This is a genomic window from Mycolicibacterium boenickei (genome assembly GCF_010731295.1).
Taxonomy (GTDB): Bacteria; Actinomycetota; Actinomycetes; order Mycobacteriales; family Mycobacteriaceae; genus Mycobacterium; species Mycobacterium boenickei.
Genome location: NZ_AP022579.1, coordinates 4,660,298 through 4,717,968, shown reverse-complemented (window position 1 = coordinate 4,717,968; position 57,671 = coordinate 4,660,298). Strand labels below are relative to the sequence as shown.

Here is a 57,671-nt window from a genome sequence, read left to right as displayed (position 1 = left end):
CAGGGTGATGGCGATCGTGGAGCCGCGGAATCCCGGCCGGGTCGCCCACGCTGCCAGCGGGATCACCGCCCACAGCAGGTACCACGGCTGTACCACCGGGAACAACAGAATCGTGCCACCGAGCGCGACACCCAGACCACCCACGGGATGCAGGCGGCCACGCATCACGGCCAGCAGCAGCCAGCTGACCAGGATCGCGATCAGGAAGACGCCGATGGCGCGGGTCAGGGCCAGCACCGCGGTGGTGTGGTCGCCGAGCCCCAGCAGGATGCCGACCTGGCCGGTGCCAAGGGCCAGCAGGGTCGGCGGGGACATCCAGCTGCGGACCACGTTGGCGGTGCCGAGGGTGCCCAGCCACCCGAAGCCCAGGCCGCTGGCCCAGCCGATCACGGCCATCACCGCCAGTGACACCGCGCCGAGCGGGACGCCGGCTACGAAGAACGCCTTGATGGTGCCGCCGAGGCGCCAGGCCAGGGCCATCGCGACGAAACCGAGCGCGAGCAGCGACGGCAGCTTGACCTGCGAGGACAACGTGATGAGCACGGTGCCGGTGAGCAGCATCGCCGCGGGGTACCAGTGTTGCCAGTCCTCACGGGTGTGCGGCCAGGTCAGCGGCCGGGGGATGAGCGGCGCGGCGGCGTCGATGCCGCGCAGCGCGAACTCCGTGCCCGCCAGCATCAGCCCGAGCATCAGGGCTTCGTTGTGGATTCCGGCGACCAGGTGCATGAACAGCAGCGGGTTACATGCGCCCAGCCACAGTGCGCTCACCTCGGCGACGCCGCAGCGTCGGGCCAACCGCGGGGTGGCCCATACGATGAGGCCGACCCCGAGGAGCACCACGACTCGGTGACACAGCACGGCGGCGACGATGTTCTCGCCGGTCAGGGCGGAGATGCTCTCCCCGATCCACAGGAACAGCGGTCCGTACGGCGCGGGGGTCTCACGCCAGAGGCTGGGCACCGACAACGTGAACACGTGATCGAGGCCCAGGCCGGTGGCCGGGCCGACCCGGTATGGATCGAGGCCGATGTAGCCGATCTCACTCTGGGCCAGATACGAGTAGACGTCCTTGCTGTACATCGGCGGCGCCACCAGCAGGGGAATGGCCCACAGCAGCAGCGTGCGGTCGAGCTGGCTGCGCGACATCCGGCGCGGGCCGAGGGCGAAGCGCCCGAGCATCAGCCAGGCCAGCGTCATCATCACCGCGCCGGTAGTGGTCATCGTCAGTGACACGGTCTGAATGCGCGAGGGCAGGTTGAGCAGCCGCACCCCGAAGGTCGGGTCCTGCACGACGGGACGGGCGCCGGCACCGAGGGCGCCGATCGCCATCAGCACGGTTCCGGTGGCCCCGAACAGGCGGGTCCGGCGCTGCGCGACGACTTCGGCAGGGTTGAGTGGGGATCCGACGGTGCGTTCGTCGCCGTGCCACCGGGCGATCGATGAGCTGAAGGTCGACAGGCGGCTTGCCATCAGGGCAGCCTAACCGCCCGCGGAGGCGGTCCTCGCCAGGCAACGGTGGCCCACGTCACGTAAGGGTGCCCTTGCTAGAACCCCGCGAGGAATTCCGTCACAATGGTGTTGTGAAAATGCGTCGGACGGCTGCGGGCTCGGCTTCGAGCCCAGCTTCGGCCAGTGTGCCGAAGCCGGTCAACGACGTGGTGCCGGCCTCTGACGGGCACACTCGGCGCGCGATCATCCACCTCTTACTGGAGGGTCCCATCACTGCGGGGCAGATCGGCGAGCGGCTCGGCATCTCGGCCGCAGGCGTGCGTCGTCACCTCGATGCCCTGATCGAAGCCGGCGATGCACAGGCCAGTGCTGCCGCGGCATGGCAGCACAACGGCCGGGGCCGCCCGGCCAAGCGGTACCGCCTGACGGCAGCGGGTCGGGCCAAGCTCGGTCACACCTACGACGACCTCGCGGTGGCTGCCATTCGGCAGTTGCGCGAGATCGGCGGCAAGGACGCCGTGCGGACGTTCGCCCGGCGCCGGATGGACACCATCCTGGCCGGCGTTACCGACGGGTCGGGCGGGGTGCCCGAAACTGCCGAGCGGGTCGCCGATGCGTTGAGCAGGGCCGGGTATGCCACCACCACGACTCCGGTGGACGGCCCGATCCACGGGGTGCAGATCTGCCAGCATCACTGCCCGGTATCGCATGTCGCCGAAGAGTTTCCGGAGTTCTGCGAGACGGAGAACGAGGCGTTCGCCGAGATCCTGGGCACTCACGTACAACGGCTGGCCACCATCGTCAATGGTGACTGCGCCTGCACCACTCACGTCCCACTCGATGCGGACGGCATCGAGCACAAAGTGAACACAGACAGCACAGAGAAGGTTCGGAGCACAGCCCGCGCCCGGACGACCGCAACGATCAAACAAGGAGCGGCGACATGACCATCACGCCCGAAACGCCATTGACCCAGGAAGAGACCATCGCGTCGCTGGGCAACTACGGCTACGGCTGGTCGGACTCGGACGTCGCAGGCGCAAGTGCGCAGCGCGGCCTGTCCGAAGCCGTCGTGCGTGACATCTCGGCCAAGAAGAACGAGCCGGAATGGATGCTGGAGACCCGGCTGCGGGCGCTTCGCACCTTCGACAAGAAGCCCATGCCGCATTGGGGTTCCAACCTCGAGGGCATCGACTTCGACAACATCAAGTACTTCGTGCGCTCCACCGAGAAGCAGGCGGCCTCCTGGGAGGAACTGCCCGAGGACATTCGCAATACCTATGACCGCCTTGGCATTCCGGAAGCCGAGAAGCAGCGTCTGGTGGCGGGTGTGGCCGCGCAGTACGAGTCCGAGGTGGTGTACCACCAGATTCGCGAGGACCTCGAGGCGCTCGGCGTCATCTTCCTCGACACCGACTCGGGCCTGCGTGAGCACCCGGAGATCTTCCAGAAGTACTTCGGCACGGTGATCCCGGCCGGCGACAACAAGTTCTCCGCGCTGAACACCGCGGTGTGGTCGGGCGGTTCGTTCATCTATGTGCCCCCGGGCGTGCACGTCGACATCCCGCTGCAGGCGTACTTCCGGATCAACACCGAGAACATGGGCCAGTTCGAGCGGACGCTGATCATCGCCGACGAGGGCTCCTACGTGCACTACGTCGAGGGTTGTACCGCGCCGATCTACAAGTCCGATTCGCTGCACTCCGCGGTGGTCGAGATCGTCGTCAAGCCCGGTGCGCGGGTGCGCTACACCACGATCCAGAACTGGTCGAACAACGTCTACAACCTGGTCACCAAGCGGGCCCGGGCCGAGGCGGGCGCCACCATGGAGTGGATCGACGGCAACATCGGTTCCAAGGTCACCATGAAGTACCCCGCGGTCTGGATGACCGGTGAGCACGCCAAGGGCGAGGTGCTCTCGGTGGCGTTCGCCGGTGAGGGCCAGCACCAGGACACGGGCGCCAAGATGCTGCACCTGGCGCCGCACACGTCGTCCAACATCGTGTCCAAGTCGGTGGCCCGCGGCGGTGGCCGCGCGTCCTACCGCGGCCTGGTCCAGGTCAACAAGGGTGCGCACGGCAGCAAGTCGAGCGTGAAATGCGATGCGCTGCTGGTCGATACGATCAGCCGCTCGGACACCTACCCGTACGTGGACATCCGCGAGGATGACGTCACGATGGGACACGAGGCCACGGTGTCCAAGGTCAGCGAAGATCAGCTCTTCTACCTGATGAGCCGTGGTCTGACCGAGGACGAGGCGATGGCGATGGTGGTGCGCGGCTTCGTCGAGCCCATCGCCAAGGAACTGCCCATGGAATACGCGCTCGAGCTCAACCGGCTGATCGAGCTGCAGATGGAAGGCGCGGTCGGTTAAGTGAGTTCCAATCTGACTGAGGCGGCCGAGAGCGTGGCCGTCAACAAGGGCGAGCTGTTCGCATCGTTCGACGTCAACGCCTTCGAGGTGCCCGGCGGTCGCGACGAGCTGTGGCGGTTCACCCCGCTCAAGCGGCTGCGCGGGCTGCACGACGGCTCGGCCGTCGCGAACGGCAGCGCCGGCATCACCGTCACCGAGCGGCCCGGCGTGACCGTGGAGACCGTCGGCCGCGACGACAAGCGGCTCGGCGAGGGCGGGACGCCCACCGATCGTGTTGCTGCCCAGGCCTACTCGTCGTTCGAGACGGCCACCGTGGTGACGGTCGAGCGTGACACCGAGGTGGCCGAGCCCATCGAGATCGTGATCGACGGTCCCGGTGTGGACACCGTGGGCTACGGGCACCTGCAGATCCGGGTCGAGGAACTGTCCCGGGCCATCGTGGTGGTCGACCTGCGCGGCAGCGGAACCTACGCGGACAACGTCGAGATCATCGTCGGTGATTCGGCCGGCCTCGGATTGATCTGGATCGCCGACTGGGCCGACGACATGGTCCACGTCAGTTCGCACCACGCCAAGCTCGGCAAGGACGCGGTGCTCGGACACGTCAATGTCACCCTCGGCGGCGACGTGGTGCGCACCTCGGCCACCGTGCGGTTCACCGGACCCGGCGGTGACGCCAAGATGCTCGGCACCTACTTCGCCGATGACGGTCAGTTCTTCGAGTCGCGGTTGCTGGTCGACCACGCGCAGCCGCACTGTAAGTCCGACGTCCTCTACAAGGGTGCGCTGCAAGGGGATCCGGATTCCAAGAAGCCCGACGCGCACACGGTGTGGATCGGCGACGTGTTGATCCGGGCCGAGGCCACCGGTACCGACACCTTCGAGGTGAACCGGAACCTGGTGCTCACCGACGGTGCCCGCGCCGACTCGGTGCCCAACCTCGAAATCGAGACCGGCGAGATCGTCGGTGCCGGGCACGCCAGTGCGACTGGGCGTTTCGACGACGAGCAGTTGTTCTACCTGCGCGCCCGCGGTATCCCCGAGGATCAGGCCCGGCGCCTGGTCGTGCGCGGATTCTTCAACGAGATCATCGCCAAGATCGCTGTGCCCGAGGTGCGTGAGCGCCTGACCGCAGCCATCGAAAAAGAACTTGCCATCACCGAATCGAAAGCATCGCACTAATGACCACTCTGGAAATCAAGGACCTGCACGTCTCGGTCAACGCCGCCGAAGGCGCTGAGAACACCGAGATCCCGATTTTGAAGGGTGTCGACCTCACCGTGAAGTCGGGGGAGACCCACGCGGTGATGGGCCCCAACGGCTCGGGCAAGTCGACGCTGTCCTACGCCATCGCCGGTCACCCGAAGTACACCGTGACCTCCGGGTCGATCACGCTCGACGGGCAGGACGTCCTCGAGATGAGCATCGACGAGCGGGCGCGTGCGGGCCTCTTCCTGGCCATGCAGTACCCCGTCGAGGTGCCCGGGGTGTCGATGTCGAACTTCCTGCGCACGGCGGCCACCGCGGTCCGTGGCGAGGCACCGAAGCTGCGCCACTGGGTCAAGGAAGTCAAGTCCGCGATGGACGAGCTGGACATCGACCCGGCGTTCGGTGAGCGCAGCGTCAACGAGGGCTTCTCCGGTGGTGAGAAGAAGCGCCACGAGATCCTGCAGCTGGGTCTGCTCAAGCCGAAGATCGCCATCCTCGACGAGACCGATTCGGGTCTGGACGTCGACGCGCTGCGCATCGTGAGCGAGGGAGTCAACCGCTACGCCGAGGCCGAGCACGGCGGCATCCTGCTGATCACCCACTACACCCGCATCCTGCGCTACATCCGCCCGCAGTTCGTGCACGTGTTCGTCGGCGGGCGCATCGTGGAATCGGGCGGGCCCGAACTCGCCGACGAGCTCGAAGAGAACGGATACGTGCGCTTCACGCAGGCGGTCGGAGCCTGACATGACAGCAGCACGGACTTTCGACCCCACCGTGCTGGCTGAGGTCAGGGCGGACTTCCCGATTCTGAGCCGGGTCATGCGCGGCGGAAAGCAGTTGGCGTACCTGGACTCCGGGGCGACATCGCAGAAGCCGCTCCAGGTGCTCGACGCCGAACGGCGCTTTCTGACCACCTCCAACGGCGCTGTGCATCGTGGTGCGCACCAGCTGATGGAAGAGGCCACCGACGCCTACGAGCAGGGCCGCGCCGACATCGCGGCGTTCGTCGGTGCCGAGCCGGACGAGTTGGTGTTCACGAAGAACGCCACCGAGTCGATCAACCTCGTCGCATACGTGCTGGGGGACAAGCGGTTCGAGCATGCCGTCGGTCCCGGTGATGTCATCGTCACCACGGAGCTGGAGCACCACGCGAACCTGATTCCGTGGCAGGAGCTGGCCCAGCGGACCGGCGCCACGCTGAAGTGGTACGGCGTCACGGATGACGGTCGCATCGACCTCGATTCGCTGCAACTCGACGAGCGCGTGAAAGTCGTCGCGTTCAGCCACCATTCGAACGTCACTGGTGCCATCGCCCCGGTGAACGAAATCGTCAGGCGGGCTCGGTCTGTTGGCGCCTTGACGGTCTTGGACGCCTGCCAGTCGGTGCCGCACCAGCCGGTCGACTTCCACGCCCTTGATGTCGATTTCGCGGCATTCTCGGGTCACAAGATGCTGGGCCCCACGGGTATCGGTGTGCTCTACGGTCGGCTGGAGCTGCTGAACTCGATGCCGCCGTTCATCACCGGCGGTTCCATGATCGAGACCGTGACGATGGAACAGACCACCTACGCGCCGGCCCCGCAGCGCTTCGAGGCGGGCACACCCATGACCTCGCAGGTGGTCGGGTTGGCTGCAGCCGCACGGTATTTGAGCGACATCCGGATGGACGCCGTCGAGGCGCATGAAGCCGAGTTGGTCGCCGCCGCGCTGGAAGGGCTGACAGGGCTGCCGCAGCTCCGCGTCATCGGTCCGACGACGATGGAACATCGGGGCTCTCCGGTGAGTTTCGTCGTCGACGGGATTCACGCGCACGACGTCGGGCAGGTGCTCGACGACGAGGGTGTGGCGGTGCGCGTCGGCCACCATTGCGCGTGGCCGCTGCACCGTCGCTTCGGGATCGCCGCCACTGCCCGCGCGTCGTTCGCGGTGTACAACACGCTCGACGAGGTCGACCGCCTGGTGGCCGGCATCAAACGTGCTGTGGAGTTCTTCGCGTGAAAATGGAACAGATGTACCAGGAAGTGATCCTGGATCACTACAAGCATCCGCACAACCGCGGACTGCGGGAGCCCTTCGCCGCCGAGGTACATCACGTCAACCCGACCTGTGGTGACGAGGTGACGCTGCGGGTCACGCTCTCCGACGACGCCGAAACGGTGGCGGACATCTCGTATGACGGGCAGGGCTGTTCGATCAGCCAGGCCTCCACCTCGGTGCTCACCGATCAGGTCATCGGGCAGAGCGTCGGCGACGCACTCAAGACGGTCGAGGCGTTCACCGAGATGATTTCCTCACGCGGGAACGTTGAGGGGGACGAAGATGTACTCGGTGACGGCATCGCGTTTGCCGGTGTCGCCAAGTACCCGGCCCGGGTGAAGTGCGCGTTGCTGGGTTGGTTAGCTTTCAAGGCCGCGCTGGCGGAGGCCAGGCCAGAAAATGGAGCGCTGGTGCAGGCCAGCGATGACGTGGAGGACAAGCGATGAGTGACACCGCCTCAGACGAACTGCTGGCCGACGTCGAGGAAGCCATGCGCGACGTGGTGGATCCCGAGCTGGGCATCAACGTCGTCGACCTCGGTCTGGTTTACGGCCTCAACGTCGAGCAGGGCGATGACGGCGCGGTCGCGCTGATCGACATGACGCTCACCTCGGCGGCCTGTCCGCTGACCGACGTGATCGAGGATCAGTCGCGTACCGCGTTGGTGGGCGCCGGCCTGGTCAACGAGATCAAGATCAACTGGGTCTGGAATCCGCCGTGGGGCCCGGACAAGATCACCGACGACGGCCGCGAGCAGCTGCGCGCCCTCGGATTCACCGTCTGACGGACTCTGTCGGGTGATGTTGTCACCGACGGAGATTGGTGGGCGAACACCGAATCGCTGAGCAATTCCGCCGCTGGTGGATACCGTATGTGCTCATGGTGACGGTTCCGGCGTTCGTCTGGCGGAGCGGCCCCGCAGGCCGGGCACTGGTCATCGGTGCCGCGGTGGGCGTGGTGCTGGGAGTGCTCGCCTGGCTGGATTCCGGGTTCTGGGTGTCAGGCGTGATCGTCCTGGTCGTCGTGGGCACGTGCTACGGAATCTGGATGGCGCGGCGGATGGCGCGGTACTGGCCGATGTCGAGGCAGTTGTCCGGTGCCGACCGGGTGGCGGTGGTGCGCGCCGCCCGTGCCGGTGAACGGATCGACGACCCGCGACTGGTCGGGGCCGCCCGCGAGTACCGACGGGGTGTGCACGAAGCTGCCGAGTCGGCCCGCCCGTTTCGATGGTTGCTGCCGTTGGTCCTCGTGGTGGCTGCGGCAAGTGCGTTGTGGGACGCCGTATTCGGGTCGGTCGGCAACGTCGTGGTGTCGGTCGTCTACCTGGCGGCACTGGTCGTGGAATTGTTCTGGTGGCCGCAGCGGCAGGCTCAATTGCTCGCCCGCGTCGACCACGCCTGTGGATAACTCTCGATTCTGGGGTGATTTCTGTCGGGGTTTGTCGGGCGTCCTCGTTAGCTTCCGGGCAATGGGACCAAAGGGGTCTCGCTGAACCGGAAGGCACCGTCATGAACACCGAAATCGAGCGACTGCGCGCGGCCTGTGAGCGCGACCTGGGGGACCCGGCAGGTTGGCCGGAACCGGTCGGGTATCCGAAGTCGTTGGCGCTGTGCATCATTGATGCGATCTATGCGACCGGAGCCCGGCACCTGACCGTGGAGAAGGTGATCGAGCGTTACCGCGGGCACCGGTCAGGCCAAGGGGGTGACCCCGATACCGACGGTGCCGTCGAACTCCTGGCAAGCGTCCATGAGTTCGGCGGCGCCCAGAGGTGGGCATCGGAGATCGGCAACCGTCGTCCTACGTCGACGGTCAAGAACGCGCCGCTGCGGGCGGCCGCGCTCGTGCAGGCCACCCAGGCCCTCGTCGAGTTGGGCATCGAGACCACCGCGGACCTGCGGGCGGTCGCCCGGGACCGCGAGCGTTGCGGCCCGGCCCGAGCGGCCTGGTGTGGGGTGCCCGGCCAACGGTCCGGCTTCACCTGGGCATATCTCGTACTCCTTGCGCAGCTGCCGGAGGTCACTGTCGATGCGGCGGTGGCCGGCTATGTGGCGCGAGAGGGAGGTGCCACAGATCCTGCCGCGGCGCTGCGGGCCGTATCGGACTCCACAGGCTGGGATCCCGCCGCGCTCCACACCGCACTCTGGCGGTTCGAGTCGGGACGGCGCCGCGACCTGCCTTCGTCAGCCTGACCCGGCATAAGATTCGCACTGATCAAATCGGAATCCGGGCGCCGCAGAGGGTGTTGCTCCTGCACATGAGCCAACCTCTCCGCGACTTGTTCAGTCCACTCACCATCGGGTCGGTGACGATCCCGAACCGTTTCGCGATGGCGCCGATGACCAGGCGCGCGTCTCCCGACGGTATCCCCGGGGCTGATGTCGCGGCGTATTACGCGCGGCGGGCAGCGGGCGGTGTCGGACTGATCATCACCGAGGGGGTCCGGCTGGCCGATCCGGTGGCCGGCTGGCCGTTCAGCATTCCCACCCTGTCCGGTGAGCAGGTGCTCGACGGATGGCGTGCGGTGACCGCCGCAGTGCATGAGCACGGCGCGGTGATCGCCGCGCAGCTGTGGCACCAGGGTGCCGAACGCGACGACTCCGACGGGCTGGTTCCGGTCAGCCCGTCGGGGATCGACAGTGCGGGCAAGGCAAGAGGCCGAGCGCTGCAGACCGAGGAACTCGCCGGAGTGGCTTCGGGTTTCGCCGAAGCCGCGCGCAATGCCAAGTCCGCCGGCTTCGACGCCGTCGAGTTGCACGGCGCGCACGGTTACCTGCTGGACGAATTCCTTTGGGAAAAAACAAATCAACGCACGGACGGCTACGGTGGCTCCGTCGCCGCCCGGACCCGCTTTCCCGCCGAGGTGGTCGCGGCGGTGCGTGCTGCCGTCGGCTCCGATTTCCCGATCATCTTCCGGTTCTCGCAATGGAAAGCGAAAGCCTATGACGCGCAATTGGCAACGTCCCCGGCTGAGCTTGCGGCGCTGCTGGGACCACTGGTCGACGCGGGCGTCGACGTGCTGCACCCCTCGACGCGGCGGCACTATGTCCCTGCGTTCGACGGATCGCCGCTGAGCCTGGCCGGCTGGACAAAGAAGCTCAGCGGGCTGCCCGTGATCAGCGTCGGTTCGGTGGGCCTGGCCACGGAGTTCAGACCGGGACGGATCGACGGGGACCTCATCACGCCCGCACCGGTGGACCGGCTGCTTGAGCAGTATCGGACCGGTGAATTCGACATCGTGGCGGTTGGTCGTGCGCTGTTGGCCGATCCGGGCTGGGTGAATCGGCTGCGGGACGATTCGCTGAGCGGGTTCGCCGGATACCACGCCGAAACCGCGTTGGCGGCTCTGCACTGAAATATGGTGGGAACAGGCCGTCAAGCCCCGACGTTAGGAAAAGTGTGAGTACGCAAGACATCACCGCAGATCAGTTCAATGACATCGTCAACGGCAACGAGATCGTGCTGGTGGATTTCTGGGCGTCATGGTGTGGGCCGTGCCGCGCATTTGCGCCGACGTTCAAGGCCGCCTCCGAGCAGCATCCCGACGTGGTCTTCGGCAAGGTGGACACCGAGGCCGAGCAGGGGCTCGCCGCGGCAGCCGACATCCGGTCGATCCCCACCCTGATGGCGTTCAAGAAGGGCAAATTGGTCTTCAACCAGGCCGGAGCGCTGCCGCCGGCGGCACTGGAGGACCTGGTGCAGAAGATCAAGGAATTCGACATCGACGCGGCCATGAAAGAGCAGGCCGCTGCGGGCGACGCCGAACAGGTCTGACGCCCGGCACGCGATAGCGTGCTGTCCGTGACTGCGCAGAACGAATTCGTCCTGGTCGATCGTCCACGACCGGACGTCGCCCTGGTGACCCTGAACCGCCCCGAGCGGATGAACTCGATGGCGTTCGACGTCATGGTCCCGCTGAAAGCCGTACTGGAGGAGTTGCGCTACGACAACAGCGTGCGCGTCGTGGTGCTGACCGGGGCAGGCCGAGGCTTCTCGTCCGGGGCCGACCACAAGTCGGCCGGGTCGGTGCCGCACGTCGCCGGGCTGACCAGGCCGACGTACGCGCTGCGGTCGATGGAGATCCTCGACGATGTGATTCTCGCCCTACGGCGGCTGCATCAGCCCGTGATCGCCGCGGTGAACGGCGCAGCCATCGGAGGCGGCCTGTGCCTGGCCCTGGCCTGTGACGTCCGGGTCGCCGCCGAGGGAGCGTATTTCCGCGCCGCGGGGATCAACAACGGCCTTACCGCCAGTGAGCTGGGGCTGTCCTACCTGCTGCCGCGGGCGATCGGGTCGTCACGGGCGTTCGAGATCATGTTGACCGGCCGCGATATCGACGCACAGGAGGCCGAACGCATCGGTCTGGTGTCCAGCGTGGTGGCGGCCGAGGCGCTCCTGGACACCTGCTATTCGATGGCGGACCGGATGGCGGCGTTCTCCCGGCCCGGTATCGAGTTGACCAAGCGCACACTTTGGAGTGGACTGGACGCCGCTAGCCTGGAGGGGCACATGCAGGCCGAGGGCCTGGGACAACTCTTCGTGCGCCTGCTCACCGCAAACTTCGAGGAAGCGGTTGCCGCGCGCGCGGAGAAGCGCCCCCCGGTGTTTACCGACGAGAAGTAACGACCAGAAACTAGGAGGACCGCAGCGTGATCACCGCAACGGACCTGGAGGTCCGCGCCGGCGCGCGCACGCTGCTGTCCATCGATGGCTCTGCGCTGCGGGTGCAGCCGGGCGACCGGATCGGTCTCGTCGGACGCAACGGCGCAGGCAAGACCACCACCATGCGCATCCTGGCGGGCGAAGGCGAGCCCTACGCGGGAACCATCACGCGGACGGGTGAGATCGGCTACCTTCCCCAGGATCCTCGGGAAGGCAATCTCGATGTGCTGGCCCGTGACCGGGTGCTGTCGGCACGTGGCCTGGACACGCTGCTCGCCGACCTGGAGAAGCAGCAGGCCCTGATGGCAGAGGTGGCCGATGATGCCGCCCGCGACAAGGCCGTGCGCCGCTACGGACAGCTGGAGGAGCGGTTCTCGGCTCTCGGCGGATATGCCGCCGAGAGCGAGGCCGGACGCATCTGTGCGAGCCTCGGGCTGCCCGACCGCGTGTTGACCCAGCCGCTGCGCACCCTGTCGGGTGGTCAGCGTCGCCGGGTGGAGCTGGCTCGTATCCTGTTCGCGGCGTCCGAGACGGGATCCGGTTCGGACACCACGCTGCTGCTCGACGAGCCGACCAACCACCTCGACGCGGACTCGATCGGCTGGCTCCGGGACTTCCTGCACAACCACACCGGCGGCCTCGTCGTCATCAGTCACGACGTCGATCTGCTCGACGAGGTCGTGAACCGCGTGTGGTTCCTCGACGCGGTCCGCGGTGAGGCCGATGTCTACAACATGGGGTGGAAGAAGTACCTCGACGCGCGCGCCACGGACGAACAGCGGCGCCGCCGCGAACGCGCCAATGCCGAGAAGAAGGCAGGTGCCCTGCGCGCCCAGGCCGCCAAGATGGGCGCCAAGGCCACCAAAGCCGTTGCCGCCCAGAATATGTTGCGCCGTGCCGAGCGGATGATCGCCGAGCTCGATGCCGAGCGGGTCGCCGACAAGGTGGCGCGGATCAAGTTCCCCACGCCGGCGCCGTGCGGCAAGACGCCGTTGGTGGCCAAAGGGCTCACCAAGACCTATGGGTCACTGGAGATCTTCACGGGCGTCGACCTCGCCATCGACCGCGGTTCGCGGGTGGTGGTACTCGGACTCAACGGCGCGGGCAAGACCACCCTGCTGCGACTGCTCGCCGGAGTGGAGACCGCCGACGCCGGCGTCCTCGAACCCGGACATGGCTGCAAGATCGGGTATTTCGCCCAGGAGCACGACACCCTCGACAACGATGCGACGGTCTGGGAGAACATCCGCCACGCCGCACCCGACACCGGGGAGCAGGATCTTCGAGGATTGTTGGGCGCCTTCATGTTCACCGGGCCGCAGTTGGAGCAGCCCGCGGGCACGCTGTCCGGCGGTGAGAAGACGCGCCTGGCGTTGGCCGGTCTGGTCGCGTCGACGGCCAACGTGTTGTTGCTCGACGAGCCGACCAACAACCTCGATCCGGCGTCGCGAGAGCAGGTGCTCGACGCGCTGCGCAGCTACCAGGGCGCTGTGGTGTTGGTGACTCACGATCCGGGCGCGGCCGAGGCCCTCGATCCGCAGCGGGTCGTGCTGCTGCCGGACGGCACGGAGGACTTCTGGTCGACCGAGTACCGGGACCTCATCGAGCTCGCCTGACAGCGAATTCTCAAGAACCGTAGCATCTTCGACAACGTCAATTTAAGACGTTGGACAAATCGACCCCTCGGTGTGTGGGTCGTTTCTACTGTGGGTATCCGTCGGGACATCACAAGCGGGGAGATGTCGATGAGGGATATGAACAAGAACCGTGGCGAACTGCTGGACGAACTACGCAAGGAGTACGAGGGGGGTGCCAGTATCCGATCGCTTGTGGCCAAGACCGGCCGTTCGTACGGCTCGATCCACAGTCTGTTGCGGGAGTCGGGCACGACTATGCGCAGCCGCGGCGGCCCCAATCACCGCACCCGGTCGCGGGCGTGACGAGCACAACCGCTGTGCGGTAGCCGGATTCAGCCGTCTGCCGACGCCTGCTGACGCACGCTGTCCTCGACCAGGTCCAGCACCGCGGTGAGGTTTTTCGGGTCCTCGCCGGAGGCGATGCGGGCCACCAGACCGTCGAGGACGAGATCCAGATAGATGTGCAGGACCGCGCTCGGCACATCGTCGCGTAGCCGGCCCGCCTGCTTCTGGCGGCGTAGACGTTCGGTGATCGCGGCGTCCAGTTCGGCCGATCGTTCGGCCCAGCCTCGGTGAAAGGCCGGGTCGTTGCGCAATTTTCGGGCGATTTCGAGCCGGGTCGCCAGCCAGTCGAACTGTTCGGGTGCTGCCAACATGTTTCGCATCACCTGGATGAGACCTTCGCGGGCGGCCACTTCGGCCATCCGCTCGGCGTCCTCGCGGGCCAGCTCGAAGAACAAGGTGTCCTTGTCCTTGAAGTGGTGAAAGATTGCGCCGCGCGACAGCCCGATGGTTTCTTCGAGCCGTCGCACGGTCGCGCTTTCATACCCGTACTGACCGAAGCAGCGCCGGGCGCCGTCGAGAATCTGACGGCGCCGGGCCGCGAGGTGGTCGTCCGTCACCCGGGGCATTCAGACCACTCCTCGCGCACGCGCCGGTTGGCGCTGTCCCTTAACTGCTTCGGTCAGTCCGGACAGGATTACTTCGACTTCAGCATGTTGCGCAGCACGTACTGCAGGATGCCGCCGTTGCGGTAGTAGTCGGCCTCGCCGGGGGTGTCGATGCGCACGACCGCGTCGAACTCCACCTTGCTGCCATCTTCCTTCGTGGCCGTCACGTGAACGGTCTTCGGCGTCTTGCCCTCGTTGAGCGCTTCGATACCGGTGATGTCGTAGGTCTCGGTGCCGTCGAGCTTGAGGCTCGCGGCCGACTCACCTGCCGGGAACTGCAGCGGGATGACGCCCATGCCGATCAGGTTCGACCGGTGGATGCGCTCGAAGGACTCGGTGATGACGGCCTTCACGCCCAGCAGCACCGTGCCCTTGGCGGCCCAGTCACGCGAGCTGCCGGAGCCATATTCCTTGCCGCCCAGGACGACCAGCGGGATGCCGGCTTCCTTGTAGTTGACCGACGCGTCGTAGATGAAGGCCTGCGGGCCGCCCGGCTGGGTGAAGTCACGCGTGTAGCCGCCGGAGACGTCGTCGAGCAGCTGGTTGCGCAGCCGGATGTTGGCGAAGGTGCCGCGGATCATCACCTCGTGGTTGCCACGTCGCGACCCCAGCGAGTTGTAGTCCTTGCGCTCAACGCCGTTGGCGTCGAGGTACTGCGCGGCAGGCGTGCCCGGCTTGATCGAGCCGGCGGGGCTGATGTGGTCGGTGGTCACCGAATCACCCAGCAGGGCAAGCACTCTGGCACCCGTGATGTCGGAGACCGGCTCCGGCTCGGCGGGCATGCCGTCGAAGTAGGGGGCCTTGCGGACATAGGTGGAGGCTTCGTCCCACTCGAAGGTGTTGCCCTCCGGCGTGGACAGCGAACGCCAGCGGTCGTCGCCCTTGAACACGTCGGCGTACGAGTCGGTGAACATGTCGCGGTTGATCGAGGATGCGATGGTCTCCTCGATCTCGGCGGCCGAGGGCCAGATGTCCTTCAGGAAGACATCGTTGCCCTCGCCGTCCTGGCCGAGCGGGTCGGTCTCGAAGTCGAAGTCCATGGTGCCCGCGATGCCGTAGGCGATGACCAACGGCGGGGAGGCCAGGTAGTTCATCTTGACGTCGGGGGAGATCCGGCCCTCGAAGTTGCGGTTACCCGAGAGCACCGCGGTGACCGAGAGGTCGTTGTCGTTGATGGCCTTGGAGATCTCGTCGGGCAGCGGACCGGTGTTGCCGATGCACGTGGTGCAGCCGTAGCCGCCCAGGTAGTACCCGAGCTTCTCCAGGTAGGGCCACAGGCCGGCCTTGTTGTAGTAGTCGGTGACGACCTGCGAGCCCGGCGCCATGTTGGTCTTGACCCACGGCTTGGTGGTCAGGCCCTTCTCCACGGCCTTCTTGGCCAGCAGGGCGGCACCCAGCATGACCGAGGGGTTCGACGTGTTGGTGCACGAGGTGATGCCTGCGACGACGACCGCGCCGTGATCGAGCACGAATTCACCGCGCTCCTCGGACGTCACGGTGATGGGCTTCGATGGCCGGCCCTCGGCACCGTTGGCGGCCGACGGACGCACGTCGACGGCACCGTCGTCGGCGAACGACAGCTTCGCGGGGTCGGAAGCCGGGAACGACTCCTCGACCGCCTCGTCGAGCTGGGTGTGCGGCGTCGGGAGGTTCTCCTCGACGTAGTTGTGGATGTCCTTGCGGAACGCGTTCTTGGCGTCCGACAGCTCGATGCGGTCCTGCGGGCGCTTGGGGCCCGAGATCGAGGGCACCACGGTGGACAGGTCGAGCTCGAGGTACTCGGAGAAGGCCGGCTCGTGGTCGGCGTTGTGCCACATGCCCTGGGTCTTGGCGTAGGCCTCGACGAGCGCCAGCTGCTGCTCGCTGCGCCCGGTCAGCCGCAGGTAGTTGATGGTCTCTTCGTCGATCGGGAAGATCGCTGCGGTGGAACCGAATTCGGGGCTCATGTTGCCCAGGGTGGCGCGGTTGGCCAGCGGCACCTCGGCCACGCCCTTGCCGTAGAACTCGACGAACTTGCCGACCACGCCGTGCTTGCGCAGCATGTCGGTGACCGTGAGCACGACGTCGGTGGCGGTGACACCGGGCTTGATCTCACCGGTCAGCTTGAAGCCGACGACGCGGGGGATGAGCATCGAGACGGGCTGGCCCAGCATGGCGGCCTCGGCCTCGATACCGCCGACGCCCCAGCCCAGCACGCCGAGGCCGTTCTCCATGGTGGTGTGGCTGTCGGTGCCCACACAGGTGTCCGGGTAAGCCTTGCCGTCGCGGACCATGACGACGCGGGCCAGGTACTCGATGTTGACCTGGTGCACGATGCCGGTGCCCGGGGGGACGACCTTGAAGTCGTCGAACGCACCCTGGCCCCAGCGCAGGAACTGGTAGCGCTCGGAGTTGCGCTCGTATTCGAGTTCGACGTTGCGCTCGAAGGCGCCGGCGTTGCCGAATACGTCGAGGATGACGGAGTGGTCGATGACCATCTCGGCGGGGGAGAGCGGGTTGACCTTGTTCGGGTCGCCGCCGAGGGCGGCCACGGCCTCGCGCATGGTGGCCAGGTCGACGATGCACGGCACACCGGTGAAGTCCTGCATCAGCACGCGGGCCGGGGTGAACTGGATCTCGATGCTCGGCTCGGCCGAGGGATCCCAGTTGGCGATGGCCTGGATGTGGTCCTTGGTGATGTTCGCGCCGTCCTCGGTGCGCAGGAGGTTCTCCGCGAGAACCTTGAGGCTGTACGGCAGCTTCTCGGTGCCGGGCACCGCGTCGAGGCGGTAGATCTCGTAGCTCTGGTCCCCGACAGTCAGTGTGTCGCGGGCACCAAATGAGTTAAGGGACGAATTTTCCGTATTCTCGCTGCTCACATCAACTCCCGGCTAGATCTCACCGCGACGGGCTGTGTCGGCGGCGCTGCTGATCCTAACAGTACGCTTGTCCTGCAATGCCCTGCGGGGCGGGGTCCAGTCTTCCCTTGTCGCGTGCGCGTTGCTACCCCGATGGGCTGATCCGTCTCTCCGGCGTGACGATCGGTCCTCGATGCGGTGACGATTCCCGTGTCGCTTGGCAACCGCGGACAGCGTCGGCGTACCGTGCCTGACGTGACCGGACCCCATGTCATCCCGTTCCTGCCGGCCTATATCCCGGTCGAGGTGTGCGAGACCGTCGGAATGGATCCGGCGCAACCCGAGGGAGTGGCCAAGTGCATGGCGGCCGTGCAGGCCGACGTCCGCGATGACGGGGTCAGTGCCCCCGCCGCCGATGTCGATGCCCTGCGTCAGGTCGTCAGTGATGCCCGCCAGGGCGGGGTCGACCTCAAGATCGTGGTCCTGCCGAATAATCCGGGTATCGACACACCGCTGCGTGACATCGCCAGTGAGGTCGGGGCTGCCAATCCCGGCGCGACGGTGCTCGCGCTGAGCCCGTCGTTTGCCGGCACGTACAGCCCGACAATCGACCGGGTGACTTTGGAAGCCGGACAGGACGTGGCCAAGACCGGGAATGCGGCGTTGTCGGCGAAGAATTTCGTGGGCGAGATTTCGACCCCGGACTTTCCCTGGACTGCGCTCACTATCGTGCTGACGCTCGGCGTCGCCGCGGCGGCTGCGTTGACCCGCGTTCTGCAGGTGCGCAGCAAACGATTTGCCGGGTCAGGGGCCTCGAGCGCCCCCTCGGCAGAGGGCTGAAAATCCCGTCGAACATTCGTTCGGAATAACGCCCAATATCACTAATAGGTCACACTATTCGCAATTACAATCCTGTAATTCGTGACTAAAGTTTCTTTGGCTTCAGATGTGACGTACGGTGCAATCGGTACCCATTGTTGCAGTTGTGCTTGATGTGACTTCTGCGCAAAGGCCCCGAGCAAACGCCGGCACGCCGACGTTGAGCCATAGGAGACTTGAGTCGAATGAGACGCACCGTTGGCGTCCCGCGCATGCGAGGAGCAGATCGGGTTACGGCGTCGCGTCTGCCCGGCCGGTTCTGGGCGGTGCCGCTGATCGCGGCGATGCTGGCGGGTACGGCATTGTCAGGCGGTGCTCCGGCCGCGGCGGATCCCGGTGCGCCGGATCAGGTCGCCTCTCTCGTCGCCGCGGTCGCCAACGCCGACCAGAAGCTGCAGGAGCTGGGTGCTGCCATCCAGACCCAACAAGAGGCCGTCAACAAGGCGATCGTCGACGTGCAGGACGCCCGTGATTCGGCCGCTGCTGCGCAGCAGGAGCTCGATGCCAGCCAGCTTGGTATCGCGGATTCCAATCGCGCCATAGCCGAAGCGCAGAAACGGTTCGACACCTTCGCGGCCGCCACCTATGTCAACGGGCCGTCGAGCTCGTATCTGACCGCGTCCGACCCCGCCGACATCGTCAGCACCGCGGCGACCGGCCAGACCCTGGTCGCGAGCACCGACAAGGTGATCGCCGACTTGCAGCGCGCCCGCACCGAACAGGTCAACCGGGAATCGGCGGCCCGGCTGGCCAAGCAGAAGGCCGACCAGGCCGCGGCCAATGCCCAGACCAGTCAGGACAGCGCGGTCGCGGCGCTGCAACAGGCGCAGCAGACATTCAGCGCACAGCAGGGTGAGCTGAACCGGTTGACCGCCGAACGCGCAACGGCCGCATCGCAGCTCGCTCAGGTCAACAAGGCCTCGGCGACGAGCGCCCCGGCCGCCCCGGCACAGGGGGCCGCGCCGCAGGTCGCGGCCGGAGACTGGGACCGGGCGCCGGGCGCACCGGCTCAGGCGGGACAGAAGTGGGACGGCGAGTGGGACCCGACCCTGCCGGCGATTCCCAGTGCGTTCGTCAGCGGTGACCCGATCGCGATCATCAACACCGTGCTGGGGATCTCGTCGACCTCGGCCCAGGTCACCCAGAACATGGGCAGGCAATTCCTGCAGAAGATGGGGATCCTGCCCACTCCGACCGGCTACACCAACGGGGCCATCCCGCGGGTGTACGGGCGGCAGGCGTCTGAGTACGTCATTCAGCGAGCCGGCTCCCAGATGGGCGTTCCCTACTCCTGGGGCGGAGGCAACGCCGCCGGTCCCAGCCGCGGTATCGACTCGGGGGCCAACACGGTCGGCTTCGACTGTTCGGGCCTGATTCTCTACGCCTTCGCCGGGGTCGGCATCAAGCTGCCGCACTACTCGGGTTCCCAGTACAACGCCGGTCGCAAGATTCCGTCCTCGCAGATGCGGCGCGGCGACGTGATCTTCTACGGGCCCGGCGGCAGCCAGCACGTGACGCTCTACCTCGGCAATGGCCAGATGCTCGAAGCGCCCTACACGGGGTCGCAGGTCAAGATCTCGCCGGTCCGGACCAGCGGCATGACCCCGTACGTCGTCCGCTACATCGAATACTGATGGGAAAACATTGCGCTCCTTCGTCTTACGGTCTCTGATCCTGATCGCCGCAACTGCGTTCGCGGCGATCGGACTGGTGGCGCCGGCCAGTGCCGCACCTGACGACGGGCAGTGGGATCCCACTCTCCCGAAGATCGTCAGCTCCGGAGCTCCCGGCGACCCGGTGGCCATCGCCAACGCCTCGTTCCAGGTCAGCCAGATCGCGCTGCAGACCACACAGAATCTCGGCCAGCAGTTCCTGCAGACCATCGGGCTCGCACCGAAACAGGCGGCCTCGTCATTCCCCGGCGGTCGGGTCCGCGGCCCGCAGGCCATCGAATACGTGATCCGGCGCGGCGGCACTCAGATGGGGGTGCCCTACTCGTGGGGCGGCGGCACGCTCACCGGCCCCGGCCCCGGTGTGGACTACGACGCAGGCAAGGTCGGCTACGACTGCTCGGGCTTCACCCGGTACGCGTTCGCCGGCGTGGGGGTGCAGATCCCGAAGTACTCCGGGGACCAGTACAACACCGGCCGCAAGGTGCCGGTGGCCCAGGCAAAGCGCGGCGACCTCCTGTTCTGGGGCCCCGGCGGCAGCCAGCACGTGGCGATGTACCTCGGTGGCGGCAAGATGCTGGAAGCGTCGGGCAGTGCGGAGAAAGTGACTGTGAGCCCGGTTCGGACCGCGGGCATCCAGCCCTATGCGGCCCGCATCATCGAATCCTGAGGGGAACCTGAAGTCTTCCGGGCAGCGTCGACGGATCTCGAAGTGCCTGGAATAGTTGACGGCGGGCACCCGATTGCCCGCTAGAGCAAAAAGCAAGACCAGCGTTTGTAGTCGAATACCGTGGGAGGAAGTTGATGACGTCACCGAGTGGACCGCCGCAGGGCGCCGGAGGTTATCCCGGCTCGAGCCCGGCGCCGGGCTTCCCGCCCGGATCGACCGGCTCCCATGCCGCGCCGGCAGCGCCGCAAGCAGCGACCAACGGCAGTCTGCAGGCTGAGGTACACACCCTGGAACGCGCCATCTTCGAGGTCAAGCGGATCATCGTCGGCCAGGACCAGCTCGTCGAGCGGATGCTCGTCGGTCTTCTCGCCAAGGGCCATGTGCTGCTCGAAGGCGTCCCCGGGGTGGCCAAGACCCTGGCCGTCGAGACGTTCGCGAAGGTCGTCGGCGGCACCTTCGCCCGCATCCAGTTCACCCCTGACCTGGTGCCCACCGACATCATCGGTACCCGCATCTACCGGCAGGGCAAGGAAGACTTCGACATCGAGCTCGGTCCGGTCGTGGTCAACTTCCTGCTCGCCGACGAGATCAACCGCGCGCCGGCCAAGGTGCAGTCCGCCCTCCTCGAGGTGATGGCCGAGCGCAAGATCTCCATCGGCGGCAAGACGTTCCCGCTGCCCAGCCCGTTCCTGGTGATGGCGACCCAGAACCCGATCGAGCAGGAAGGCGTCTACGCGCTTCCCGAGGCGCAGCGCGACCGCTTCCTGTTCAAGCTCAACGTCGACTACCCGACGCCCGAGGAAGAGCGCGAGATCATCTACCGGATGGGTGTCAAGCCCCCGGAGCCCAAGCAGATCCTGAACACCGGCGACCTGCTGCGCCTGCAGGAACTCGCGGCAAACACCTTCGTCCACCACGCGCTGGTCGATTACGTGGTGCGGATCGTCACCGCGACCCGCGAGCCCGAGAAGTTCGGCATGCCCGACGCCAAGGCGTGGATCGCCTACGGCGCCTCACCGCGTGCCTCGCTCGGCATCATCTCGGCGGCCCGCGCGCTGGCCTTGGTGCGGGGCCGTGACTACGTCATCCCTCAGGACGTCGTCGAGGTGATCCCGGATGTGTTGCGGCACCGTCTGGTGCTGACCTACGACGCGCTGGCCGACGAGGTCTCCGCGGAGACGGTGGTCAACCGGATCCTGCAGACCGTCGCCCTGCCTCAGGTGAATGCGCTTCCGCAGCAAGGACATTCGGTTGCGCCCGCCGTACCTGCCGCGGCCGGCGCGGCGGGTGGTCGGTGACCACTTCCCGACGCACCGTCGACCTGCCGTCTCTGAAGCGCGGGGAGATTCGGGACCCGGCGTTGACGGCGGCGTTGCGCAAGCTTGAGCTGACGGTGCGGCGCAAGCTCGACGGAGTCCTGCACGGCGACCACCTCGGTCTGATCCCGGGTCCGGGATCAGAGCCGGGGGACTCGCGGATCTACCAACCCGGCGACGACGTGCGCCGGATGGACTGGTCGGTGACGGCGCGCACCCAGACGCCCCACGTGCGGCAGATGATCGCCGACCGCGAACTGGAGACCTGGCTGGTCGTCGACATGTCGGCCAGTCTTGACTTCGGTACCACCGGTTGTGAGAAACGTGATCTCGCTGTGGCGGCCGCCGCCGCGATCGCGTTCCTGAACAGTGGGGGCGGGAACCGGATCGGCGCGATCATCGCCAACGGTGACACCGTGCGCCGCGTTCCGGCGCTGAGCGGGCGGGTGCACGAGCAGGAGCTGCTGCGGGCGATCGCCACCACACCCAAGGCCCCGACCGGGGTGCGGGGCGACCTGGCGGCCGCCATCGATGCGCTGCGCCGTCCCGAACGCCGGCGCGGCATGGCGGTGATCATCAGTGACTTCCTCGGGCCGATCAACTGGATGCGTCCGCTGCGGGCGATCGCCGGCCGCCACGAGGTCCTCGGCATCGAAATCCTCGATCCGCGTGACGTCGAACTGCCCGCCGTCGGCGACGTGGTGCTGCAGGACACCGAGACCGGCGTCACCCGGGAGTTCACAATCGACGAGCAACTCCGCAGTGACTTCGAGCGGGCCGCCGCGGCCCACCGTGAGGAAGTGGCCCGCACCTTGCGGCGTTGCGACGCGCCGCTGCTGAGCCTGCGCACCGACCGCGACTGGATCGCCGATGTGGTGCGGTTTGTGGCGACTCGGCGGCGCGGCGCCCTGGCCGGCAGGTAGAAGAAGCTCGATCAGCAACCAAACCGAAATGACTTCTAGCACATGACATTACCGATTCTCGGTCCGATGAGCCTGACGGGCTTCGCGCACGCGTGGTGGTTCCTTTTCCTGTTCGTGGTCCTGGGCCTGATCGCGTATTACGTCTTCGTTCAGCGCGCGCGTAAGCAGCGGATCCTGCGGTTCGCCAACATGGAGCTGCTCGAAAGCGTGGCCCCCAAACAGCCCACCCGCTGGCGCCATCTGCCAGCGGCGCTGCTGGCCGTCTCGCTGGTGTTGCTGACGGTGGCGATGGCCGGCCCCACCCACGATGTGCGGATTCCGCGCAACCGCGCGGTGGTGATGCTGGTGATCGACGTGTCGCAGTCGATGCGCGCCACTGACGTGGCCCCCAGCCGGCTGGCCGCCGCGCAGGAAGCCGCCAAGCAGTTCGCCGATCAGCTCACTCCGGGGATCAACCTCGGCCTGATCGCTTACGCCGGCACCGCGACGGTGCTGGTGCAGCCGACCACCAACCGTGAGGCCACCAAGAACGGCCTGGACAAGCTGCAGTTGGCCGACCGGACCGCCACCGGCGAGGGCATCTTCACGGCGCTGCAGGCGATCGCCACCGTCGGTGCGGTGATCGGCGGCGGTGACGAGAAGCCGCCCGCGCGCATCGTGCTGATGTCCGACGGCAAGGAGACCGTGCCGTCCAACCCGGACAACCCCAAGGGGGCGTACACCGCGGCGCGTACCGCCAAGGACCAGGGAGTGCCGATCTCGACGGTGTCCTTCGGCACGCCGTACGGCTATGTCGAGATCAACGATCAGCGCCAGCCGGTGCCGGTCGACGACGAGATGCTCGGCAAGATTGCCAAGCTGTCCGGCGGCGACGCCTTCACCGCGTCCAGCCTGGAGCAGCTCAAGCAGGTGTTCACCTCGCTGCAGCAGCAGATCGGCTACGAGACCATCAAGGGCGACGCCAGCCTCGGCTGGCTGCGGCTCGGCGCGTTGGTGCTGGCCGTGGCCGGGGTGGCGGCCCTGCTGATCAACCGCAGACTGCCCGGTTAGGGGCCGATGCGATTTTCAGACCATGCTGGTGAGGAGATAAGTTGGCGGGCATGAGTGACAGTGCCGCCACTGAAACAGCCACCGGTCGTCCCGCATTCGTTCCCCGTTCCGTACTGGTCACCGGAGGTAACCGGGGCATCGGCCTGGCGATCGCGCAACGACTGGCCGCCGACGGACACAAGGTGGCCGTCACGCACCGCGGATCGGGCGCACCCGACGGCCTGTTCGGCGTCGTGTGCGACGTCACCGACAACGAGGCCGTCGACCGGGCGTTCAAAGAGGTCGAGGAGCACCAGGGTCCGGTCGAGGTGCTGGTGTCCAACGCCGGTATCTCCCAGGACGCGTTCCTGATGCGGATGACCGAGGAGCGGTTCGAGAACGTCATCAACGCGAACCTCACCGGGGCGTTCCGGGTGGCGCAGCGGGCCTCGCGCAGCATGCAGCGCAAGCGTTTCGGCCGGATCATCTTCATCGGTTCGGTCTCGGGCATGTGGGGCATCGGCAACCAGGCCAACTACGCGGCCGCCAAGGCCGGTCTGATCGGCATGGCCCGCTCGATCTCCCGGGAACTGTCCAAGGCCGGCGTCACCGCGAACGTGGTGGCACCCGGCTACATCGACACGGAGATGACCCGTGCCCTGGACGAGCGGATTCAGGCCGGTGCCCTGGACTTCATTCCGGCCAAGCGCGTCGGCACCGCGGAGGAGGTCGCCGGTGCGGTGAGCTTCCTGGCTTCCGAGGACGCCAGCTACATCGCCGGCGCGGTGATCCCGGTCGACGGCGGCATGGGCATGGGACACTGATCCAAAAGCGCTGGATCACAACAACTTTCGCATAACTCTTCACCAAAGTAGGAGTCAGGACAATGGCAGGTTTGCTCGAAGGCAAGCGCATCCTCGTCACCGGGATCATCACGGACAGCTCGATCGCGTTCCACATCGCCAAGGTGGCCCAGGAAGCCGGCGCCGAGCTGGTGCTCACCGGGTTCGACCGGATGAAGCTGATCCAGCGCATCGCCGACCGGCTGCCCAAGCCGGCTCCCTTGTTGGAGCTCGACGTGCAGAACGAGGAGCACCTGGCCGGCCTGGCCGACCGGGTCACCGAGGCCATCGGTGCGGGCAACAAGCTCGACGGCGTGGTGCACTCGATCGGCTTCATGCCGCAGAGCGGTATGGGTGTCAACCCGTTCTTCGATGCTCCCTACGAGGACGTCGCCAAGGGCATCCACATCTCGGCCTACTCGTACGCCTCGCTGGCCAAGGCCCTGCTGCCGGTGATGAACGAAGGCGGCGGGATCGTCGGCATGGACTTCGACCCGACCCGCGCGATGCCGGCCTACAACTGGATGACGGTGGCCAAGAGCGCCCTCGAATCGGTCAACCGGTTCGTCGCGCGTGAGGCAGGCAAGTTCGGTGTGCGGTCGAACCTCGTTGCGGCGGGCCCGATCCGGACCCTGGCCATGAGCGCGATCGTCGGCGGCGCCCTGGGCGACGAGGCAGGCAAGCAGATGCAGCTCCTCGAAGAGGGCTGGGATCAGCGCGCGCCGATCGGCTGGAACATGAAGGATCCGACGCCGGTCGCCAAGACCGTGTGCGCGCTGCTTTCCGACTGGCTGCCCGCCACCACCGGCACCATCATCTACGCCGACGGCGGCGCCAGCACCCAGCTGCTCTGATCTGACTTGGAGGCTCGTTGACCGACACCTTCGATTTCGACGCCGTCCTGCTGCTGTCCTTCGGAGGGCCGGAAGCTCCGGATCAGGTGATGCCGTTCCTGGAGAACGTGACCCGTGGCCGCGGCATCCCTGCCGAGCGGTTGGCCGATGTCGCCGAGCACTACCTGCATTTCGGTGGGGTGTCGCCGATCAACGGGATCAACCGGGCGCTGATCGAGCAGTTGCGGATACAGCTGCCCGATCTCCCGGTCTACTTCGGTAACCGGAACTGGGAACCGTACGTAGAGGACACCGTCGCGGCGATGCGGGACAACGGGATTCGGCGGGCGGCGGTGTTCACCACGTCGGCGTGGGGCGGGTACTCCAGCTGTACCCAGTACGTCGAGGACATCGCCAGGGCGCGGGCCGCGGCGGGCGACGACGCGCCGGAGCTGGTCAAACTGCGGCAGTACTTCGATCACCCGCTGTTGGTGGAGATGTTCGCCGACGCGATCGCGGCGGCCGCCGCGACCCTGCCTGCCGATCTGCGTGACGAGGCCCGGTTGGTGTTCACCGCACACTCGGTACCGGTTGCCGCCGACGAGCGGCACGGCCCCCGGCTCTACAGCCGTCAGGTCGGCTACGCGACGCGGCTGGTGGCCGCGGCGGCGGGCTATCGGGACTTCGACCAGGTGTGGCAGTCGCGGTCGGGCCCGCCCCAGATCCCGTGGCTGGAACCCGACGTCGCCGATCACCTGACCGCATTGGGGGAGAAGGGAACCCGGGCGGTCATCGTGTGTCCGATCGGGTTCGTCGCCGACCACATCGAGGTGGTGTGGGATCTCGATTACGAGCTGCGGTTGCAGGCCGAAGAAGCCGGCATCGCGTTCGCGCGCGCCGGCACGCCCAACGCCGACCCGCGTTTCGCCCGGCTGGCCGCAGGTCTGATCGAGGAGCTGCGCACCGGCGCGGCACCGTTGCGGGTGACCGGCCCGGACCCGGTCGCCGGCTACGGATTCAGCGTCAACGGTGAGCCGTGCTCACCGAACTGCTGCGGCACTCCGTCATAGCGCCGGTCGGGTGAAAAGCTAGTCCCGCCAAGCGGATTGCAGGATGGCCTCGAGTGCGGCCAACCGTGCCGAGCGCACCACCCGGTCCAGGGGCCGCATGGCATCGCCCGCGATCTGTACCTCAGAGGAACTCTGCAGACCGATCGGCATGAGCCCTGAGCTCACCGTGATGATCGCTTCCACATGGGCGGCGTTCTCCAGCACCCGTACCGCACGGGTGGGGGCATGATCGGGGATGGTGTGTATCCGGCCGGCTGCGAGGATGTCCTCCACCATGCCGCGTGGGTCGTCGACCTCGACCCCGACGCCGGCCCGCAACGTGACCAGCGTGTCGGCGGCCGAGCGCACCGCCGACCGCAATTCGTACTCGGCTTCACCGAGGTCGTAGTGCTGCGGCGGCGGCAACACGGGCAAGGAGTACACGGTCCACGACAGCGCCCGCGGCTCGGGTTCGAACGTGGAATCGGTTTCCACGTCGTCGAATTCGAAGTACTCGAACTCCGGCACCAGCCCGACGCCGTCCAACTCGTCGTGGGTCACCAGTACCGCTTCACCGACGGTCAGCGCATCCCGCTGGAACTGCGAGCCCGCGGGCAATCCGCGGACGTCGCCGGGAACCGGCAAGGCCACCCTGATCGAGGGCCTGGTGCCGGATCTGCCGACGGCGGTGCGCAGCGTCTGCAGCAGCGACACCGAACCGGAGTCCTCCAACTCCGGCCAGGGCAGCCCGGTACGGACCGCTGCCTGCGAGTCGTAGGCGGTCACAGAATGCATTGGTGCCCACTGGGATAACGCGTCGAGGACGTCGTCAGGCGCGGCCGCGCCGGCAAGCCAGGCGTTGGCCCACATCGAAAGCGTTGCACTCGGACACCACATGATCTTGGCAGTGTAATTGCCGGTCGCCGATCAGGCCTTATTCGATAGGGTGGGCGCATGCCGCTACCGCTGATCTGGCTCATCCTGGCGCTGGGACTCGCCGGGGCGGAGGCGCTGACCGGCGACATGTTCCTGCTGATGCTGGCCGGTGGTGCACTGGCCGCGAGCGGCTCGAGTTGGGTGTTCGACCTGCCGCTGTGGGCGGACGGTGTGGTGTTCCTCGTGGTGTCGGTACTGCTGCTGGTCTTGGTGCGGCCCGCGCTGCGCCGCCGTTTCGAGATCGGGCGAGGGCTACCCGAGCCGGTCAAGGCGCTCGAGGGCAAGTCGGCCCTGGTGCTGGACCGGGTCGCACAGCACGAGGGGCAGGTCAAGCTCGACGGCGAAGTCTGGACGGCGCGGCCCCTCAACGATCACGATGTGTACGAACCCGGTGAGCTCGTGACCGTGGTGAGGATCGACGGAGCGACCGCGGTGGTCTTCAAGACGATGTAGCGCCACTTCAAATCGACGTAGTACCAGGGAGGATTCACCATGGAAGGTGCTGTAGCCGGGCTGGTCTTACTGCTCGTGCTTGTGGTGTTCGCGATCATTGTCGTGGCCAAGTCGGTTGCGCTCATTCCCCAGGCCGAAGCCGCGGTGATCGAGCGTCTCGGCCGCTACAGTCGCACGGTCAGCGGTCAGCTGACGTTGCTGGTGCCGTTCATCGACCGGATCCGGGCACGGGTGGACCTGCGTGAGCGCGTGGTGTCCTTCCCGCCACAGCCGGTGATCACCGAGGACAACCTGACGCTCAACATCGACACCGTGGTCTATTTCCAGGTGACCAACCCGCAGGCCGCGGTCTACCAGATCAGCAACTACATCGTCGGCGTCGAACAGCTGACCACCACCACACTGCGCAACGTGGTCGGCGGCATGACGCTGGAGCAGACGCTGACCTCACGCGACTCGATCAACGCCCAGCTGCGCGGTGTGCTCGACGAGGCGACCGGCCGGTGGGGCCTGCGGGTGGCGCGCGTCGAGTTGCGCAGCATCGACCCGCCGCCGTCGATCCAGGAGTCGATGGAAAAGCAGATGAAGGCCGACCGCGACAAGCGGGCCATGATCCTGACCGCCGAGGGTGTCCGGGAATCGTCCATCAAGCAGGCCGAGGGCCAGAAGCAGTCGCAGATCCTGGCCGCCGAGGGCGCCAAGCAGGCCGCGATTCTGGCCGCCGAGGCCGACCGGCAGTCGCGGATGCTGCGGGCCCAGGGTGAGCGCGCCGCTCAATACCTGCAGGCGCAGGGGCAGGCCAAGGCCATCGAGAAGACGTTCGCTGCGATCAAGGCGGGCCGGCCGACGCCGGAGATGCTCGCGTACCAGTACCTGCAGACGCTGCCGCAGATGGCCAAGGGTGAGGCCAACAAGGTGTGGCTGGTGCCCAGCGACTTCGGTTCGGCCCTGCAGGGCTTCACCAAGCTGCTCGGTGCGCCGGGCGAGGACGGCGTGTTCCGCTACACACCGTCACCGGTCGACGAGGATCTGCCCAAGCCCGAGGACGACAGCGACGAGGTCGCCGAGTGGTTCTCCACCGAGACCGACCCCGCGATCGCTCAGGCTGTGGCGAAGGCCGAGGCCGAGGCCCGGGCCACCACTCCGCCGCTGAGCGCCAGGCCGCCGCAGACGTCGTTGGAGACGCCGCCCGGGCTGCCCAACGAGCTGGATGGCGGCGCGCACCGCGCGCAGTAGGTCTGCGGGTCAGAGATCCGGCTGCAGCCGGATCTCGACCATCGGCAGCGGGGTGTCCGTCTCGGTGATCGGTTGGCCCAGCGTCTGTTCGAGGACGAGTTTGAACTGCTCCCAGGTCGCCGGGTGGCGCTCTCGGTAGCCGGTCAGGACCTGGTCGGCGGCGCGCTGATCGAGGATGTGGGCGACGCCGGCCACCGGCCGGTGGCTGCCGAGCCATACCCGGACCTGCGGGTGGACGGCAATGTTGCGGAACCACTGGGCTTTCGCGCCGAAGCCCGATGCCACGACGACGACATCGGGACTGGGGTGGTCCACCACCTCGAGCACGACGTAGCGGCGTTCACCGGACGTGCGGCCGATGTGTTCGAGCATCATCATCCTCGCGCCGAGCAGTGCCCCGGCCCGGATCCGGAAGAGCCAGATCGGGGCACGTACCAGTCGGCGATTGCGCAGGAGCCGGGCACCGAGATCGGGCAGTGCGCTCATCCGTTGTCTCCTTCTCCCGCCGCTCGCGGCGATGCAGGCGCATCTCGTAGACCAGGCCGGCCACGCCGAGCGCCGCGGTGCCCAGCGACACCAGGACCAACGCGGGGCTGATGTTTCCGGTCAACGCGTCGCCCAGGACGACGACTGCCGCCGTGCCAGGGAACAGGCCCACCAGCGTGGCCAGCGTGTACGGCACGACCCGCACGGCCGACGCGCCGGCCGCGTAGTTCAGTACCGAGAACGGCACCGCCGGGATCAGCCGCATGGACAGCACAACCGGCCAGCCGCGCCGGCGAAGGCGGGTATCGAGTGAGTCGACCCGAGGATGGGGGACCAGCCGATTGAGCTGCCAACCCGCGGCCCGGATCAGGAACAGGGCGAGCACCGCGCTCACCGCACTGGCCGCCACCGCGATGACCACCCCCAGCACGGGACCGAACAGCAGTCCCGCGGCCAGGGTGAAGGCGGTCCGGGGGAACGGAAAGACCGTCACCACGATGTGAGCGCCGAGGAACGCCAGCGGGAACCACGGTCCCACCGAGGTGGCCCAGTCCCGCATCTGCATGGCCGTCGGCAACGGAATCAGCACCGCAACTGCGACAAGAATCACAATGCCGGCCAGCAGGCCGACGATCCGCCGGGGCGGCAGCTGGGAAGCCGTCGCGATGACCGCGGCGCGCACCACGCGCAGGGTTCTGACGACGGGTTTCACGTCATACAACAGTACGGGCCGCAGGCGGGGACCGCGGTTGTGCGCTGCCGTGAGTCCACCGACCAGCGGTCAGGGCCGTGATGGCGATCATTTAGCCTTTAGCGCGAGTGGGTATGTCACACGCTGCGATAACAGGAGATGCGGGTGTCGTTACAGGGGACTAGTGCGGTCGAGTCGGACCGTCAGCAGTGGCGGACAGCGGTCGCCGGTGTGCTGGCCAAGAGCAGTCGGCGCGACGTGGCCGATCTGCCGGCCGAGCCGGAGCGCCTGCTGGATTCGCAGACCTACGAAGGTTTCGCCATCCGGCCGCTGTACACGAGCCTGGACGCGCGTCCGGAGCCCAGCCTGCCGGGGCAGTGGCCGTTCGTCCGCGGCGGCGACGCCCTTCGCGACGTCAAATCCGGCTGGAAGGTCGTCGAGAGCTTCCCCGCTGTCGCGGGCACCGACGTCGGCACGGTCAACGGTGCGGTGCTGGTGTCGCTGACCGAGGGTGCCAGCGCGCTGGCCCTGCGGGTGGGCGGCGAGGGCGGTATCGCCCTGGGCGAGCTGGACCGACTGCTCGACGGTGTGTTCCTGGACCTGGTGCCGGTGATCTTCGAACGCACGGGAGCCGACCTCGCTGCCACCGCCGACGCGGTGCTGCCGCTGCTCGAAGACCTCGACGACGACCAGCGTTCGCGGCTGGCGATCGATCTCGGCGCCGATCCGCTGACCGCACCGCTGTCGGGGCAGGCCGCCGCTGAGGACACCGACCTGCCGGCCATCGTCGCCAAACTCACCGATTACGCCGGTGGCGTCCGGGCGGTCACCGTCGACGGCCCGGCCTTCCACAACCTCGGCGCCAGCGCCGCTTGGGAGCTCGCGGGCTCGATCGCCGCGGCGGTCGCCTACCTGCGCGTGCTCAGCGACGGCGGAGTGGCCACAGCAGATGCGTTGCGGCAGATCAGTTTCCGCTACGCCGCTGACGACGATCAGTTCATGACGATCGCCAAGCTGCGGGTCGCGCGCCAGCTGTGGGCGCGGGTCGCCGAGGTGGTCGGCGCCGACACTGCAGATGACGCCGGAGCTGCGCGCATTCATGCCGTGACCTCGCTGCCGATGATGACCCAGCGCGACCCGTGGGTGAACATGCTGCGCACCACGCTGGCCGCTTTCTCGGCGGGCGTCGGGGGAGCCGACACCGTGCAGGTGCTCCCGTTCGACGCCGCGATTCCCGAGGGCCTGGACGGGACGTCGGCCAGCTTCGCCCGTCGCATCGCCCGCAACACCCAACTGCTGCTGCTGGAGGAGTCGCACATCGGTCAGGTGCTCGATCCAGCGGGTGGTTCGTGGTTCGTCGAGGATCTGACCGCTCAACTCGCCGAGCAGGCCTGGGCGCACTTCCAGGACATCGAGGCGCGTGGCGGATTCGTGGCGGCACGGGACCACATCGCCGCCCAGATCGCGGAGGTCGCTGCCCGGCGCAGTGACGACATCGCGCACCGACGCACCGCGATCACCGGTGTCAACGAGTTCCCCAACCTCGACGAGAAGCCGCTCCCGCAGGGAGCTTCGGCATCGTCGATCGCTCGGTACGCGGCCGGGTTCGAGGCGCTGCGCGACCGCTCGGACGCCTTCCTGGCAGCCACCGGTGCCCGGCCCAAGGTGCTGCTGCTGCCGCTGGGCCCGTTGGCCGAGCACAACATCCGGACCACCTTCGCGTCGAACCTGTTGGCTTCCGGCGGGATCGAGGCAACCAACCCCGGACCCCTCGACGCGGCCGCGATCGCCGGGGCCGTCGCCGAAGCCGGTGCGCCGACGGTGGCCGTGCTGTGCGGCACTGACGCCCGCTACGGTGCAGAGGCCGCCGACGCGGTGGCGGCCGCCCGAGCCGCCGGTGTGCGTGAGGTACTCCTGGCCGGGCCGGAAAAGGCCGTGGCCGAAGCTGATTCGAAACCCGACGGGTATCTGACCGCCAAGATCGATGCGGTCGAAGCACTGTCGAACCTGCTCACCGGACTGGGGGCCTGACATGACTGCCACAACAGGAATCGGAAGCTTCGCGGACGTACCGCTGCACGGCGAAGGCACGGGTGAGCCTGCCACTCCAGAGGCGGTCGAGACGCACGTCGCCGAGGCCGCTGCCGCTCACGGATACACCCCGGATCAACTGACCTGGGCCACGCCAGAGGGCATCGACGTCAAGCCCGTCTACGTCGCTGCCGACCGTGACGAGGTGGCAGAGGCCGGCTACCCGCTCGACAGCTTCCCCGGCGCACCGCCGTTCGTGCGCGGGCCGTACCCGACCATGTACGTCAACCAGCCGTGGACCATCCGCCAGTACGCCGGATTCTCCACCGCCGCCGAGTCCAACGCGTTCTACCGGCGCAACCTGGCCGCCGGTCAGAAGGGTCTGTCGGTGGCCTTCGACCTGGCCACCCACCGCGGGTACGACTCGGATCATCCGCGCGTGCAGGGTGACGTCGGAATGGCCGGCGTGGCAATCGATTCCATCCTCGACATGCGCCAGTTGTTCGACGGTATCGACCTGTCGACGGTTTCGGTGTCGATGACCATGAACGGCGCGGTACTGCCGATCCTTGCGCTCTACGTCGTCGCCGCCGAGGAGCAGGGGGTGCCGCCGGAGAAGCTGGCCGGGACCATCCAGAACGACATCCTCAAAGAGTTCATGGTCCGCAACACCTACATCTATCCGCCCAAGCCGTCGATGCGGATCATCTCGGACATCTTCGCCTACACCAGCGCCAAGATGCCGAAGTTCAACTCGATCTCGATCTCGGGCTACCACATCCAAGAGGCCGGGGCGACAGCCGATCTGGAGCTGGCGTACACGCTGGCCGACGGTGTCGAGTACATCAAGGCCGGCCTGGACGCCGGGCTGGACATCGACAAGTTCGCGCCGCGGCTGTCCTTCTTCTGGGGCATCGGGATGAACTTCTTCATGGAGGTGGCCAAGCTGCGTGCGGGCCGCCTGCTGTGGAGCGAGCTGGTGGCCCAGTTCGACCCGAAGAACGACAAGTCACTGTCGCTGCGTACCCACTCGCAGACCTCGGGCTGGTCGCTGACCGCGCAGGACGTGTTCAACAACGTCGCCCGCACCTGCATCGAGGCGATGGCGGCCACCCAGGGCCACACCCAGTCGCTGCACACCAACGCGCTGGACGAGGCTCTCGCGCTGCCCACGGACTTCTCCGCGCGGATCGCCCGCAACACCCAGCTGCTGTTGCAGCAGGAGTCGGGCACCACCCGGCCGATCGACCCGTGGGGTGGTTCGTACTACGTCGAGTGGCTCACCCATCAGCTCGCGGAGAAGGCTCGTGCTCACATCCACGAGGTGAACGAGCACGGCGGCATGGCGCAGGCCATCAGCGACGGAATTCCGAAGCTTCGCATCGAAGAGGCGGCCGCCCGGACCCAGGCGCGCATCGACTCCGGTGCCCAGCCGCTCATCGGCGTCAACAAGTACCAGGTGGAAGAGGACCAGGAGATCGAGGTCCTCAAGGTCGAGAACAGCCGGGTGCGGGCCGAACAGCTGGCCAAGCTGCAGCAGCTGCGGGCCGATCGCGATGAGGCCGCCACCCAGGCCGCGTTGGCAGAGCTGACCCGCGCCGCCGAGGCGAGCGGATCGGCCGGCGAGGACGGGTTGGGCAACAACCTGCTGGCGCTGGCCATCGACGCCGCCCGGGCCAAGGCCACCCTCGGTGAGATCTCCGACGCCCTGGAGAAGGTCTACGGACGCCACCAGGCTGAGATCCGGACCATCGCCGGCGTCTACCGCGACGAGGTCGGAAAGGCCGGGAACGTGAGCACCGCAACGGAATTGGTCGAGAAGTTCGCCGAGGCCGACGGTCGCCGGCCCCGCATCCTGGTGGCCAAGATGGGCCAGGACGGGCACGACCGTGGACAGAAGGTGATCGCCACGGCATTCGCCGACATCGGCTTCGACGTCGACGTGGGCTCGCTGTTCTCCACCCCGGAGGAGGTGGCCCGCCAGGCCGCCGACAACGACGTGCATGTGGTCGGGGTGTCGTCACTGGCTGCGGGGCACCTCACCTTGGTGCCCGCGCTGCGTGACGCGTTGGCCGAGGTGGGCCGGCCCGACATCATGATCGTCGTCGGCGGGGTCATCCCGCCCGGGGACTTCGACGAGCTCTACGAGGCCGGGGCGACCGCGATCTTCCCGCCGGGCACGGTGATCGCCGACGCGGCCATCGGCCTGCTGCAGAAGCTGGCGGACCGGCTCGGTTACTCGCTGAGCTAGTAGTGGCTGTCATTCGGAGGGCAGGAGCGGAGCGACCCGGGATATGAATACAGTTCCCGAGCTGGCGGCCGCCGTCCGCAGTGGTGACCGCGCCGCCCTGGCGCGGGCCATCACGATGGTGGAATCCACCCGGGCCGACCATCGTGACCAGGCTCAGCAGTTGCTGCTGGAATTGATGCCAGAGGCGGGCAAAGCCCAACACATCGGCATCACCGGGGTGCCCGGCGTCGGCAAGTCGACGACCATCGAAGCCCTCGGCATGTACCTCATCGAGGCAGGCCACCGGGTCGCGGTCCTGGCCGTGGACCCGTCATCGACGCGGACCGGCGGCTCGATCCTTGGCGACAAGACCAGGATGGCCAAGCTGGCGGTGCATCCGGATGCCTACATCCGGCCGTCACCGACCTCCGGGACGCTCGGTGGGGTGGCGAAGGCCACCCGGGAGACCATCGTGCTGCTGGAGGCGGCGGGCTACGACGTCATCCTGGTCGAGACGGTCGGGGTGGGACAGTCCGAGGTCACGGTGTCGAACATGGTCGACACGTTCGTCTTCCTGACCCTGGCCCGTACGGGTGACCAGTTGCAGGGCATCAAGAAAGGTGTGCTCGAACTCGCCGACGTCATCGTGGTCAACAAGGCCGACGGCGAGCACGCGGTCGAGGCCAAGGCCGCGGCCCGAGAACTGACAGGTGCCATCCGGCTGATCTACCCGCGGGAAACACTTTGGCGGCCACCGGTTCTCACGATGAGTGCGCTCGAAGGACACGGGCTGGCCGAGCTGTGGAAGACGGTGCTCAAACACCGCGAGGTACTCACCGAGGCGGGCGAGTTCGAGGCCAGGCGTCGGGCTCAGCAGGTGGACTGGACCTGGTCGATGGTGCGTGACACCGTCCTGGACCGGGTGATGTCGCACCCCGGCGTACGCAGCATCCGCGACGAGGTGGAACGCCGCGTGCGCGAGGGTGAACTGACTCCGGCGCTGGCGGCCCAGGAGATTCTCGACGCGGCCGACTGATATCGGGTCTGCCGCACTTACGCTGTTCGCAGCGACACGGAAGCGAAAGGCTGGGCTGACCCGGAGATGAGGGACGTGAAGGCGAAACTGCGTGTGCTCGTTGCGGCCGCGATGGTCGGTGGTGCGGTATTGACCGGGTGTGGTGGCGGCGGCTCGACCGGTACCGCGCCCACAGTGGCCAAGAGCAAGCTGCAGACCATGGCCAAGGAGAAGCTGGAGGCCGCGGCCAATCGCAAGGCCAAGTCTGTGACCTGCGACGATGGGATCGTCGGCAAGGTGGGGACCACCCAGCACTGTGTGCTGACAGCCAAAGACGGCACCAAGTACGGCGTCACGGCTACGGTCAAGGCCGTCGAGTCGGACAAGGTCAACATCGACTTCAAGGTGGACGACAAGCCGAGCTCCTGAGCGGGCGGCCCGGGTCAGGGCTAACAGGTAGGTAACGCTGCTGGAATTTGCCGGGGGTACAGGTAAATTCAAATGTGTGACCGATCACAACGGCGAGCGCGACGAGGCGCTCCCACACGGTGTCCAAGGCGCGGCGGACAGGAACTTCACCTGCACGGTCCGCGGGTTCTCGAAGCTGTTCCCTGGCCGTAGGTATGGCGGCGGAGCGCTGGTCATCCTTCAGGACGGTGAGCCTGTCGTCGACGTCTGGACCGGCTACTCCGACCGGGCAGGCACGCAGTATTGGACGGCCGACACCGGCGCGATGGTGTTCTCCGCGACGAAGGGGATGGCCTCGACGGTCATCCATCGGCTCGTCGACCGCGGCCTGATCGAATACGACAGCCCGGTGGGCGCCTATTGGCCCGAATTCGCGGCCAACGGCAAATCCGCGATCACGGTGCGGCAGGTGATGGCGCACGAAGCGGGGCTGTCCCAGCTCAATGGCGTCAGCAAAGCCGATCTGCTTGACCACCTGGTGATGGAGAGCCGCGTCGCCGCCGCGCCGGTGAACTCGATTCTGTTCGGCAAGCCGGCGTATCACGCGCTGACCTACGGCTGGCTGCTGTCGGGTCTGGCCCGCGCAGTGACCGGGCGCAGCATGCGCGAACTGTTCCGGACCGAGCTGGCAGAGCCGTTGGGGACCGACGGCCTGCACCTCGGGCGTCCACCGGCGCAGGCTCCCACCCGGGCCGCACAGATCCTCGTCCCGCAACTGCGGTGGCCCAACCACGTCTTCGACTTCGTGGCACCTCGGGTCGCCGCGCTCAACTTCTCGGGTGCGTTCGGCTCGATGTATTTCCCCGGCGTGATGTCGCTGGTTCAGGGCGATACGCCGTTCCTCGACTCCGAGGCGCCTGCGGTCAACGGCGTCGCGACCGCCCGCGGCCTGGCCAGGATGTACGGCGCGATCGCCAATCGGGGCCGGCTCAACGGCCTGGAATACCTCTCTGAGCAGACCGTGGCCGGGCTGACCGGTCCGTCCGGCATACGTCCGGACCGCAATCTGGGGGTGCCGCTCGGTTTCCATCTCGGGTATCACTCGGTGCCGTTCGGAGTCATGCCCGGATTCGGGCATGTGGGCCTCGGCGGTTCGGTTGGTTGGGCGGACCCGGCCAGCGGCCTGGCGATCGGCTTTGTGCACAACCGCCTGTTGACTCCGATGGTGCTCGACATGGCCGCGTTCGTCGGTCTGAATGCACTGATCCGCAAGGATGTGGCCCGCGCCCGTGAGCGTGGGTACACGGCTGTACCCGACCTCGGGGCGGCGCCGCACGAAGTGTCCAAGCCCGTCGCGGGGTAGTTCTGCATTTATCGGCGCGAGCCGACCTGACGGATGCCGTCAGGTCGGCTTTCTTCGTTGCGGTGCGCTTCGTGCCTGCTCGTCGACCCGGTTGTCATGCCTCTAGCTGCAGTGAAATACATCACACTGTGTCCCAGAATTGGGATACCTCTCTTGAGTCTGCAGCGGCTGTGCGCCGTTAACGCAGGTCAGTTTGCTTTCAATACATTTTGTGCGATCTGTCACGCATCCGGGTGTGGCGTGCGCTGAATCTCAGGGGTGCCCGGCGACGTCCCCGGGTGGGCCGGATGGGGCTGTTGTCGGTTGCGACAGTTTTGGCGTCACTCACGATCAATGCTGGTTATTACGTTGCGCTGGGAATTAATCCCATTAGCTGATGGGAAAATGAGGTACACATTCGTACCGTTATCGCGGCCCGGGAGCGTGGAACATGAATGCGGTTCAACTACGGTATCGATAGTTTGCGTGGCGGTAACCAGCTAACTTTTTTGACTGGACCTATGAATTGACTGTGGGTGAACAACCTGACATCGATATCGAGTTCTGGACAACCTTGGAAATAGGGCCGGCGGCGCCGCAATTGGAGCACTACTAGTTAGCGGAATAATTAGTGCGACGCACCAGTGTCGCGCCACGGTGCCTTGAAATATGTTGGCGGACAAAGAAAGCCGCGCGCTCGGGCGATCTGGTCGCGTGTCCCGGAGCTCTCGCTAGCGAAATCGGCAGGCTCGGTCAGTTTTCGAAAAGGATGCAACACAGCGAACGTCTGACCGTTTTTGCGATCATATGTTTCCAACATCTACGTTGGGCTAGGCGCTAGGCTACGGACCCGCGTTGGCAACGACTCGTGCCGGATATCGACATTCGGTACCGTGCGTCGATGACGACGTAGCGAACATTCGTTTGCGCCGTCTTAGTACGTTGATCGGAGCTTTGCTCACGATCGCACTTAGAGAGGTTGAGCCCACTTGGCCGAAACTCCAGTGACCCCGATTGCCGTGGTCGGCATGGCATGCCGGCTGCCCGGGGGGATCGACTCGCCGGCCAAGTTGTGGGAAGCCTTGTTGCAGGGCGCTGACCTGGTCACCGAGGTTCCGCTGGACCGATGGGATGCCGAGGAGTTCTACGACCCCGAGCCGGGGGTGACCGGACGTTCGGTGTCGAAGTGGGGCGGCTTCATCGATGACGTGGGCGGGTTCGACGCCGACTTCTTCGGGATCGGCGAGCGCGAGGCCATTGCGATCGATCCTCAGCAGCGTCTGCTGCTCGAGACGTCGTGGGAGGCGCTCGAGCACGCCGGCATCGACCCGACCAGCCTCGCCGGGTCACTGACCGGCGTCTTCGTGGGTATGACCGGCGCCGACTATCAATTGGTGGCCGCCGACGCCCAGGTACTCGACGGGCCGTACGGCTTCACCGGCAGCAACTTCAGCCTGGCCTCCGGCCGCATCGCCTACGCGCTCGGTGCCACCGGTCCCGCGTACACCGTCGATTCCGCCTGCTCGTCGGGCTTGCTCGCGGTCCACAATGCCTGCCGAAGCCTCGCCGACGGCGAAAGTGACCTCGCACTGGCCGGCGGCGTCAATGTCGTGCTGGAACCACGCAAGATGGCCTCCGGTTCGGCGCAGGGGATGTTGTCGCCGACCGGGCGTTGCCATGCCTTCGACGTCGCCGCCGACGGTTTCGTCTCCGGCGAAGGCTGCGCGATCGTGCTGCTCAAACGCCTGCCCGACGCGCTGCGCGACGGCGATCGGGTGCTGGCGGTGATCCGCGGCACCGCGGCCAACCAGGACGGCCACACCGTCAACATCGCGACGCCGTCCCGCGAGGCGCAGATCGCGGTCTACCAGGCTGCGCTGGCCGCCGCAGGCACCGACCCCGCCACGATCGGCATGGTCGAGGCCCACGGCACCGGTACTCCTGTCGGCGACCCCATCGAGTACGCCGGGCTGGCCCACGTCTACGGGGCCGAGGGCCCGTGTGCACTCGGCTCGGCCAAGACCAACTTCGGCCACACCCAATCGGCCTCCGGCGCGGTCAGCCTGATCAAGGCGGTTCTGGCGCTGCAGGAGGGTGTCGTCCCACAGAGCCTGCATTTCGAGCGACTGCCCGATCAGATGGCGAAGATCGACACCAATCTGTTCGTGCCGCAGGCCAACGTGCCGTGGCCCGCCGCCGACGGGCACCCTCGACGCGCCGCCGTGTCGTCGTACGGACTCTCCGGAACCAACGTGCACGCGGTCCTCGAGCAGGCGCCGGCACAGCCGTCCGCGGCCACCATCGTCGACGGCGACTCGGCCGGTAGTCCGTTCGCGGACGGCCCGAAGTTGTTCCCCATCTCGTCGACGTCGGCCGAGGCGCTGCGAGAGACGGCGGGCCGGCTCGCCGAGTGGGTAGCCGATCCGGCGCGCGACGGCGGACTCACCGACCTGGGCTACACCCTGGCCCGCCGCCGCGGGCATCGCGACGTGCGGACCTCGGTGCTGGCCGAAACCTCCGAGGAACTCGTCGAGGCGCTTCGCGAGGTGGCCGACGGCGAAACGCCGTACCAGCCTGCGGTCGCCGCGGGCGGACGCGGGCCGGTCTGGGTGTTCTCCGGGCATGGCTCGCAGTGGGCCGGAATGGGTGCCGCACTGTTGGCGGCCGAACCGGTCTTCGCGGCGACGGTGGCCGAATTGGAGCCGCTGATCGCCGGTGAGTCCGGGTTCTCGGTGACCGAGGCGATGTCGGCTCCCGAGGTCGTGACCGGCATGGACCGCGTGCAGCCGACAGTCTTCGCGGTGCAGGTTGCCCTGGCCGCCACGATGAAGGCGTACGGCGTGAATCCCGGTGCGGTGATCGGCCATTCGATGGGGGAGGCCGCCGCAGCCGTCGTCGCGGGCGCACTGTCCGTCGAGGACGGCGTGAAGGTGATCTGCCGCCGCTCACGGTTGATGGCGACGATCGCCGGATCGGGCGCGATGGCCTCGGTGGAACTGCCTGCAGCGCAGGTCCTTTCTGAACTGGCGGCCCAGGGCGTCGGCGATGTCGTGCTGTCGGTGGTGGCCTCGCCGGAATCCACCGTGGTGGGCGGCGCCACGGAGTCGATCCGAAACCTGGTGGCAGGTTGGGAGAAGCGCGGCCTGATGGCCCGCGAGGTGGCGGTCGAGGTCGCATCCCATTCCCCGCAGGTCGATCCGATCCTCGATGACCTGGCCGACGCGTTGGCTGACCTGACCCCGATGGAGCCGACGGTTCCCTACTACTCGGCCACGCTGTACGACCCGCGTGAAGAACCGCTGTGGGACGCCGACTACTGGGCCGACAACCTGCGGTACACGGTGCGATTCGCGGCCGCTGTACAGGCCGCGCTCGAAGATGGATACCGGGTCTTCGGTGAGCTCGCGCCGCACCCGCTGCTGACCCACGCGGTCGAACAGACGGCCCGCAGCCTGGATATGTCCATGGCAGTACTGGCGAGCATGCGGCGCGAACAGGAAATGCCCTCGGGGCTGCGCGGTTTCGTCGGTGATCTGCACAATTCCGGTGCGGCCGTCGACTTCTCGGCGCTGTATCCCGATGGCCGCCTGGTGGAGGCGCCGCTGCCGGCCTGGACCCACCGCACCCTGTTGCTCGCACGGGACGGGCGCGAGCAGTCGGGAGCCCACACCGTCGCGGTGCACCCGTTGCTCGGCGCGCACGTGCGCCTGCCCGAAGACCAGGAACGTCATGTCTGGCAGGCGGACGTCGGCACGGCGGCGCAGCCTTGGCTCGACGACCACCGCGTCCACGATGTGGCGGCCCTGCCCGGCGCCGCGTACTGCGAGATGGCGTTGACGGTTGCCGCCGGTGTGCTCGGCGACGGTGCCGAGGTGACGGATCTCGCGTTCCACGACATGCTCCTGCTCGACGACGAAACCGTGGTGTCGACCGTCGCGGCGGTCCTGGCCGATGGCGTTGCCGAATTCGGGATCGAAACCGCAGGCGAGGGTGAACGGGTGCGCCGCGCTTCCGCGCGCCTGCAGGCCGGTGACCAGCCGGCGCCGCAACCTCGCGACATTGCCGCGTTGCTGGCCACCCATACCGACCGCACGGACGGCGCCGAGTTGCGGGAATCGTTTGCGGCGCACGGCATTCAGTACGGGCCGGCGTTTGCCGGCCTGTCTGCCGCGGCTACCGGTCCGGGCAGTTCGGTCTTCGCCGAGGTTGCGTTGCCGCCGGCGCTGCGTTCGCAGCAGTCCGCCTACGCAGTCCACCCGGCGCTCCTGGACGCGTGCTTCCAGGCGATCGCTGTGCACCCCGCGATCCGGGAGGATGCGACCGGGGCGCTGATGCTGCCGCTGGGAGTCCGCAGGATTCGCGCACATGCCTCGACTCGTCAGGCGCATTACTGCCTTGCCCATGTCATGAAGGTCGGGCAGGCGCTGGTCGAGGCGGATCTGGAGATTCTCGACGAGCACGGGGCCGTCCTCGTCACAGTCGAGGGGCTGCGGCTCGGGTCGCATGCCGGGTCCGCGCAGCGCGATCACACGCTCAACAACCGCCTGCTGACCGTCAATTGGATTCAGCAGACGCTGCCGGAGGCCGACGACTTCGGGAACCGCTCCGTACTGGTGATCGATACGACCGAAGCCGGGGGCCGGCTGTCCGGTGAGCTGGTGTCCGCGCTCGGCGCCCATGGCGTCACCGCCAACCCGATGGTGTGGCCGTCCGGTGTTGACGATGCCGCTGCCGAGGCGGCACTCGAAGCGCACCTACAGAACGAAAACGTCGGTGCCGTAGTGGTATTCGCTGGTGGCGAGCAGGTCGCCGGGTCAGACTCGGCGGCGGTGTCGCAAGGCGCCGACGAGGTGCGCCGGCTCGTGCACATCGCGCGTCGACTGCCCGAAGCGGCTGGTGCGCCCCGCCTGTACGTGATCACCCGCAACGCGCAGCGGGTGGTCGCAGCCGATGTGTCGAACCTCGCCCAGGCCGGATTGCGTGGCCTGGTCCGGGTAATCGGGGTGGAGCACCCCCATCTGCATCCGACGATGATCGACACCGACGATCACACCGATGCCCAGCAGTTGTCCACCCAGGTGCTCGCCGGGTTGGAAGAGGACGAGACGGGCTGGCGCGACGGTGAGTTCTACGCCGCGCGCCTGAACCTGACCCCGCTGGGAGCGGACGATTTCCGCTCCACCGTGGTGGATCACCAGCGTGACGGAGTCCGACTGCAGATCCGTACGCCCGGCGACCTGCAGTCGCTGGAACTGGCTGCCGTCGACCGCGCAGAACCGGGACCCGGGCAGATCGAGGTCGCGGTCCGGGCATCGAACCTGAACTTCGCCGATGTCCTGGTGGCGCTCGGCCGGTACCCCAGCTTCGAAGGACGGATGCCCCAACTCGGCGCCGACTACGCCGGTGAGGTCGTGGCTGTCGGACCGGGCGTGACCGAACACAAGGTCGGCGATCTGGTAGCCGGAATCTCCACCAACGGCGCCTGGGCCACGTACATCACGTGTGACGCCAACCTCGCGGTGACCCTGCCGCCTGCGCTGTCCGCCGGACAGGCGGCGGCGGTACCCAGCGCGCACGCCACTGCGTGGTACAGCCTGCACAACCTGGCCAGGATCTCCTCGCGGGACAAGGTGCTGATCCACTCCGCCACCGGCGGTGTCGGCCAGGCCGCCATCGCGATCGCCCGCGCCGCGGGCGCGGAGATCTTCGCCACCGCCGGCAGCGCGCATCGGCGGGAGTTGTTGCGCGGCATGGGCATCACGCATGTGTACGACTCCCGGAGCATCGACTTCGCTGACCAGATCCGGAAGGACACGGACGGCTACGGGGTTGACATTGTGCTCAACTCGCTGCCCGGGGCCGCGCAGCGGGCGGGCCTGGAACTGCTGTCCTTCGGAGGACGCTTCGTCGAGATCGGCAAGCGCGACATCTACGGGGACACCCGGCTCGGACTGTTCCCGTTCCGGCGCAATCTCGCCTTCTACGCGGTGGATCTGGCGTTGTTGACACTCACCGATCCGAACACCGTGCGTGATCTGCTGACGACCATCTACCAGCGCATCGCCGACGGGATTCTGCCGGCACCCGAAACCACGCACTACCCGTTGGCCGACGGTGCCACCGCGATCCGCGTCATGGGGGCCGCCGAGCACACCGGGAAACTCGTGCTCGACGTGCCGCGCAGTGGGCACGACCCGGCGGTGGTTCCGCCGTCGGAGGCCAAGACCTTCCGCGGCGACGGTGCGTACGTCGTCACCGGCGGTCTGAGCGGCCTCGGGCTGTTCCTCGCCGAGAAGATGGCCGAAGCGGGCTGCGGACGCATCATCCTCAACGGTCGGTCGGCGCCGGGAGAGGCGGCACAGGCTGCGCTGCGGCGAATCCGGTCGCACGGCGTCGAGGTCGAAGTGGAGCGCGGTGATATCGCAGATCCTGCGACCGCCCGCCGGCTGGTGGCCGCCGCGACGGCAACGGGCCTGCCGGTGCGTGGAGTCCTGCATGCCGCCGCGGTGGTCGAGGACGCGACGCTGAGCTCGATCACCGATGAACTCGTCGAGCGGGACTGGTCGCCAAAGGTCTACGGCGCGTGGAACCTTCACGAGGCGACGACGGGCCAACCGCTGGACTGGTTCTGCTCGTTCTCCTCGGCCGCCGCGCTGGTCGGCTCGCCGGGCCAGGGGGCCTACGCGGCCGCCAACAGCTGGCTGGACGCCTTCGCACACTGGCGCAAGGCGCAGGGGCTGCCCGCGACCGCGATCGCCTGGGGCGCCTGGTCCGAGATCGGTCAGGGCCAGAACCTGGCGCAGGACGAGGCCATGGCGATCCAGCCCGACGACGGGGCCTACGCGTTCGACGCGCTGCTCCGGCACGACCGCACCCACACCGGTTATGCCCCGGTGGCCGGTGCCCCGTGGCTGGCGTCCTTCGCGAAAACCCGCCCGTTCGCCGAAGCGTTCCGCAACCTGGACAAGGGGCGCGCGGGCGGCAGTCAGTTCCTGGCCGAACTGCGGTCGATGCCGACCGAAGAATGGTCGGCACGGCTGCGCAGGCTGATCTCGGATTCGATCAGCCTGATTCTGCGGCGATCGGTCGATCCTGACCGCCCGTTGTCGGAATATGGGCTCGATTCCCTCGGCAACCTCGAACTGCGTACCCGGATCGAAACCGAGACGGGTATTCGGATCAGTCCGATGGGCATCACGACCATCCGGGCCCTCGCCGACAGTCTGACCGAAACGTTGGCCGACGACGTCAGCGCCGCGACACCTTCATGACGATCCGGAAGTAAGAAGCTAGGAGACATATGGTTGCCTTCGAAGCAATCCACGACTGGGTCGATGCCCCAGGCACGGTTGTCTCGTGGGAGCCCTCGGCGGCGACACTCGCCAAGATCGCCGAGGCCCCGATCAGCACGGTTCCCGTCAGCTATCAGCAGGCGCAGCATCTGCATGCCTATCGTGATCACGCTGCGCACGGCCGCAACATGGCCCGGCTGAACATCCCGTCGTGGAACATCGCGGGGCAGTGCGATATTCGCGCCATGACGCACGTCATCAACGCCTACTTGCGTCGGCACGACACGTTCCACAGCCGGTTCGAGGCCGATGGTGCAGGCGGGTTCGTCCGCCGCACCCTGGCCAGCGCCCGCGACATCAGGTTCGTCCCGAAGAACCTGGCCGAGATGGACGCCGAAGAATGGCGCACGCATCTACTGGCCACACCGGATCCGTTGCAGTGGGACTGCTTCCGTTTCGGCATCATCCAGCGCTCGGACCACTTCACGTTCTACCTGAGTGTCGATCACGTTCACGCGGACGCGATGTTCATGGGAGCGTTGTTCGTCGAGATCCACATGATGTACGCGGCCCTGGTCGGCGGTGGCGCCCCGCTGCAGCTCCCGGAGGCAGGCAGCTATCACGATTACTGCATCCGCCAGCACGAGTACACCTCGGCGCTCACGGTGGATTCGCCCGAGGTGCAGGCGTGGATCGAATTCGCCGAGCACAATTCCGGGACCCTGCCGAAGTTCCCGCTGCCGCTCGGCGAGGTCACGGATTCCCGTGGCGGCGCGCTGTTGACGGTGGAGCTGCTCGACGACGACGAGACCGAGCGTTTCGAGGCCTTGTGCCAAGCCGAGGGCACCCGGTTCAGCGGTGGGGTATTCGCTTGTGCCGCAATGGCGGATCACAAGATCACCGGTGCGGATATGTATCACGTGATCACGCCCACGACGACGCGCAGTACGCCTGCCGAGCACATGACCACCGGCTGGTTCACCGGGCTGGTCCCGATCAGTGTGCCGGTCGCGGGGTCGTCGTTCGGCGAGATTGCCCGCGCCGCACAGGCATCCTTCGACTCGCGTGTCGACCTGGCGAACGTGCCGTTCGAACGTGTGGTGGAACTCGGCGCCGAGGTCGGTGTCCGCAAGCCGACGACGGGCGTCCCGATGCTGTCCTACCTCGACGCGGGTCTTCCGCCGTTGTCGCCGGCGATCATCGCCGAGTGGAATCAACTCAACGGTCGCGTATTCAGCGACGCCGGTGATGCGCACCAGATCGGGATGTGGGTCAACCGGCTGGGCAAGGGAACCACCGTCACGGTGGCCTACCCCAACAATGCCGTCGCCCGCGAGTCCGCGTTGCGCTACATCGAGGCGATGAAGGCCGAGTATCTGGACGTCGTGGCCGGCCGGGTTGGCGTCGCTTCGAGCAGTCCGGCGCCGGCGCTCGCGGTGCTGGGCTCGACGGTGAGTTGATCGGTGGGGCAGGAGGATCGATCAGTGGCAGTGCTGGACGGCTCGCAGGGAGCGAATGTCGGTTCCGCGGCATCTGATTCGGCGGCGCACCCGGACAACCGGCTGAGCTATACCGATCAGGCGATGTTCCTGGCGCTGCGCGCAACGGGCGAAGAATCCTTGGCCCAGCTGGTGTGGGTCTATGAACGCCCGGTCGACCTCGACGCGGTCCGGAAGCTGCATGAGAACCTCGGTTTCGGTCTGTTCGGCCGGCGCATCGAAACCTCGCCGCTGCCGTTCGGCCGGCACCGCTGGGTGGCCGCCACCGGCCCGGCGGCACCCCTGGACATCGAGCAGTCCGCCCGGCCGCGAACCGAACTCACGGAATGGGCCGATGAGCGTGCCGGCTTGCCGATCGATCCGGAGACCGGCCCGGGATGGCGCCTCGGCGTGCTGCCGATGACGGACGGATCCACCGCGATCAGCCTTGAGATATCGCACTGCCTGACCGACGGCATGGGCGCGGTGCTCACGATCACCGATGCCATGAAGGGGATCCGGCGCGACCTCGGATATCCGTTGCCGCGATCCCGCGCCAGGTCCCATGCGCTCAAAACCGATGGCCGCGAAGCGATTCACAGCCTGCCCGAGGTCGCGCGCACGGTCGCGAAGACAGTTCGGCTGGCGTATGAACGCCGCCACGACATCGCCCGGTCGGCCCCGCCGCCCGCGGTGTCCTACGACGGCGATCCGGACGCCGAGGTGCTGGTGCCGGCCATCTCGGTGTTCGTCGATCTCGCGGACTGGGACGAACGGGCGCAGGCCCTACAGGGAAACTCGCATTCGCTGCTGGCCGGATTCGCCGCGAGACTCGGTGCGCGCCTGGGGCGTCAGCGGATCGAGGACGGTGCGGTCAGCCTGCTGATCCCGATCGCGGACCGGACCGACGACGACACGCGGGCCAACGCGGTGTCCCTGGACAGCATCGCCGTCGACCCGGTGCCGGTGACGAAGGACCTGACCGCCGCGCGCGCCGTCATCAGAGCGGGCTTCAAGAAGCGCCGGGACGAGCCCGACGAGTCGCTGGAACTGCTGCCGCTGATCCCGTTCGTTCCCAAGATCGCCGTGAGGCGCGGTGCCGACGTGCTGTTCGGCTTCTCCGACCTGCCGGTGTCCTGCACCAACCTCGGTGACCTCGACCCGGCTCTCGGCCGGCCCGATGGCACGGACTGCGACTACCTCATGCTGCGGGGGGTCAACGGACGGATCCCGCGCAAACTACTCGAGCAGCGGCGCGGCCTGCTGACCGTGGCGTCGGGGCGGCTCGGCGGTCAGATCTCCATCACCGTGGTCGGGTACGAGCCGGGCGCGGCGAACACCAAGCAGAGTCTGCTCGAGCACGTCACGCACGTGCTCGGGGAGTTCGGGTTGACCAGCGTCCGGCAGGCCGGAGGCTGACCGATGTCGAAGGCGAGATCCGGGATCCGAAGAGACAATCGGCTGGTCTATCTGGACCAGGCAATGTTCGACGCGATGCGGGCGGGCAACCGCGCGCAGCTCATGCAGTGCCTCTGGATCTATGAGCACCCCGTCGATGTGGAGGCCCTGCAGCGGTTCCACCACCACCTGGGTGGCACCTTCGCCGGCCGGCTGATCCAGCGGTCCCCGCTGCCGTTCGGCCGGCACCGGTGGATCCACGCACCCGGCACAGAGTTCCCGATGGACGTCGAGGCGCAGCCCAGAACGCGAGCCGAGCTCAGCGATTGGACCGACGAGCAGGCAGCGCGGCCGATCGACCCCGAACGAGGCCCCGGCTGGCGACTCGCGGTGCTTCCGATGACCGACGGTTCGACCGCGATCAGCCTGGTGGCGTCACACTGCATGGCTGACGGCGTGGCCGGCATCGTCTCGGTGATCTGCGCGTCCAAGGGCGAATCCCTCGATTTCGGTTACCCGCCGCCTCGTGCCAGGACCGTGCGGGCGCGGCTGCGTGCCGCCCGCGAGGATGCCGTGGCGACGGCTCGTGATCTGCCGGAGGTGTTCCGGACGATCGGCGCGGCGGCGCGGATGCTCATCCGGCGCCGGGACGAATTGGCGGCTCCCGCTCCGGTGGCCGAGAGCATCGGCGTGACCGGCGGCGACCGCGTGGTGACCGTGCCTGCGATATCGGTTTTCGTCGATGTCGACCAGTGGGATGCCCGCGCGAAATCCCTTGGTGGGAACACGTATTCGCTGCTCGCAGGATTCGCTGCGCGGCTCGGTGAACGCATGGGGCGGTGCGGCGGCGCGGACGGCGAGGTGAACCTGCTGCTCGCATTGAGCGACCGGGGCCTGGACGACACCCGCGCCAACGCGATGACCATCGGCAACGTCGGGGTGGACCCCACCGGGGTGACCTCCGACCTGTCGTCCACCCGCACGTCGATCAGAGCCGCCATCCGGGCCCGCCGGGAGGAACCGGACGAGTCCGCGTTGTTCCTGCCGTTGATCCCGTTCGTGCCCCGACGGGCCCTGACCCGGTTGTCGGATGCTTTCGTCGGTGCGGCCGGCTTGCCGGTGTCCTGCTCGAACATGGGGGAGCTGGACCCGGCGTTCAGCAGAGCCGACGGCACCGACGCCGAGTTCGTGGTGATGCGCGGGGTCGACCAAAACGTCATCGAGCGCGAGATCGTCCGGGCCGGAGGCCATCTGGTTCTTGTCTCGGGACGGCTCGGCGGAAGGATCTCGATATCCGTGGTCGGCTACCAGCCCGGTGCCGAGAACACGAAGGACTGGCTGCGCGAGCTGGCCACACAGGTGCTGGGTGAGTTCGAGCTCACCGGGATGGTCATCTGATGAACGACGTATCAATCGCCGCGACGTGCCGTCGCGGTCTGGATCTCACCACATCGGCTGGGTTGCTGCGGCATTCCGTCGAGCACGAAAGGTATTGCAAGTGATCGCATCTTCTCTGACTGCCGTGCTGCGGGAGCGCGCAAGTGTGCAGCCGAACGAACCTGCGTTTACCTACATCGACTACGACCACGACTGGGACGGTGTCGAGCAGACGCTGAGCTGGTCGCAGATGTACCGGCGCGTCAAGAACCTGGCGGTCCAGCTGCGCGAGCATGCGTCGGTGGGGGACCGGGCCCTGATCCTGGCCCCGCAGAGCCTGGAATACATCGTGGCGTTCCTGGGCGCGATGGAAGCGGGACTGATCGCTGTGCCGCTGTCGACGCCGATGGCCGGCGCCCACGACGAGCGCGTGTCCGCGGTGCTGCGCGACGCGGCACCGACGGTGCTGCTCACGACCTCCGCGGTCGCCGCCGACGTCACGCCGTATGCGCAGGCGGGTGAGGACGGCATGGTCCCCACCGTGGTCGAGGTGGATTCGCTCGATCTCGATGCGCGCAGCGGCGGGCGCCTCAAGCGTGAAACCCTGCCCGAGACCGCCTATCTGCAGTACACCTCGGGTTCCACCCGCACCCCGGCGGGCGTGATGGTGTCCAACCGCAACCTCACCGCCAATTTCGAGCAGATGATGGGCGGCTTCTACTCGGACTACGACCGGGTACCGCCGGCCGACAGCACCGTGGTGTCGTGGTTGCCCTTCTATCACGACATGGGTCTGCTGCTCGGTGTCTGCGCTCCCATCCTCGGTGGCTGGCGGACCGTGGTGATGAGCCCGCTGTCGTTCCTCGCGCGGCCGGCGCGATGGATGCAGCAGGTGGGCAGCCACCCGCATGCGCTGACCGCGGCCCCCAACTTCGCCTTCGACCTGGCGGCAGCCCGCACCACGGACGAGGATCTGGCCGGCTGCGATTTCGGCAATGTCCTGAGCATCATGAGCGGCGCCGAGCGGGTTCACGACGTCACGGTGCGCCGCTTTGCCGATCGCTTCGCACGCTTCGGCCTGCGCCCGGCCGTCATCCGGCCGTCCTACGGCCTTGCCGAGGCGACGCTCTACGTGGCGACGAGGACACCCGGGCAGCCGCCGCAGGTCGTGCAGTTCGAGCCGGAGAAACTCTCGGCCGGGCACGCCAAGCGGTGCACCAGCGGAACCTCGTTGATCAGTTACGGCACACCGGATTCGCCGCTGGCGCGCATCGTCGACCCCGAGCTGCGGACCGAGTGCCCGGCGGGCACGATCGGTGAGATCTGGGTGCACGGGGAGAACGTCTCGGCCGGCTACTGGAACAAGCCGGACGAGACCGAGCAGACCTTCGGCGGCAGCATCGTCGACGCACCGGCCGATGTTCCGGCCGAAAAATGGTTGCGTACCGGCGATCTCGGCTTCATCTCGGAAGGCGAACTGTTCATCATCGGCCGGATGAAGGATCTGCTGATCATCCGTGGACGCAATCTCTACCCCGACGACATCGAGGCGTCGGTGCAGACGATCACGCGTGGCCGGGTGGCCGCTGTCGCGGTCCCGGACGACGCCACGGAGACGTTGGTGGTGGTCGCCGAGGTGAAGAAGAAGGGTGAGGACGCCGATGACGTCGCCGAGCACTATCGCACCGTGAAAGGCGAGGTCACTTCGGTGATCTCGACGGCACACGGGGTGGCGGTCGCCGACGTGGTACTGGTGTCTCCGGGCTCGATCCCGATCACCACGAGCGGCAAGACCCGGCGTTCGGCGTGTGTCCAGAAGTACCGGGACGGCAGCTTCGGCCGTGTCGATGCCAAGGTCGGCGTCAGCTGACGGTGGAGACGGCGCTACCTCAGGCGGCGCGCGCGGGCCTGAGCCGTAGGCGGGCGGCCGTCTACGGCGCTGTCGCGCTGCTGATCACGGCGTGGACGCTGGCCATCGTCTACATCGCGGTGTCTGTCGTACCGATCGACCATTACCTGATCTCGTACTACGTCGTCGACTACCGGTTCGGTTTCACCCGGCGTGGTCTGGCCGGCGAGATCGTCGGAAATGTCTCGGGCGCAGACTTTTTCACCAATGCGTATCTCATGCGGTGGGTATCGACCGCGGTGTATCTGCTCGGCTTGGGCGCCCTGGCCTACAAGCTGCTCAGGCGGTGTCGCTCCGAACGACGAATCATGGTGGCGCTGCTACTCGCCGTGCTGCCGTTCGGAGTCCCCTACGCCGTGTACTCGGCCCGTCCCGATCTGTTCGGTGCGGTCGCCCTGATCCTTCTGTGCCTGGCGCTCACGGCGGTCACCGGGACCCGCGCAGTGGTGCTGTGTAGTGGCGTGTTCGGGGCGGCCATCGCCGTGCTGGCCCTGATGCACGAGGGCATGGCCCTAGAGTTCGGTTTGGGCGCGATCCTGGGCATCCTGATCCTCGCCCCGACTCTGACCGCTGGGGCGCAACGCCTTTGCGCTGCCCTGGCGATCGGCCCGGGCCTGGTCGTCGCGCTGATCGTTGCCGCCTTCGCCGATCACGATGTCAGTGGCAAGGTGTGCGGAACGGTCCCGCACCGAATGATCGAGACCCCGTTCGCGTCGATCAAATCCTTCCCGGACCTGGTCAACTACCTCACCGGCACCGTGCACAGCAACGCGGATTACCACGACTGGGTGTGCGGCTGGTATCTGTCCACCTTCGATCACACCGTCACCGACGGGATCAGAGAGGTGGCCGCGGTCGGGCTGCCCGCACTGGTCGGGTCGTTCGTGTTGGGCGTCGTAGGTGTTGCCCTCACCCTACGGGCGGTGAGCTATTTCTCCGGCGTATCGCTGCGCGGCTTCATCGCTCAGCTGAACGGTCGGTATGCCCTGCCTGCCGTTGGTGCGTTGTTGCTGGTGCCGTTGTTCATCACCGGTGTCGACTGGACCCGATGGCTGCTCGTCGTCGCATTCGACGTCGTGGTCGTCTACGTCCTGTACGCAGACCGGCAGCCCGAGATCGATGCGAAGCCTTCGGCGCGGGCGGTGCGCCTGTTTCCCCTCGTCGCTCTCGGATTCATGCTGTTCCCGCTGGGCCTGGCTCCCGGCGGCGGCTCCACGAGATAGCCGTGCGTAACGGCTAACCGAACGGCCACGGCGGGGGCGGCAGACCTGGCGGCGGTGGCGGAGGCGGCGGTGGCGGCAACCCCGGAGGCGGTGGGGGCGGCGGCAGGTCCTGCGGTGACGGCAATTGAGGCCCAGGCAACCCGACACCGGGCAACGCCGGCAACGGAAGCCCAGGAGGGCCTACCGATACCGGAACGCCCACCTGAACCGGCGCAGGCAAGTCGGACGGCCACGGACCCGGTTCCGGAATCGGTCCGACCTGTGCGAGCAATTGCTGCACTTCCGGTGTACATGTCGGGCACTGGAGCAATGGTGAGTCGGTCTGTGCGTCGCGGTTTTCGGCGTTCTCGATCGCCTGCGGATCAACGGGATCCGCGGACGCGATGCCGCAGGCGAGTGCGTACATGGCAGCGCTGAACGTGGCGACCCCGGCCGCTCTCAGCAGCCCGTGCGGGAAATTCACCGAGTGCTCCCTCGATTGGAATGTCTTTCGATCATAGTGGTTTGGATTGTTCAAAGCCCGGCCACGCCCAGGGCGACCAATGCCGTACCGGCGACCGTCAGAATCAGGGCCACATCGCGACGCGTGCGGGTGTGGACCCACGCCCTCATCGCCTCCAGTCGTGCCCGGGTCGCGGCGGGCGCCACCAGGAAACTGGCGATGGGAATGGCCACCACGGCATTTGCCACTGCGACGAAGGTGACGAGCAAGCCGACCTGCAGCGACGGTGTGGCCCCCGACGTGGCGATCAGGACCAGAAGAGCCAGGTAGTCGATGGACGGCAGGGCGATGGTCAACCCCATCGCGCCCGAGAACCAGGGTGAACTGCCCCCTACCAGGCCCTTGACCTTCGACGTCACGAACGCGACGGTGCGAGGCTGGCCCGGTGGCGGTGCGCCGCCCGTGGGCACCGCGTCTTCGGGGCGACGGGCGAACTGGCCCAGCGACACCCTGCTCGCCAGGACCGCCGCCACCAGCACCGCGAGCACACCGAAGGCGATCTGGACCTTGGCGGTGCTGAACTGGGGAGCACCGAGCATCCCGGGCCGCACCACGAACAACACGATCAGGCCGGCGGTGATGCTCATGAGAAAGCTGCCGGACAGAAAAGCCATCAGCTGCAGCGCAGGCCTCGGCCTGCCCAGCGCGAGTGTGATCAGACCCAGCCGGATCGGCTCGAAGTTCACCGCGATGGCAAGGCCCAGCACGGTGATCCACACGAATCGGACCTTACTCGAAACACGTTCGGCGGTGGCCCGCGTCGGGACCGTCGCAGCGCCGGGTCCGCCGGGGCCGGCCACGATCTACCATGCCGACGTGGACAACACCCTCACATACATGGATCAAGGGTCATTCCTTGGACTGCGGGCGCTCGGTCGCGCGCCGATCATGCAGTTCACCTGGGTCTATCGCGACGGGGTAGACATCGCCGGGCTACGGCGATTCCACTGCAACCTCGGGTACGGACTGCTGGGCCGCCGTATCGAGCGATCGCCGTTGCCGTTCGGCAGGCATCGCTGGATTTCCTCGCGCGGGCCCGCGGATATCGCCGTCGCAGCCGCGGAGCGCCCGCGCGCCGAGATCGCCGCCTGGGCCGACGACCGCATCGTCGTTCCCATCGACCCCGAGCACGGCCCTGCCTGGCACCTGGGAGTTCTGCCACTGTCTGACGGGGGAGATGCCGTCACCCTGGTGGTGTCGCACTCGGTCGCCGACGCCTTGGGCCTGACGCTGTCGATCGGCGACGCCGCCGAGGGAATCCGGCGGGATCTCGGGTATCCGGAGCCGCGATCGGCCACGCGGAAGCAGGCACTGCTGCGGGACCTCCGGCGCGCGGCCCGGGACTTGCCCGACGTGGGGCGAGCGGTACTCGCCACCGCGCGGGTTGCCCGCGAGCAGAGCGATGATCTGGCGGCATCTGCCAAGTCGGCCACACCGACGACCCGGCCGGGTGACCTCGACCCCGTCATTCCGCCGACTGTCACGGCCTGGGTCGATCTGGAGCACTGGGACGCATGCGTAGAAAGCCTTGGCGGAACCAGTAATTCATTGTTCGCCGGATTCGCCGCCCGGCTCGGCCAACTGCTCGGCCGGGTCGATGCCGACGGGCAGGTGATGCTGTCATACCCGGTCAGCGATCGCACCGAGGGCGATACCCGGGCCAACGCGCTGAACACCGTCACCGCGGTGGTGGACCCGGCCAAGGCCGCCGTCGACCTGACAGACATCCGCGGCGAGCTCAAGCGGGTGCTGACCGAGCTGGGCACCGCACCGGACGCGAACCTGGCACCGCTGCCGCTGACGCCGTACGTGCCGAAGGCCATGGTGCGCAGGCTGGAGCGCATGGTGCTGAAGGTCGGCAGTCCAATCGGCTGTTCGAATCTCGGGGAGTTGCCCGCAGCGGTGAACCGGCCCGACGGCACCGATGCCGACTACCTGTCGTTCCGCCTGGTTGAACCCGGAATCACGCCGGGAATACTGGAAAGCCTTGGGGGACTGCTCTATTTGGCTTCGGGGCGGGCTCATGGGCGGCTGTTCCTCACCGTCACCGCGTGGACGATCGGTGGGCTCAACACACGATCGGACCTCGCCGAGGCGGTACGACATACGCTCGCTGACTTCGAACTGCCCGCCACCTTCGATTGAAGTCCGCGATGCCCGGCGTTACTCGGTGGCGGTCGCCAACTCCGGCTCGGCCTCGGTTTCGGCCTCGGCTTTCTCGACCTTCTTGGGGCGAGGTTGTTTCTCCGGTTGCCAGCGCGACGGCCACCAGTTGAACTTGCCGACCAGGACCGCGATCGCCGGCACGGTCGTGGTGCGTACCAGGAACGTGTCGAGCAGGATCCCGACTCCGATGATGAAGCCGGCCTGCACCAGGGTGCTGATGCTGGCGAACAGCATGCCGAACATGGAGGCGGTGAAGATCAGGCCCGCCGCGGTGATCACGCCTCCCGTTGCGCCGACGGTACGAATGACCGCCGTGCGCAAGCCATGTGGCGATTCTTCCCGGATCCGCGAGATCAACAGCAGGTTGTAGTCGGCACCGACGGCGACCAGGATGATGAACGTCAGTCCTGGCACGCTCCAGTGCAACTCCTGACCGAGCCCGAATTGGAACAGCAAGACACCGATGCCGAGTGCGGACAGGTAGGAGATCACCACCGAGGCGATCAGGTACAGCGGTGCCACCAGTGCGCGCAGCAGGACCACGAGGATCAGGAACACCACGGCGATCGTCACCAGGATGATGAATCGGATGTCCTCGTTGTAGTACTCACGGGTATCCCGAAGCGAAACCGAGTATCCCGTCATCGAGACCTTCGCGTCGGCCAGCGTCGTGTTCGGTTGCGCATCGCGAGCCACGTCGAGAATGGCGTTGATCTGATCCATCGCGTCGGTACTGAACGGATTGAGCTTGGTCTGGATCATGTATCGAACGGTGTGGCCGTCGGGGGAGAAGAACAGCGCGGCAGCCTTTTTGAAGTCGTCGGTGGCCAGGAACTGCGGTGGCACGTAGAACCCGGACATCGACGGCGTCTTGGCCTCGTTCTTCATCGCCAGCAGGAATGCCGACGCGTCGCCGAGGCCGCCACCCATCTTCTTGGTCTCGTTGACCAGCAGCGTCACCCCTTCGGCGACCTGCCTGCTGGCATCGGCCAGGGTGTTCGCGTGCTCCTGGAGCGTCGCCATCTGCTGCCGCATGCTCGACGGATTGTCGAGGCCGGCCGACTTCAGTGCTGTGGTGGCGGTGTCGAAGGCACCACGGAGATTGTCGGTGGTCGCACCGAGGGTCTGGTTGCCCTCGGTCGCCTTCAATTGCCTGGCCAACTGGGCGATGCCGGCCAGGGTGCCGTTGTCACCGGCGTCGACCATGCGTTGAAGCTGTCCACGGGAGTTGCGGCAGGACGCATCCGCTTCGCAGATGGGGCTGGCGTTCAACGCGGTGAGCACCGGCCGGGCTTGCTGGACGGAGTCGGCCGCGTCGTCGAGGGTGATGCCGATGGAATCGCCGAGCGACCGCATCGCGAGGACCAGCTTGGCGGCGCTGTCGAACTGGTTGAGCGCCTTGTCGCCGCCGAACTGTTTCTGCATCGAGCTCAGCGCGTCGATCAGCCCGCTGACCGTGACCGCGGCCTGTCCGAGTTGGCCCTTGACCCCGCCGAGCACATCGGCGATCTGGGTGGCGCCGTTGGCCAGCTTGTCCATGTCGCCGCCGCGCTCGACGACTACCGAGGAGGCGTCGTTGAGTTTGGAACCGACCTCGCCGGCCTGGAACGACAGCCGGGCCTGCTCCAGCGATTCTCCGGTCGGGCGGGTGATCCCGCGAACCGCCTCGATATTGGGGAGCTGACTGATCCGGTGTGCCATCTGCTCCAGGTCGGCCAGCTCCTTGGGGCCGCGCAGATCGTGCGGTGACTCGACCAGGAGGTATTGGGGCAGGCTGGAATTCACCGGAAAGTGTGCGGCGATCGCGTCGTAGCCCTGAAGGCTCTCGACCGTGCCGGGCAGCGCCTTTCGGTCGTCGTAGTTGTACTTGGCCAGGCCCGCGCAGCTGGCGAGGATCACCAGTAGCAGCAGGCTGGCGATCAGGTTGCGCCGGGGGTTGCGGACGATCCGGACACCTGAGCGGCGCCACAGGGTGTCGGTGAGACTCTTGCGCGGTGAGACCCATCCACGACGACCCGCCAGGGTCAGGATCGCAGGCAGGAACGTCATCGCGGCCAGGCAGCCGATCGCGATGGCGACCGCGAGCGCCACGCCGACCGACGAGAAGATCGTCAGCTTGGTGAAGATCATCCCGATGAAGGTGATGGCGACGGTGGCCGCCGACGCGACGATCACCGGGCCGATCGATTTCAATGCGCTCTTGACGGCGTCGTCGGAACTCTGGCCGAGCCGCAGGAAGTCGTGATACCTGCTGATCAGGAAGACGGCATAGTCGGTGCCGGTGCCCGCCAGCATCGCGGTGAGAAACACGATGGTCTGGCCTGAGATGGCCAGACCGAGACTGCCCAGCGCGGCGACCACACCTTGCGCGGTCGACAGCGACACCCCGATGGTCAGCAACGGCAGGATCATCGTGAGCGGATTGCGATAGATGATGATCAAGATCGCCAGCAGCATGCCCACGGTCGCGATCTCGATGTGCACCCGGTCCCGCTCGCCCACCTCGGCGAGGTCGGCAAGGGTGGCGGCCGGTCCCGTCACGTGTGAGGTGATGCCGGTTCCGCTGGTGCCGACGGTGTCCTTGACGATCCGGACGACGTTCGACGTCGCGGTGTAGGACTGTGGCGAGCCCAGCTCACCGGTGAGGCTGACCGGTAGCAGCCATGCCTTCCCGTCCTGACTCGTCATCACCTGGCGCAGGGGCGGGGTGGTGATGAAATCCTGCATGGTCACGACACTCTCGGTGTCGGCACGCAGCTTGTCGACGAGTTCGCGGTAGACGTTCTCGTCGGCGCCGTCGAGCGCGTTCTCGTCGCTGAGGACGACCAAAAGAATGTTGTCCGAGCCGGACTCGTGGAATGCCTGCGACATCTGTTGCGCGGCAACCGACCCAGGTGCGTCGGCAGGCAACATGGCCGGCGGGGTCTTCTGCGAGAGTTCGGTCAGGGAAGGGAACAGCGGCGGTAACGCCGCGGCGAGGACCACCCAGAACGCGATCACCAGCCAGGGCCACCGAACGACGACACCGCCCAACTTGTGGAATGTGCCGCTGTCGGAGTTGTCCGCGGTGCCGTGCAGGCGTTGCAACAACTGTGCTGCCCTACTGATCCTGCATGTCCTTACCTCGCT

Annotated in this window: 46 protein-coding genes (1 of these 46 cut by a window edge); 37 read left to right on the top strand and 9 right to left on the bottom strand. The window is 67.1% G+C overall.

What is annotated here, in order from left to right; genetic code table 11:
- On the bottom strand, window positions 1–1,470 hold the 5' portion of the coding sequence (mptB, locus tag G6N57_RS22475; RefSeq protein ID WP_077739318.1) for a polyprenol phosphomannose-dependent alpha 1,6 mannosyltransferase MptB. 207 nt of this gene lie to the left of the window's left edge; only the first 1,470 of its 1,677 coding nucleotides appear in the window; its start codon is at window positions 1,468–1,470; its stop codon lies beyond the left edge, outside the window.
- Window positions 1,471–1,586: 116 nt separating this feature from the next.
- Between mptB and G6N57_RS22470 the strand changes: the two genes are divergently transcribed.
- The 14 genes from G6N57_RS22470 to G6N57_RS22405 all read left to right on the top strand — a co-directional run bounded on the left by G6N57_RS22470 (window position 1,587) and on the right by G6N57_RS22405 (window position 13,674).
- On the top strand, window positions 1,587–2,396 hold the full coding sequence (locus tag G6N57_RS22470) for a helix-turn-helix transcriptional regulator (RefSeq protein ID WP_097926310.1): 810 nt from the start codon (window positions 1,587–1,589) through the stop codon (window positions 2,394–2,396).
- A complete protein-coding gene (gene sufB, locus G6N57_RS22465; RefSeq protein WP_077739319.1) occupies window positions 2,393–3,823 on the top strand; it encodes a Fe-S cluster assembly protein SufB in 1,431 nt (476 codons plus the stop codon). Before G6N57_RS22470 ends, sufB begins: the two co-directional genes overlap by 4 nt.
- The gene (gene sufD, locus G6N57_RS22460; protein ID WP_077739320.1) at window positions 3,824–5,005 is read left to right on the top strand and encodes a Fe-S cluster assembly protein SufD; all 1,182 of its coding nucleotides are present in this window, start codon (window positions 3,824–3,826) and stop codon (window positions 5,003–5,005) included.
- Window positions 5,005–5,778 (top strand): Fe-S cluster assembly ATPase SufC, encoded by a 774-nt coding sequence (sufC, locus tag G6N57_RS22455; RefSeq protein ID WP_075920340.1) that lies wholly within the window; start codon window positions 5,005–5,007, stop codon window positions 5,776–5,778. The genes sufD and sufC overlap by 1 nt, the downstream gene beginning before the upstream one ends.
- 1 nt (window position 5,779) lies before the next feature.
- Window positions 5,780–7,033 carry a cysteine desulfurase gene (locus tag G6N57_RS22450; RefSeq protein WP_077739321.1) on the top strand — a complete coding sequence of 418 codons (1,254 nt, stop codon included), beginning with the start codon at window positions 5,780–5,782 and terminating at the stop codon, window positions 7,031–7,033.
- Complete coding sequence (sufU, locus tag G6N57_RS22445; RefSeq protein WP_077739322.1) at window positions 7,030–7,518, top strand: Fe-S cluster assembly sulfur transfer protein SufU; 489 nt, start codon at window positions 7,030–7,032, stop codon at window positions 7,516–7,518. The genes G6N57_RS22450 and sufU overlap by 4 nt, the downstream gene beginning before the upstream one ends.
- Window positions 7,515–7,856, top strand: coding sequence for a metal-sulfur cluster assembly factor (locus G6N57_RS22440; RefSeq protein WP_019344309.1), 342 nt, complete (start codon window positions 7,515–7,517; stop codon window positions 7,854–7,856). Before sufU ends, G6N57_RS22440 begins: the two co-directional genes overlap by 4 nt.
- A gap of 95 nt (window positions 7,857–7,951) precedes the next feature.
- Window positions 7,952–8,479 carry a hypothetical protein gene (locus G6N57_RS22435; RefSeq protein ID WP_077741726.1) on the top strand — a complete coding sequence of 176 codons (528 nt, stop codon included), beginning with the start codon at window positions 7,952–7,954 and terminating at the stop codon, window positions 8,477–8,479.
- Window positions 8,480–8,580: 101 nt separating this feature from the next.
- A complete protein-coding gene (locus tag G6N57_RS22430; protein WP_077739323.1) occupies window positions 8,581–9,264 on the top strand; it encodes a DUF8548 family protein in 684 nt (227 codons plus the stop codon).
- A 65-nt stretch (window positions 9,265–9,329) separates the two neighbouring features.
- Window positions 9,330–10,427: an oxidoreductase gene (locus tag G6N57_RS22425; protein ID WP_077739324.1), complete on the top strand. Its 1,098-nt coding sequence runs from the start codon at window positions 9,330–9,332 to the stop codon at window positions 10,425–10,427.
- Between the two features lie 44 nt (window positions 10,428–10,471).
- On the top strand, window positions 10,472–10,846 hold the full coding sequence (trxA, locus tag G6N57_RS22420) for a thioredoxin (RefSeq protein WP_077739325.1): 375 nt from the start codon (window positions 10,472–10,474) through the stop codon (window positions 10,844–10,846).
- 18 nt (window positions 10,847–10,864) lie between these two features.
- On the top strand, window positions 10,865–11,695 hold the full coding sequence (locus tag G6N57_RS22415) for an enoyl-CoA hydratase (protein ID WP_077739326.1): 831 nt from the start codon (window positions 10,865–10,867) through the stop codon (window positions 11,693–11,695).
- Between the two features lie 26 nt (window positions 11,696–11,721).
- The gene (locus G6N57_RS22410) at window positions 11,722–13,350 is read left to right on the top strand and encodes an ABC-F family ATP-binding cassette domain-containing protein (protein WP_077739327.1); all 1,629 of its coding nucleotides are present in this window, start codon (window positions 11,722–11,724) and stop codon (window positions 13,348–13,350) included.
- 129 nt (window positions 13,351–13,479) lie between these two features.
- Window positions 13,480–13,674 (top strand): helix-turn-helix domain-containing protein, encoded by a 195-nt coding sequence (locus tag G6N57_RS22405; protein WP_077741727.1) that lies wholly within the window; start codon window positions 13,480–13,482, stop codon window positions 13,672–13,674.
- Between the two features lie 29 nt (window positions 13,675–13,703).
- Here G6N57_RS22405 and G6N57_RS22400 read toward each other — a convergent pair whose 3' ends face one another.
- Window positions 13,704–14,282 carry a TetR/AcrR family transcriptional regulator gene (locus tag G6N57_RS22400; protein ID WP_077739328.1) on the bottom strand — a complete coding sequence of 193 codons (579 nt, stop codon included), beginning with the start codon at window positions 14,280–14,282 and terminating at the stop codon, window positions 13,704–13,706.
- A 68-nt stretch (window positions 14,283–14,350) separates the two neighbouring features.
- Window positions 14,351–17,179 carry an aconitate hydratase gene (locus G6N57_RS22395; RefSeq protein ID WP_077739329.1) on the bottom strand — a complete coding sequence of 943 codons (2,829 nt, stop codon included), beginning with the start codon at window positions 17,177–17,179 and terminating at the stop codon, window positions 14,351–14,353.
- Window positions 17,180–17,413: 234 nt separating this feature from the next.
- Between G6N57_RS22395 and G6N57_RS22390 the strand changes: the two genes are divergently transcribed.
- From G6N57_RS22390 to G6N57_RS22350, 9 genes are all read left to right on the top strand, one after another.
- Complete coding sequence (locus G6N57_RS22390) at window positions 17,414–17,998, top strand: Rv1476 family membrane protein (protein ID WP_077739330.1); 585 nt, start codon at window positions 17,414–17,416, stop codon at window positions 17,996–17,998.
- A gap of 251 nt (window positions 17,999–18,249) precedes the next feature.
- Window positions 18,250–19,671 (top strand): NlpC/P60 family peptidoglycan endopeptidase RipA, encoded by a 1,422-nt coding sequence (ripA, locus tag G6N57_RS22385; protein WP_077739331.1) that lies wholly within the window; start codon window positions 18,250–18,252, stop codon window positions 19,669–19,671.
- A 10-nt stretch (window positions 19,672–19,681) separates the two neighbouring features.
- Window positions 19,682–20,377: an NlpC/P60 family peptidoglycan endopeptidase RipB gene (ripB, locus tag G6N57_RS22380; protein ID WP_077739332.1), complete on the top strand. Its 696-nt coding sequence runs from the start codon at window positions 19,682–19,684 to the stop codon at window positions 20,375–20,377.
- Between the two features lie 134 nt (window positions 20,378–20,511).
- The gene (gene moxR1 / locus G6N57_RS22375; protein ID WP_077739333.1) at window positions 20,512–21,675 is read left to right on the top strand and encodes a chaperone MoxR1; all 1,164 of its coding nucleotides are present in this window, start codon (window positions 20,512–20,514) and stop codon (window positions 21,673–21,675) included.
- Complete coding sequence (locus tag G6N57_RS22370; RefSeq protein ID WP_065461278.1) at window positions 21,672–22,616, top strand: DUF58 domain-containing protein; 945 nt, start codon at window positions 21,672–21,674, stop codon at window positions 22,614–22,616. The genes moxR1 and G6N57_RS22370 overlap by 4 nt, the downstream gene beginning before the upstream one ends.
- Window positions 22,617–22,658: 42 nt before the next feature.
- On the top strand, window positions 22,659–23,666 hold the full coding sequence (locus tag G6N57_RS22365; RefSeq protein WP_077739334.1) for a VWA domain-containing protein: 1,008 nt from the start codon (window positions 22,659–22,661) through the stop codon (window positions 23,664–23,666).
- A 50-nt stretch (window positions 23,667–23,716) separates the two neighbouring features.
- Window positions 23,717–24,469: a 3-oxoacyl-ACP reductase FabG1 gene (gene fabG1, locus G6N57_RS22360; protein WP_077739335.1), complete on the top strand. Its 753-nt coding sequence runs from the start codon at window positions 23,717–23,719 to the stop codon at window positions 24,467–24,469.
- Window positions 24,470–24,531: 62 nt separating this feature from the next.
- On the top strand, window positions 24,532–25,341 hold the full coding sequence (inhA, locus tag G6N57_RS22355) for an NADH-dependent enoyl-ACP reductase InhA (protein ID WP_036444355.1): 810 nt from the start codon (window positions 24,532–24,534) through the stop codon (window positions 25,339–25,341).
- An 89-nt stretch (window positions 25,342–25,430) separates the two neighbouring features.
- The gene (locus tag G6N57_RS22350; RefSeq protein WP_234815798.1) at window positions 25,431–26,390 is read left to right on the top strand and encodes a ferrochelatase; all 960 of its coding nucleotides are present in this window, start codon (window positions 25,431–25,433) and stop codon (window positions 26,388–26,390) included.
- Window positions 26,391–26,408: 18 nt separating this feature from the next.
- Here the strand turns inward: G6N57_RS22350 and G6N57_RS22345 are convergent, their stop codons facing one another.
- Window positions 26,409–27,266: an Rv1486c family protein gene (locus G6N57_RS22345; RefSeq protein WP_077739337.1), complete on the bottom strand. Its 858-nt coding sequence runs from the start codon at window positions 27,264–27,266 to the stop codon at window positions 26,409–26,411.
- A 57-nt stretch (window positions 27,267–27,323) separates the two neighbouring features.
- Here G6N57_RS22345 and G6N57_RS22340 point away from each other — a divergent pair, with 57 nt between their 5' ends.
- Together G6N57_RS22340 and G6N57_RS22335 are read left to right on the top strand one after the other, a co-directional pair.
- Window positions 27,324–27,758: an NfeD family protein gene (locus G6N57_RS22340; RefSeq protein ID WP_077739338.1), complete on the top strand. Its 435-nt coding sequence runs from the start codon at window positions 27,324–27,326 to the stop codon at window positions 27,756–27,758.
- 39 nt (window positions 27,759–27,797) lie between these two features.
- Entirely contained in the window at window positions 27,798–28,994 is a 1,197-nt protein-coding gene (locus G6N57_RS22335; RefSeq protein WP_036444350.1) for an SPFH domain-containing protein, read from the top strand.
- A gap of 9 nt (window positions 28,995–29,003) precedes the next feature.
- On the opposite strand, the gene G6N57_RS22330 is transcribed toward G6N57_RS22335, so the two are convergent.
- Window positions 29,004–29,432 (bottom strand): nitroreductase family deazaflavin-dependent oxidoreductase, encoded by a 429-nt coding sequence (locus G6N57_RS22330; protein WP_235680589.1) that lies wholly within the window; start codon window positions 29,430–29,432, stop codon window positions 29,004–29,006.
- Entirely contained in the window at window positions 29,335–30,192 is an 858-nt protein-coding gene (locus G6N57_RS22325; RefSeq protein ID WP_407665948.1) for a TVP38/TMEM64 family protein, read from the bottom strand. Before G6N57_RS22325 ends, G6N57_RS22330 begins: the two co-directional genes overlap by 98 nt.
- A gap of 138 nt (window positions 30,193–30,330) precedes the next feature.
- Here G6N57_RS22325 and mutA point away from each other — a divergent pair, with 138 nt between their 5' ends.
- The 11 genes from mutA (at window position 30,331) to G6N57_RS22270 (ending at window position 51,874) form a co-directional block, all read left to right on the top strand.
- A complete protein-coding gene (gene mutA, locus G6N57_RS22320; protein ID WP_165777793.1) occupies window positions 30,331–32,202 on the top strand; it encodes a methylmalonyl-CoA mutase small subunit in 1,872 nt (623 codons plus the stop codon).
- Window position 32,203: 1 nt separating this feature from the next.
- Window positions 32,204–34,453, top strand: coding sequence for a methylmalonyl-CoA mutase (gene scpA, locus G6N57_RS22315; RefSeq protein ID WP_077739340.1), 2,250 nt, complete (start codon window positions 32,204–32,206; stop codon window positions 34,451–34,453).
- 43 nt (window positions 34,454–34,496) lie between these two features.
- A complete protein-coding gene (gene meaB / locus G6N57_RS22310) occupies window positions 34,497–35,468 on the top strand; it encodes a methylmalonyl Co-A mutase-associated GTPase MeaB (RefSeq protein ID WP_077739341.1) in 972 nt (323 codons plus the stop codon).
- 66 nt (window positions 35,469–35,534) lie between these two features.
- The gene (locus G6N57_RS22305) at window positions 35,535–35,876 is read left to right on the top strand and encodes a DUF4333 domain-containing protein (protein ID WP_077739342.1); all 342 of its coding nucleotides are present in this window, start codon (window positions 35,535–35,537) and stop codon (window positions 35,874–35,876) included.
- A gap of 76 nt (window positions 35,877–35,952) precedes the next feature.
- Entirely contained in the window at window positions 35,953–37,218 is a 1,266-nt protein-coding gene (gene lipL, locus G6N57_RS22300) for an esterase/beta-lactamase LipL (protein ID WP_077739343.1), read from the top strand.
- Between the two features lie 968 nt (window positions 37,219–38,186).
- Entirely contained in the window at window positions 38,187–44,468 is a 6,282-nt protein-coding gene (gene pks2 / locus G6N57_RS22295; protein ID WP_077739344.1) for a sulfolipid-1 biosynthesis phthioceranic/hydroxyphthioceranic acid synthase, read from the top strand.
- A gap of 29 nt (window positions 44,469–44,497) precedes the next feature.
- Window positions 44,498–45,949, top strand: coding sequence for a condensation domain-containing protein (locus G6N57_RS22290; RefSeq protein WP_077739345.1), 1,452 nt, complete (start codon window positions 44,498–44,500; stop codon window positions 45,947–45,949).
- A 24-nt stretch (window positions 45,950–45,973) separates the two neighbouring features.
- Window positions 45,974–47,386 carry a hypothetical protein gene (locus tag G6N57_RS22285; RefSeq protein WP_234815797.1) on the top strand — a complete coding sequence of 471 codons (1,413 nt, stop codon included), beginning with the start codon at window positions 45,974–45,976 and terminating at the stop codon, window positions 47,384–47,386.
- A gap of 3 nt (window positions 47,387–47,389) precedes the next feature.
- Window positions 47,390–48,763, top strand: a complete 1,374-nt coding sequence (locus G6N57_RS22280; RefSeq protein ID WP_077739346.1) for a wax ester/triacylglycerol synthase domain-containing protein — start codon at window positions 47,390–47,392, stop codon at window positions 48,761–48,763.
- A gap of 100 nt (window positions 48,764–48,863) precedes the next feature.
- Complete coding sequence (locus G6N57_RS22275; protein WP_077739347.1) at window positions 48,864–50,612, top strand: AMP-binding protein; 1,749 nt, start codon at window positions 48,864–48,866, stop codon at window positions 50,610–50,612.
- 2 nt (window positions 50,613–50,614) lie between these two features.
- Window positions 50,615–51,874 (top strand): Rv1490 family membrane protein, encoded by a 1,260-nt coding sequence (locus G6N57_RS22270; protein ID WP_077739348.1) that lies wholly within the window; start codon window positions 50,615–50,617, stop codon window positions 51,872–51,874.
- A gap of 13 nt (window positions 51,875–51,887) precedes the next feature.
- On the opposite strand, the gene G6N57_RS22265 is transcribed toward G6N57_RS22270, so the two are convergent.
- Together G6N57_RS22265 and G6N57_RS22260 are read right to left on the bottom strand one after the other, a co-directional pair.
- On the bottom strand, window positions 51,888–52,337 hold the full coding sequence (locus tag G6N57_RS22265; protein ID WP_163646550.1) for a hypothetical protein: 450 nt from the start codon (window positions 52,335–52,337) through the stop codon (window positions 51,888–51,890).
- 50 nt (window positions 52,338–52,387) lie between these two features.
- Window positions 52,388–53,095 (bottom strand): GAP family protein, encoded by a 708-nt coding sequence (locus G6N57_RS22260; protein ID WP_077741730.1) that lies wholly within the window; start codon window positions 53,093–53,095, stop codon window positions 52,388–52,390.
- Window positions 53,096–53,192: 97 nt separating this feature from the next.
- Between G6N57_RS22260 and G6N57_RS22255 the strand changes: the two genes are divergently transcribed.
- Window positions 53,193–54,521: a hypothetical protein gene (locus G6N57_RS22255; protein ID WP_234815722.1), complete on the top strand. Its 1,329-nt coding sequence runs from the start codon at window positions 53,193–53,195 to the stop codon at window positions 54,519–54,521.
- An 18-nt stretch (window positions 54,522–54,539) separates the two neighbouring features.
- On the opposite strand, the gene G6N57_RS22250 is transcribed toward G6N57_RS22255, so the two are convergent.
- Complete coding sequence (locus G6N57_RS22250; protein WP_234815723.1) at window positions 54,540–57,632, bottom strand: MMPL/RND family transporter; 3,093 nt, start codon at window positions 57,630–57,632, stop codon at window positions 54,540–54,542.
- Window positions 57,633–57,671 lie beyond the last annotated feature (39 nt).

Coding starts and splice junctions, on each gene's coding strand:
- G6N57_RS22470 (WP_097926310.1), top strand. CDS start 1,587: ATGCGTCGGACGGCTGCGGGCTCGGCTTCGAGCCCAGCTTCGGCCAGT.
- sufB (WP_077739319.1), top strand. CDS start 2,393: ATGACCATCACGCCCGAAACGCCATTGACCCAGGAAGAGACCATCGCG.
- sufC (WP_075920340.1), top strand. CDS start 5,005: ATGACCACTCTGGAAATCAAGGACCTGCACGTCTCGGTCAACGCCGCC.
- G6N57_RS22450 (WP_077739321.1), top strand. CDS start 5,780: ATGACAGCAGCACGGACTTTCGACCCCACCGTGCTGGCTGAGGTCAGG.
- G6N57_RS22440 (WP_019344309.1), top strand. CDS start 7,515: ATGAGTGACACCGCCTCAGACGAACTGCTGGCCGACGTCGAGGAAGCC.
- G6N57_RS22435 (WP_077741726.1), top strand. CDS start 7,952: ATGGTGACGGTTCCGGCGTTCGTCTGGCGGAGCGGCCCCGCAGGCCGG.
- G6N57_RS22430 (WP_077739323.1), top strand. CDS start 8,581: ATGAACACCGAAATCGAGCGACTGCGCGCGGCCTGTGAGCGCGACCTG.
- G6N57_RS22425 (WP_077739324.1), top strand. CDS start 9,330: ATGAGCCAACCTCTCCGCGACTTGTTCAGTCCACTCACCATCGGGTCG.
- G6N57_RS22405 (WP_077741727.1), top strand. CDS start 13,480: ATGAGGGATATGAACAAGAACCGTGGCGAACTGCTGGACGAACTACGC.
- G6N57_RS22400 (WP_077739328.1), bottom strand. CDS start 14,282: ATGCCCCGGGTGACGGACGACCACCTCGCGGCCCGGCGCCGTCAGATT.
- ripA (WP_077739331.1), top strand. CDS start 18,250: ATGCGAGGAGCAGATCGGGTTACGGCGTCGCGTCTGCCCGGCCGGTTC.
- moxR1 (WP_077739333.1), top strand. CDS start 20,512: ATGACGTCACCGAGTGGACCGCCGCAGGGCGCCGGAGGTTATCCCGGC.
- G6N57_RS22365 (WP_077739334.1), top strand. CDS start 22,659: ATGACATTACCGATTCTCGGTCCGATGAGCCTGACGGGCTTCGCGCAC.
- fabG1 (WP_077739335.1), top strand. CDS start 23,717: ATGAGTGACAGTGCCGCCACTGAAACAGCCACCGGTCGTCCCGCATTC.
- inhA (WP_036444355.1), top strand. CDS start 24,532: ATGGCAGGTTTGCTCGAAGGCAAGCGCATCCTCGTCACCGGGATCATC.
- G6N57_RS22350 (WP_234815798.1), top strand. CDS start 25,431: ATGCCGTTCCTGGAGAACGTGACCCGTGGCCGCGGCATCCCTGCCGAG.
- G6N57_RS22345 (WP_077739337.1), bottom strand. CDS start 27,266: ATGTGGTGTCCGAGTGCAACGCTTTCGATGTGGGCCAACGCCTGGCTT.
- G6N57_RS22340 (WP_077739338.1), top strand. CDS start 27,324: ATGCCGCTACCGCTGATCTGGCTCATCCTGGCGCTGGGACTCGCCGGG.
- G6N57_RS22335 (WP_036444350.1), top strand. CDS start 27,798: ATGGAAGGTGCTGTAGCCGGGCTGGTCTTACTGCTCGTGCTTGTGGTG.
- mutA (WP_165777793.1), top strand. CDS start 30,331: ATGCGGGTGTCGTTACAGGGGACTAGTGCGGTCGAGTCGGACCGTCAG.
- scpA (WP_077739340.1), top strand. CDS start 32,204: ATGACTGCCACAACAGGAATCGGAAGCTTCGCGGACGTACCGCTGCAC.
- meaB (WP_077739341.1), top strand. CDS start 34,497: ATGAATACAGTTCCCGAGCTGGCGGCCGCCGTCCGCAGTGGTGACCGC.
- G6N57_RS22305 (WP_077739342.1), top strand. CDS start 35,535: ATGAGGGACGTGAAGGCGAAACTGCGTGTGCTCGTTGCGGCCGCGATG.
- G6N57_RS22290 (WP_077739345.1), top strand. CDS start 44,498: ATGGTTGCCTTCGAAGCAATCCACGACTGGGTCGATGCCCCAGGCACG.
- G6N57_RS22280 (WP_077739346.1), top strand. CDS start 47,390: ATGTCGAAGGCGAGATCCGGGATCCGAAGAGACAATCGGCTGGTCTAT.